The sequence below is a fragment of the Fusicatenibacter sp. genome, assembly GCF_977045365.1.
Window position 1 is genome coordinate 1 of the sequence record NZ_CDRRUH010000009.1, and the last position, 57,518, is coordinate 57,518.

Here is a 57,518-nt window from a genome sequence, read left to right on the forward strand (position 1 = left end):
ACCCCTTGAAGACGACGAGGTAGATAGGGCAGGGGTGGAAGTGCCGTAAGGCATGGAGCTGACTGTTACTAATCGGTCGAGGGCTTGACCTAATTGGTTGTGTTCACAGAGATGGAATGATAGATGTGTAGTGTATGCGGTTTTGAAGGTATATCAAATATCTTCAATTAAATAATCCTCGATAGCTCAATGGTAGAGCATTCGGCTGTTAACCGAAGGGTTGTTGGTTCGAGCCCAACTCGGGGAGTGAATGAGACCTGCAGGGATCCTGCAGGTCTTTTCGTATATTGAGTTGCCCTGTGTGATGTGATACAATAAGGCGTAGCTACTGGAAACGATGAAGGAGAAAAGAAAGATGAATGAAAGTTATACCAGTTTTGCCCAGGTATATGACATGTTCATGGACAACGTGGACTACCCTGCCTGGAGCAAATATCTGATTCAGCTTTTAAAAGAATATCAGGTGGAAGACGGACTGGTGCTCGATCTTGGCTGCGGAACGGGAAACATGACTGAGCTGCTCGCCAAAGAGGGCTACGATATGATCGGCGTGGACAACTCCGAGGATATGCTCGAGATTGCCAGTGAAAAACGCGCCGAGTCCGGCTTAAACATTTTATATCTGCTTCAGGATATGCGGGAATTTGAGCTTTACGGAACCGTGAAAGCGGTCGTGAGCATCTGCGATTCCATCAACTATATTCTGGAGGAAGACGATCTGCGGGAAGTCTTCTCGCTCGTCAACAATTATCTGGACCCGAAGGGCATGTTTATCTTTGATCTGAATACCAAGTATAAATATGAACAGATGGGTGAGACTACGATTGCGGAAAACCGCGAAGAGGCAAGCTTCATCTGGGATAATTACTATGACCCGGAGGAAGAGATCAACGAATATGAGCTTGCCATTTTCATCCCGGAGGGAGAAGATTCCGATCTGTACCGCAAATTTGAAGAGGTACATTATCAGAGAGCTTACGATCTTGCGACGATCCGCCGCTTATTGGAAGAGGCAGGCATGGAGTTTGTGACGGCCTACGATGCATTCACAAAGGATGCGCCGAGACCGGAGAGCGAACGTATTTATGTCGTAGCAAGAGAAAAAGGAAAAAGTGAGAAATAGGAGAGAAACATGGATTATATTGTAAGAGCAACAGCGGCAGACGGACAGATTCGTGCGTTTGCAGCGACAACAAGAGAAACCGTAGAGACAGCACGCCAGGATCACAACACGAGCCCGGTTGCAACCGCAGCGCTGGGCCGCCTTCTGACGGCAGGTGCGATGATGGGCGTTATGATGAAGGGAGATAAAGACCTTCTGACCCTGCGCATCCATGCCGGCGGACCGCTGAACGGCATTACCGTAACAGCAGATTCCAAAGGAAATGTAAAAGGTTACGTCGGAAACCCGGACGTCGTGATTCCGGCCAACAAAAAAGGAAAACTTGACGTGGCAGGTGCTGTCGGCGTCGGATTCATGGATGTCATCAAAGACCTGGGACTGAAAGAGCCGTACGTCGGACAGTGCGTTCTGCAGACGAGTGAAATCGCAGAGGACCTGACCTACTATTTTGCAACGAGTGAGCAGGTTCCGTCCAGCGTCGGACTCGGTGTGCTGATGAACAAAGACAATACTGTCCGTCAGGCCGGCGGCTTTATCATTCAGCTGATGCCGTTCTGCGATGAGAAAGTCATTGAAAAACTGGAACAGCGTCTGGCAGAAGTCAATTCTGTTACCGCATTTCTCGACGAGGGACTGACCCCGGAGCAGATTCTCGAAAAGCTGCTTGGAGACATGGATCTTGTGATCAATGATACTGTGCCGACCCAGTTTTACTGCAACTGCAGCCGTGAGCGTGTATCGAAAGCGCTGATTGCGGTTGGAAGAAAAGAACTGAACGAGATGATTCAGGAAGCAAAACCGGTGGAGCTGAAATGCCATTTCTGCAACAGCGCCTATGAATTTTCTACCGAGGATCTGAAAGAATTACTGCGCAAAAGCAAATAGCGGAGGGATAAAAAGATGAAACAGGGATTCGTAAAAGTCGCAGCCGCTTCCTGTGCGGTGGCAGTAGCGGATGTCAGAGAAAATACAAGAGTCATTCTGGAAACCATTCATAAAATGGCGGACGAGGGCGCAAAAGTGATGGTACTCCCGGAGCTGGCGCTGACCGGCTATACCTGCAGCGATTTATTCTGGCAGAGCCAGATGATCGACGCGGCGAAAGAGGGATTAAAAGAGATTGCCGACGGAACGAAAGGGACCGATGCACTGATTTTTGTCGGCCTTCCGTGGGAACAGGGCGGAAAGCTGTTTAATGTGGCCGCTGTACTCTGTCATGGAGAGCTGCTCGGCGTCGTACCGAAAAAGTATCTGCCGAACTACAATGAATTTTATGAGCTGCGTCACTTTACGCCGGGAAAAGAAGCGGTGACAATAACGGAATTTTTTGGAAAAGAGGTTCCGTTCGGCATGAATCTGCTCTTCCAGTGTGCGGAGATGCCGCGCCTCAAAGTTGCTGCAGAGCTCTGCGAGGATCTCTGGACCCCGAATCCACCGAGTGTGGCGCATGCCTTGGCCGGTGCGACGGTGATCGTCAATCTTTCCGCGAGTGATGAGATGGTTGGAAAAGACAGCTATCGGAGAAGCCTCGTGAGTGCACAGTCGGCACGTCTGATCTGCGGTTATATTTATGCGACAGCCGGAGAGGGCGAGTCCACGACGGATCTCGTCTTTGGCGGACAGCATCTGATTGCGGAGAACGGAACGATTCTTGCCGAGGCAAAACGGTTTGAGAATCAGATCGTCTGTGCGGATCTCGATGTCGATCGTCTGACGAGTGAGCGCAGAAGAATGACCACGTATCCGGAACAGAGAACCGACGGTTATCAGGTGGTTAAGTTCTCATTAACAATAGAAGAAACAAAGCTGACCCGTTACTTCGATCCGCGGCCGTTCGTACCGTCGGATAAGCACAACCGGGATCAGCGATGTGATGAAATTTTAAATATTCAGGCCATGGGACTGAAAAAACGTCTGGCGCATACGCACTGCAAGAGCGCGGTCATCGGTATTTCCGGCGGACTCGATTCGACGCTGGCACTGCTCGTCACTGCAAGAGCGTTCGATCTGCTCGGCCTTCCGAGAAACCAGATTCTTTCTGTGACCATGCCATGCTTTGGAACGACGGACCGCACGTATCAGAATGCCTGTGAACTGACGCGGTGCCTTGGTGCAACCTTAAAAGAGGTCGACATCAAAGAGGCCGTCAATCTCCATTTCCGCGACATCGGACAGGATCCGGAGAAGCACGATGTGACGTATGAAAACGGACAGGCGCGTGAGAGAACACAGATTCTGATGGATCTCGCCAACCAGTCCGGCGGCATGGTCATCGGAACGGGTGATCTTTCGGAGCTGGCACTTGGCTGGGCAACATACAACGGCGACCATATGTCAATGTATGCCGTCAATGCATCCGTACCGAAAACGCTGGTGCGCCATCTGGTACAGTATTATGCGGACACCTGCGGGGAAAAAGCACTTTCCGATATCCTTCTGGATGTGCTCGACACGCCGGTCAGCCCGGAACTGCTGCCGCCGAAGGACGGTGTCATTTCCCAGAAGACAGAAGATCTTGTCGGACCGTACGAGCTTCATGATTTCTTCTTATATTATATGCTGCGTGTGACGTACGAACCGCTCAAGATTTACCGTGTGGCAAAACTTGCATTTGCCGGTGTCTACGATGATGCGACGATCTTAAAATGGCTGAAAACGTTCTACTGGAGATTTTTTGCACAGCAGTTCAAACGCTCCTGCCTGCCGGATGGCCCGAAGGTCGGAAGCGTTGCGGTATCCCCGCGCGGCGACCTGCGTATGCCGAGTGATGCGTGCGTGAAGCTCTGGAGAGAGGAACTTGACCAGCTGTAAAAAACAAAACAGAAAATACGGAAAGAAACAAAGATAATCCAAATTGGTGCAGACAATCAAATTTTGAGATGCACGGCAGAAAAAAGGCTTCGGAGCAGAAGAATGCTTCGAGGCCTTTTTCATGGAAAGATCATGATTCTGCGGCGGAAGGATTTTGAGCCTGTTCGAGCGCCTGATTGATCGCGGAGACGAGCAGTTCAGAGGTGTAGCGGTCGTCCTCTCCGTAGATGAGGCCTTCCGTTGTCTGATTCACATAGATCTGGCTGGCGATGGAATCGAGCGCGGGCTCCATGAGCGGATACATGGCGGCGGTGGTTTCACTTAAGTTATTCAGTGAAATCGCGGTGATGCGGTCCTGCTCAACATTGACCTGCACATCGAAGGTCTGGTCGCCGAGGGAGATTGTGGAGGTGTAGATGCCGGGAATGTAGCGTGCATTTTCGGCGGAAGCAGCAGTGGTGACAGAAGGCTTTTTCGCAGAATCCTTCTTCCCGGAGAACATGATCAGAAACACCACGAGAAGAATCAGCGCGAGAGCAAGAAAAACAGCGGTGTAAACCACTTCTTTCATATGTAATACAACAATTTTCGTTTTGGAACTCATGGGCGGGCACACTCCTTTTTGGAAAGTCGTCTGCGGGGCGGAACAGACGGGCGTTTTTACTATAATGTATGTGGGAAGAATGGTTTTTATGAAAGTCGTTCTACAGCAGGTTGATTGCATCAAAAAAAAGAGTCTGCTATACTGTAGCTATGTTTATTTTGGGGCAGAAGTGGATCAGAACAGGAGGAGCAAAGTATGAGCCTGCAGTTTATTATGGGAAATTCGGGGGCCGGAAAATCGCGGTATGCGTATGAAAAAATTCTGGCGGAAGCGGCGCGCCACCCGGAGAAAAATTATCTGATTGTCGTGCCGGAGCAGTTTACGATGCAGACACAGAAAGAACTCGTGTCTCTGCATCCGGCGGGCGGTATTTTAAATATTGATATCTTAAGTTTCCAGCGTCTGGCATACCGTATTTTTGAGGAGACCGGCGGAAGCCTGTATCCGGTGCTCGAAGAGACGGGAAAAAGCCTTGTGGTGAAGCGCGTTGCGCAGGAAAAGAAAAAGGAGCTGACAATTCTTGGCAGCACGTTAAAAAGAACCGGTGCGGTTTCGCAGATGAAATCGCTGATCTCCGAGCTGAAGCAGTACCAGATTGCGCCGTCTGAGCTTGATGCGTGGGCGGAAGAGACGGGAGAGAAAAAGCTGCTGGCGGCAAAGCTGAAGGACACCGGTGTGATCTACCGTGCGTTTGAGGAATATCTGGAAAACCGTTATGTGACGGCGGAGGATGTGCTGGAAGTTCTGGCGGGGAAACTGGAAGAATCGGCGCTGATCAAAAACAGTGAGGTGCTGGTGGATGGGTTTACCGGATTTACGCCGGTACAGATCGGTGTGCTTGGAAAGCTGTTCCGGCTCTGTGCGAAGGTTTATGTGACGATTATTATGGATGAGCGGGAGGACCCGTATAAAAAGGCGATTCCGCATCAGCTTTTTGCGATGAGCCGCCAGCTTGTCCAGCAGCTTATGAAAGCGGCAGACGAAGCAGGGTGTCCGGTGGAGCCGGAAATCTGGGTCAGACGCTCGGGATATGGCCGTTTTCGGCCGGGAAGCACGATGGATCAGCTGGAACAGAGGCTGTTCCGGTATGGGAAGAGAGGCTTTTCCGGAAATGGAATAGAAAAAAGACCGGAATCAGGACCGGAAGCAAAGACGGGAAATCCGGCAGCAGGACACGAGGCGAACCAGCGGGGAATCTATATCAGCGTAGCGCCGAATCCGCGTGCCGAGCTGGAAGAGACGGTGCGTCTGATCCGCCGCATGGTGCGCGAGGAGGGCATGCGCTACCAGGATTTCGCCGTTCTGACCGGAGATCTCTCCGTTTACGGTACGTATGCGCGGGAAATCTTTGAAAAATGCGGTGTTCCGTACTTTGTGGATGAAAAACATTCTGTACTGATGAACCCGTTTGTGGAATTTCTGCGTGCAGCGATCGAGATGGTCGTGCAGAGCTTTTCCTACGAAAGTGTCTTCCGCTATCTGCGCTGCGGCCTTTCGAGTCTGGACCGCGAGGAGACGGATGCGATGGAAAACTATGTGCTCGCGCTTGGTATCCGTGGGCTGAAAGCGTATGGGGAAACCTGGACGAGGGGCTACCGCGGCATCAAGCCGGATGAAGTGCCGCAGCGCAATCTTCTGCGGGAAAAATTCTATGCTGAGGTTCAGCCGTTTGCGGAGCAGATGAAAAAGAAAGATGCCACTGTGCGGGAGCGGACCGAGGCGCTGTATGCACTGGCAGTGCAGAATCAGATGCAGGAAAAGCTCGAGGAGCGGCGGCAGCAGTTTGAACAGCAGGGACAGGAGGCGTTCGCAAAAGAATACAGCCAGATTTACGGCATTGTCATGGAGCTGCTGGACAAAATTGTCGAGGTGCTGGGCGATGAGAAGATGACGCTGGCAGAGTATCAGGAAATTCTGGAGGCGGGCTTTGCGGAGGCATCTGTCGGCATTATTCCGCCGACCGCGGATCAGGTGCTGATCGGTGATAATGAACGGTCGCGTCTGAAGGACATCCGCGTGCTGTTTTTCGTCGGCGTGAATGACGGGCTGATTCCGCGCCACGACGCGGGCGGCGGTATTCTCTCGGAGTATGACCGTGAGGAACTGGAACGGGCGGACGCCAAGCTGTCCCCGACGGCGCGGGAGACGATGTACCAGCAGAAATTTCATCTCTACCGAAATCTGACGAAGCCGTCGGAGCGGCTCTATCTTTCGTTTGCCAAGGCGGGCGCGTCCGGCGAGGCGCAGAATCCGTCATATCTGATCAATGAGATTCGAAAGCTGTTCCCGGAGATTCCGGTGCGGGATATTGAAAAAGAGGAAAAACCGGAGGAAAAACTGGAAATGCCGCGTTCCGGCGAGGCACTGTTTCTGGAGGAGCTTGGCAGAGCGGCGGAGGGAGAGATCGATCCGCTGTTTGAGGAGCTTTACCGCTGGTATGCAGCACATCCGGAGGCGGGAATTCCGGCGGAGACGTATCGGAAAGCGGCGTTTCTTCGCTGTGCGGACGGTGTGATTGGACGAAGTGCGGCATCGGCACTGTACGGAGAGACGTTAAAAAACAGTGCAACGCGGCTGGAAAAGTATGCGGCGTGTGCGTTTGCCCACTTTATGGAGTTCGGTCTCCAGATCCGCGAGCGGGATCAGTATGAGCTGAAAGCGGCGGATATGGGAACGGTCATGCATGAAGCGCTTGAGAAGTTTTCGAAAAAACTGCAGGAGAACGGTGAGACCTGGAAAACGGTGACTGATGACACGCGCGACCGTCTGATCGAGGAGTGTGTGGAGGAGACGATGGCAGACTATGGAAACACGATTTTCCAGAGCTCAAGCCGGAACCAGTACCGCATTATCCGCGTGAAGCGGATCCTGAAACGAACCGTCTGGGCACTGCAGCAGCAGATCCTGCAGGGAGAATTTGAGCCGGGAGAATTCGAGGTTTCGTTTTCGATGGAGGACTCGCTGTCAGCGATTAACATTGATCTGTCGGAGCATGAAAAAATGCGCCTGCGCGGGCGGATCGACCGCGTGGATCTCTGTGAGACGGACGATAAGGTCTATGTGAAAATTATTGACTATAAAACGGGAAATACGTTGCTTGACCTGGTGGCGCTTTATTATGGACTGCAGCTGCAGCTTGCGGTCTATCTTGATGCGGCAGTGGAGCTGGAACAGAAAAAGCATCCCGGCAAACAGGTAGAGCCGGCGGGCGTGTTCTATTATCATATCGATGATCCGATGCTCGATCAGGCGGAGGATGAGACCGACGAGGCGTGGGGCCGGCGGATGCTGAAAGCGCTGCGGATGGATGGTCTTGTGAATGCGGACCGGAAAGTTGTGGAGCTTCTCGACCGCGTGCTCGAGGACGGAACGACATCCGATGTGATTCCGGTTGGAAAGAAGAAGGACGGAAGCTACACGAGCTATTCGAAAGTAGCATCGCCGGAGCAGTTTGATGTGATCCGTACGTACACCAGAAAGAAGGTGCGCGAGATCGGAGAGGGCATTTTCTCGGGTAATGTAAAAATTTCCCCGTATCAGCGGGACGGTGCGACGGCGTGTGCGTACTGTGAATATCAGGGGATCTGTGGATTTGACCAGAAAATTCAGGGATACGAGTACCGCAAACTGAAGGGCATGGACACGGAACTGCTGATGAAGGCAATGCAGGAGATAACACAAAGTGATTAAAAAGAGTGACTGCCTTCCGGAAAGGAAAGAGAAATGCAGTTTTCCATGTATGAGAAAGTAATCAGCCAGAAAGAAGAGGGAGAGATAAATGGCAGTAAAATGGACAGCGGAACAGCAGAAAGTCATTGATACGAGAGACCGGAATCTTCTGGTCAGCGCAGCGGCCGGTTCCGGAAAGACGGCGGTTCTGGTAGAGCGGATCCTTGCAATGGTGAAAGATCCCGTGCACCCGATTGATATTGATCAGCTTCTTGTCGTGACTTTTACGCGTGCGGCGGCGGGAGAGATGAAAGAGAGAATCGGCCGTGCCCTGCAGCAGAGCCTGGAGGAAAATCCGGAGAATGAGCATTTACAGCGGCAGCAGACCCTGCTTCACCATGCGCAGATCAGCACGATCCATGGCTTCTGTTCGTATGTGATAAAAAATTATTTTCAGATGATCGATCTCGATCCGGTATACCGCATGGCGGATGAGGGAGAGATCCGTCTGATGAAAAGCGACGTGATCCAGAAAGTGATGGAGGAGCGGTTTGCGGAAAAAGATCCTGCGTTTACACGGTTTGTGGAGAGCTACGCGGCGGGAAAACAGGATGACGGACTCGACGCGCTCGTGCTGAAGCTGTATGAATTTTCTATGAGTTATCCGTGGCCGGAACAGTGGCTTGAGGAGTGCCGGGCGGCGTATCAGATCAATTCGCCGGAGGCGGTGCAGAAAAGTATCTGGGTACAGGAGCTGATGGCTGAGGCGGAAAAGCGGCTCTCGAGTATTCTGGAAGGAATTGAGGAAAACCGGAAAACGGCCGTAAGCCCTGGCGGACCGTATCTGTATGACGAGGCGCTGGCATCAGATCAGCAGATGGTGGAAGAGCTGATCGAGACGGAATCGTTCGACGGAATGGTGCGCGCGATGGCCGGAATGAAGTTCAAGGCGCTTTCGCGGAAAAAGGCAGACGATGTGAGCGAGGCGCTGAAAGATCAGGTGAAGGCGGAGCGCGATGCGTGCAAAAAAGAACTGCAGAAATTAAAAGAGCAGTTTTTCGAGAAGGACAGCGTCGAGATTGCGGAGGAGATTGCGGACTGCCGGGAGCCGATCGGTGTGCTGACCGATCTGACGGAGCAGTTTGCGAAAGCGTTTGCAGAGAAAAAACGGAGCAAAAATATTCTTGATTATGCCGACCTGGAACACTTTGCGCTCGAAATTCTTGTGCAGCAGGAGGACGGCCGTCTGGTGCGGACCGATGCGGCGCGGGAGCTTTCGGAACAGTTCCGCGAAATCATGATCGATGAGTATCAGGACAGCAACTTTATCCAGGAGGCACTGCTCTCTGCAGTGTCCGGCGAGGAGGAAGGCAGATGGAACCGGTTTATGGTCGGCGATATCAAGCAGAGCATCTACGGATTCCGCCTGGCGCGTCCGGAGCTGTTTCTGGAAAAATATCATACGTATGCGAAGGACGGGGAAAGCCAGCAGAGAATTGATCTCGACAAAAACTTCCGAAGCCGGCCTGAAGTGCTTGCAACCGCGAACTATGTATTCCGCAAGCTGATGAGCAAGGAGCTTGGCGGCATTGCGTACGATGAGGCGGCGAGCCTCCATGTGGGAGCAGCGTTTCCTGTATCGCCGGAAATGGAAGAGGGAAAGGCGGAAACGTGGCAGAAAGCATATGAAACGGAACTTCTTTTACTGGATGACAAGGCGCCCGAGCTGGAAGATGATAAGTCGCGTGAGACAAAGATGGAAACGGAGGCGGCTGCCGTTGCGGCGCGCATCCGCGAGATGGTCGGAAATGAGGAGGTCGTGGACAAAGAGACTGGGGAATACCGGAAAATCCAGTACCGCGATATCGTAATTCTGCTTCGTGCGGTCAGCGGATGGGCGGAGACGTTTTCGCGCGTACTGCAGGCGGCGGGAATTCCGGCGTACAGTACATCAAAAACGGGATACTTTTCCACGCAGGAAATCGTGACGGTGCTGAATTATCTGCATCTGTGCGACAATCCATGCCAGGAGATTCCGTTTACGGCAATTCTCCGCTCGCCGATCTGCGGATGCACTGATGCAGAGCTTGCTGCGGTGCGTTGTGTGGATAAAGACGTAAAAATTTATGAGGCATGTGGAAAATATGCGGCGGCGGGCGAAGATGAGACGCTTCGGGAGAAACTGCGGCGGTTCCTCACACAGCTCGAACAGCTGCGGAGCCGTGTGCCGTACACGCCGATTCATGAACTGATTACGCAGATTCTCGAGGAGACGGGTTACGGCGGCTATGCATCTGCGATGCCGGGCGGCGTGCAGCGGCGGGCGAATCTGGAGATGCTGGTGGAAAAGGCGGTAGAGTTCGAGGCCACGAGTTACCGCGGCCTGTTCAACTTTATCCGTTATATCGAACAGCTTCAGAAGTATGAAGTGGATTTCGGCGAGGTGAATATTTATGGTGAGAGCGCAGATACCGTGCGTATTATGAGTATCCACAAGAGTAAGGGACTTGAGTTTCCGGTCGTGTTCCTCTCCGGTATGGGAAAATCGTTCAACCAGATGGACAGCCGCGCGGCACTGGTGCTGCATTCGCGGATGGGCATCGGTGCAGATGCGATCGATCCCGAGCACCGCGTGCGTCAGGCGACGCTGCCGCGGCAGATTATCCGGCAGAGTATGAAACTGGAAAATCTGGCGGAGGAACTGCGTGTGCTCTACGTTGCGATGACGCGTCCGAAGGAGAAGCTGATCATGACTGGCATGGCGTCGAAGCTGGAAAGCCGTGTGAAACAGTGCGCGGCACATGCGGGACGGCAGGAAGAACAGCTGTCGTATCAGACTTTGAGCAGTGCATCCGGTTATTTTGACTGGATTCTGCCGGCGTTTTCCCGGAACCGGTGTTTTGATGGGCTGTATGAGCAGTTTGGTCTTGCGGGTAATGCGGAAAATCCATTGTACGCGGAGAAAATTCCGGTTACGATCCGCCTGGTATCACCGGCGGGACTCGTCGAGGGCGAGGTTCTGCACCAGATGGAGCGCGCGGTGAATGAGCAGAAAATCATGGAAATTCCGAAACAGCCGCCGCGGGAAGAGGCGCTGAAGGAACTCGTGGAAGAGCGGTTTTCGTATCAGTATCCGTATGAAGACGAGAAGCAGATTCCGGTAAAGGTTACGGTTTCCCAGCTGAAAAAGGCAGGAATGGAGGAATCCGAAATCGGAAAAGAGCTGTTCGTTCAGGAAGAATTTGTTCCAATTGTGCCTGGATTTATGAAAAAGGATAACGCCGAGGCCCTGACCGGAGCTGACCGAGGAACCGCATACCACCGTCTGCTGGAATGCCTCGATTACCGCAGGGCATACAGCATCAAAGAGCTGATGGCACAGACGGAGGAACTTGTCGCGGAAGGAAAAATGACGAAAGAGGCGGCGGACTGCATTTACTTCAAATCCGTTCTGGCATTTGCCAAGAGTCCGGTCGGAATGCGGATGCGGAATGCATTTCTGAATGGAACGCTGAGGAGGGAGCAGCCGTTTGTGATGTCCGTTCCGGCAAGTGAGGCAGATCCGTCGTATCCCGCGGATGAAACCATTCTCGTGCAGGGAATCATTGATGCGTGGTTCACCGAGGGTGAGAAACTAGTTCTCGTGGACTATAAAACAGATCGCGTGAAAGAAGCCGGAGAGTTGAAAAAACGGTATGAAAAACAGCTCATGTATTACCAGCAGGCACTCGAGCGGACGACGGGGAAGAAAGTAAAAGAAAAAATTATTTACTCGCTGGCGCTGGATGAGGAGCTGGTGCTGTAAAAAAACAAAAATTATTTTAGGGTTCAGCAAGCTGGATGCGTAATTCAGAGGCGGGAAAGCTGTGAAGAGAAAGGGCACGGCGTTCCTGCCTTTTTTGTACAGGACAAAAAAACAGGTTCTGCCGGCTGGGACGGAAGGAAAAAACTACTAGAAAAAAGAACTGTTAAAGAAGGGATAAAGTATGGTATCATGATTGAGAAACAAAAAGAAAAAGGAGATTCCATCATGATTCGAAAAATTGTTCAGATAGACGAAGAAAAATGTACGGGATGCGGACTCTGTGCGCATGCCTGTCATGAGAGTGCGATTGCGATGGTCGACGGAAAGGCGAAGCTGATCCGCGATGACTATTGCGACGGGTTCGGCGACTGCCTGCCGGTCTGTCCGGCGGACGCGATTTCGTTTGTGGAGCGGGAGGCACTGCCGTATAATGAAGAGGCGGTGAAGGAGAACCAGCGGAAGGCGAAGGAAGCGGCTGACTTGCAGAAAACGGAAAGCGGCGCAGCAGCTCCATCACAGCTCCGCCAGTGGCCGGTGCAGATTAAGCTGGTGCAGGAGCGTGCTTCCATGTTTGCAGGAGCGGACCTTCTCGTTGCGGCGGACTGTACGGCGTATGCGTACGGAAACTTCCATCAGGATTTCATCCGCAATCATGTTGTGCTGGTGGGTTGTACAAAACTCGACGACATCGACTATTCCGAGAAGCTTGCGCGGATTTTTCTGCGGAATGAGATTAAGAGCATCACGGTTGCACGTATGGAAGTTCCGTGCTGTGCGGGAATGGAGCGTGCGGTGAAAATGGCGCTGAAAGAGAGCGGGAAGAAGATTCCGGTGAAAACGGTTGTGATTTCTACGGAAGGTGAGATTCTGCAGTGAACCTGCAAAAAAGATCGAAAGGGCAGGGGCTGAAAGGATCCTGCGTTCTCCATGGAAACAGCGTGAAAAACAAAAGAGAAAAACATCTGTTCCAAAGAAAATACGGAGCAGGCAGGATGGGAGAATTGAAATGACAAAAATACAGGAGGAACTCATCGGTGCTTTGATCGGGCTTGCGCGGTCAGTGGATGGAAGAGGAGAGGCCGTCGATGGCGAATCGCAGGAATTTTCGAGCGGTGACAGCAATGGTTACAGACCGGATGGCGCGACACATCAGATTCTGCTTGCAGGGCTCTGCGCGGCAGATCCGGAAAAAGAACTGACAGAAGAAAATGGAAAAGAATGGATTGCACGCGTTGAGGCGGAGAAAAACCGTCTGAATCCTGACTGCGCCGTCTGCAAAGGAAAATGCGGCAGAACCGACAATTATGATCTGGAAGAACTGGAGACGGACGATCCGGCGGACCGTGCGCTGAAAGAAGAACTGCTGGCCGGGCTGTTCCCGATGGCGGAGAAACTGCAGAAGAGGCAGGGATCTCGGACGGAAGAGGACGAAAAACAGAAATCAGACGACAGGACAGCGGTAAACTCTATTTATAAGGCGCTGTTTGCGATTGGAAATTATGTCGGTGAGAAACGGCTGAAGAGCGTTGTGCAGGAAATGAAGGCACTGCGGGAAAGGTATTAAAGAACACAGGAAAAGAGAAGAAAAAGCAGGAAAAATCCCCTGGTTTCGGAAGAAAAGGTTCCGGAAACAGGGGGTTTTTCTGCGTTCTGCGAGAAGTGCATAAAAGGTATTATCGTGATTTCACAAAGTTACAGAATGGTTAAGAAAAGGGCATCGGAGTGGTCTCGGAAATGTACTGGGGCTGAAGCCGGAGGCAAATAATTCCTATATGCAGAAAATGTATACCGGAAAAGAGTCCGGTCTGGAAGAGCCGGTCGAAAAGCTGCACACAAACCTTGTCAATTATCTGAATGAGTGTGAGGAGCAGGGATACCACTATAATTTCATTATCACATCCGTATCGGGTGTATTCAGTGACAACGCGCCGCCGGCTGGTGATATTCTGGAAAATATTCAGGCCTATAATAAAAAATATGGAACGGAAACAGAGATTCGCATGGTTTCCCTGCAGGAGCTGTATGCAGCTATAAAAGACGAGCTTACCGATGCGCCGGTTTACCATGGAGATTTGACCGACTGGTGGGCAGACGGTGTGGGAAGTACCCCGTATGCCGTAAAACATTATAAAGAAGCACAGCACAAGTATCACCTGTGTGAACGCCTCGACAGAAAAGCCGGCGAAAAGTACCCGGAACTCTGGAGGACAGCACAGGATAACCTGATGCTGTATGCCGAGCACACCTGGGGCCATTCCTCCACAATCACTAATCCGTACGATACGATGGTGCTCAATCTCGACATCCGTAAGAACAGCTATGCATCAAAGGCCCATGAAGCGTCTGCAAAGATCATGAACCGTATCATGAAAGAAAAAGGTGATTTGCTCCGTTATTACAATACGAGCGGAAAAATCCGCGTTTACCCGACCGCAAAAACGGAGGGGCCTCAGGCAGTGGAATTCTATATTGAAACCTTAAATATGCCGGCAGCCGAAGTTCGGGACAGCGAAGGAAATGTGCTGACCTGTCAGGTCTCGGAGCATCCGCGCGGACGCAGAATCTCGTTTGTAGACACCTTTAAACCGGGAGAGCCGAAGGAATACACGTATGCCAGAAAAGAAGCCGTTCCGGAAAAAATGAACACACGTCAGTGCTATATGGGAGCTGAGCGTGTACGCGATATCGTAAACAGCTACGATGCAGAGACGTATCATCTGCCATATTATTACGAAAATAAATATTTCATGCTGTCCTACCGCGCACAGGAGGGCATCCAGTCGCTGATCGACAAGAGAACCGGAAAAGAACTCCTTGGCAAAGGCGAGGCGCCGTTCTTCACCCCGATGTATCAGGTAACAGAACTGAAAAATCACGGCTATCTTTGCCAGGAGTATGCAGAGCGCAGTTTAATGGGACGAAACATCCGCGGAGCACATGCGAAGCTGTACTGTGCAAAGCTGGAGGACATTGTGGTAGAAGAACGCGGACCGGTATTTACCATTCTGCGACTGCAGTACATCATGCCGGGCAGCATCCACACAGAGGTTATTCTGAAGTTCTATGAGGAAATACCGAGAATTGACTTTACGATGCATCTTGGAAAGACGATCTCGATGAACGAAGAGAATGTCTTCCTGCCGCTCAATCTGAACTTTGAGGACTGCAGTCTCTATCTGCGAAAAGGAAAAGAAGCGTTCCGCCCGGGCGTCGATCAGCTTCCGGGAACGTGTATGGAATATTACATGTCGGATGACGGAATCGCTTATACATCCCCGGAAGGAGGCGCGCTGATCGCCACACGGGATACACCGCTTGTTTACATGGGTGAGATGAAGCATCATCCGATTGCCTTGTGTGACAGGAAAGAGGAAAATAATCAGCGTCCGGTTTATTCCTGGGTGATGAACAATAAATGGGAGACAAACTTCAAGATGGATCTGTCCGGTTTCGGAGAGTATCTGTACAGCCTCTGGTTAAGTAACGAAACAGATCCGGAGAAGGCGATGGACGAATTGAAAGAAAAGACATTTGATCCGTATGTTATGATTGTAGAATAACAGCAGAGAAGAAGTTGTCGCCGTAAGTCTGACCAACAGTTAAAAGTCAGACTTGCGGCTTTTATTCAAAGCGGATATTTGCAATCCACTTCGACAAATGTTAGGTGACTTAATAAGAAAATGGCAGCTTGCTGTCGGATAAGATAAAAGGAACGAAGACCAAACGCTCGATCTATACAAATGAAACACAGAAAATCAGAATTTTCATATGCAAAATAACGAAAAAGATATTGACATTTGAAATGAAGAATGGTAACATTTAGTTACAAGTTAAGAAACAAATAGAGAGGCTGTTGGTAACATGGCAGAGAGAAAATCAGTATCCATGCAGGATCTGGCAGATAAGCTGGGCATCAGTAAAGTAACAGTTTCCAAGGCGCTGAACGGAAAAGACGGCGTGGGAGAAGAACTGAAAGAAAAGATTTTTGCACTTGCGAGAGAATCCGGTTATGTCCTCCCGGACTACGGAAAACGGAAGAGCAAAAAAGTCGGTATCATCATGAGTCCGCGGTTCAGCTCCGGAGACGAAGGAAAATTTTATATGGCAATGTACGAGCGGATCATCTACGAGCTGCAGAGAGCATCCTGCTCGAGTATCATGATTTCTCCGACAACAGCAACACTTCCGTCGGACATGAACACGATACAGACCAGAGGGCTGTTCGACGGCCTGATCTTTCTTGGTATTCTCGATAAGGGTGTCCGGGAGCAGATTGCACAGATCGATCTCCCGAAGGTGTATGTGGACATCTACGATCGGACCCACAAATCCGATTCCGTCATCACCGAGAATATTTACAGCTCCTATGAGCTGACCAATTACCTGATCCAGCAGGGTCACACAGACATCGGATTTGTCGGAACCGTAGGAAGTACAACTAGTATTTCCGACCGGTATCTCGGGTATCTGAGGAGAATGCTGGAGGAGGGAATTTCCCCGAAAAATGAGTGGAGAATCCCGGACCGGAGCGAGGAAGGCATTGCCATTCCGCTTTTGCTGCCGGAGAAGCTTCCCACCGCATTTGTCTGTAACTGCGATGCTACCGCATTTAAATTAGTACAGACATTAAAAGAGCGTGGAATCCGCGTACCGGAGGATGTTTCCGTGACCGGTTTTGATGATTCCATTTATGCACAGCTGTGCAGTCCGCCGCTCACCACGGTTGCGGTTGACACCGACGCGATTGCACGTCTTGCGGCAAAGCGTATGATCAAACATATGAATGAACCGCAGAAAAAGGGCGGTGAGGTATACCGCATCCCCGGAAAGATTATTTACCGGGATTCCGTTTGTAAGATAAACGGGTAAAGTGATAAGCCCGAGCAATCGGGAGAAGGAGGAAAAAATCTTGAGTAAACCAAGCAAAAAGAAAAAAGGACGCTGGACCAAGAATGACACGGAGCTGACCGTCATGGCGCTGCCGACCACCGTCTGGTACGTTCTGTTCTGCTTCCTGCCGATGTTCGGTCTGGTTATTGCATTCAAGAACTACAAAATTACCGGTGGAAAGAGTTTCATTTACAACCTGTTCCACAGTGACTGGGCCGGATTTAAAAACTTTTCGTTCCTGATCAGATCCAACGATCTGTTCGTCATCCTGCGAAATACGATTCTGTATAACCTGGCGTTTATTGTCCTGGGTATGATCTTCTCCGTAGGACTGGCTATCATGATCAGTCTGCTGCATAACAAAAGAGCATCGAAGGTATATCAGACCATGATGTTCTTCCCATACTTCATGTCATGGGTTGTAGCTTCCTACTTCCTGGATGCATTCCTGAACCAGGACAACGGTCTGATTAACAGCATTCTGAGAAACGCAGGAAAGGAGCCGATTCAGTGGTACATGAGTGCCGGTGTATGGCCATTTATCCTGATCTTCATGTATCTGTGGAAATCCACCGGATACAACATGGTCATCTACCTGTCCAGTATTTCCGGTATCGATACAACACTGTATGAGGCAGCCGTTATGGACGGTGCCAACAAGAGACAGCAGGTATGGCACATCACCCTGCCGTGCTTAAAGAGCGTCATTATCATGATGTTCATCCTGAATGTCGGAAAGGTCTTTTACTCCGACTTCGGACTGTTCTTCCAGCTTTCCCAGGGAGCGAGCGGTTCCATCTTCAAAACGACAGCAACTATTGACACATATGTATACAACGCACTGCAGTCTTCTACTCCGATCGGAATGACTTCTGCGGCAACATTCTTCCAGTCTGTTGCATGCTGCATCACCATCCTTCTTGCCAATGCCATTGTGAAGAAGATTGATGAAGACAGCGCGATTATTTAAGGAGGTACAAAAATGGCAAAAAAGAAAAAAGATCTTGATCTGGCTTCCTCTTCACATTTAAATCAGATCCAGGGATCTACAAATGCAATTTTCAATGTTATTTTTGTAATCCTTGCCCTGGCCTGCATTATCCCGGTGGTATTCATCTTCATGATCTCGATTTCTTCCGAGCATTCGATCAAGATGAACGGCTACCAGTTTATCCCGAGCGCATACTCGCTGGATTCCTACAAATTCCTGTTCCGCGAAGGACAGATGATTCTGACAGCACTCGGCGTTTCCGTTGTTGTAACCGTAGTTGGTACCGTCATCGGTGTTGCCCTCACCATGTTGATGGGATACGTCCTTTCCAGAAGCAACTACAAACTGAACGGATTCTTCACCATGATCGTCTTCATTCCGATGATCTTCAACGGTGGTATGATTTCTTCTTACGTAGTCAACACACAGTTCCTGAACCTGAAAAACAGTATCTGGGCGCTGATCCTTCCGCTTTGTGTTTCGTCCTTCAACGTTGTCATCTGTAAAACATTCTTCAAGACCAACATTCCGGAATCCATCATCGAGTCGGCACAGATCGACGGTGCAACCCAGTTCCAGATTTTCGGAAAGATCGCACTGCCGCTGTCCAAACCGCTGATGGCAACGATCGCCCTGTTCCTGACCTTCGGTTACTGGAACGACTGGTTCCAGTCTTCCCTGTACATCAGCGACACGAACCTGTATTCTCTGCAGGCCCTGCTGGATCACGTACAGAGAAACATCGAGGTAATGGCAAACAACCCGTCGCTCGGCGTTTCCACGGCACAGTACGTAAACTCTATGCCGAAAGAGGGCGCACGTATGGCGATGGCAATCATCATCATCATCCCGATCGCATGCTGCTATCCGTTCTTCCAGAAATACTTTATTTCCGGTCTGACCGTCGGCGCAGTAAAAGGCTGATCGACACTTACTTTATTGATCTCATACTGAAGCAAAAAGGTTTCAGTTAAGGATAAACACAACATTCCACATTTTATTTAGGAGGATGCTACAATGAAAAAGAAACAGTTTTTAGCACTTGCACTTTCCGCTGTTATGGCCGGCGGTATGCTGGCAGGCTGCGGAAGCAGCAACAGCTCTTCCAAGAGTGATGCAAAAGACGAAGTTGTTACACTGAAATGGATCACCGTCGGCGGAGGAATGCCGAAGGATTACGATGAGTGGCTCGAGCAGATCAACCCGTATCTGGAAGAGAAAATCGGCGTAAACATCGACATGGAAGTTGTTCCGTGGGGCGACTGGGATAACAGAAGAAGTGTTATCACAAACTCCGGAGAGTACTTCGATATCCTGTTTACAGACCAGAACCGTTACTCTTCTGAGGTAAGCACAGGTGCTCTTCTTGATATCACAGATCTCGTTCAGAGTGATGCAAAAGAACTGTATGACATGATTCCGGAAGACTACTGGAAAGCAGTAGAAGTAGGCGGAAAGATTTACGGCGTGCCAACTTACAAAGACAGCTCCCTTTCCGAGTACTTTGTATGGGATCAGGACATCGCAGACAAATACAACATTGACGTAAATTCCGTAACAGATTTCAATTCTTTGTATGACGCACTGAAAACCATCAAAGAGGGCGAGGGCGGATCTCCGTACTTCATGTCCAAAAACGGTGCAAACTATCTGCTGAACCTGAACTACGATGATTTAAGTTCCGGACTTCCGGCAATCGGTGTTAAATACGGCGATGACACCAAGACCGTTGTCAATCCGCTGGATGACGAAGAAATCCTTTCCAACCTGGACATCGTTCGTAAAATGTATCAGGAAGGCATCATCAACGGAGATGCTCCGACAGCGGATGACTCCAATAAATACGCTATGTTCTTCGCTGCACAGGGATGGAGCGGCGCTGCAAAAACAACATGGGGACCGAACTCTGGTATCACCAATTGTACAGCAGTACAGTACGGCAAAACTGTAGTTTCCAACACAACCGTACGTGGTTCTATCAACGGTATCTACTCTGGATGCAAGAACCCGGAGAAAGCACTTGCACTGCTGAACCTTATCAACACAGATTCCAAGGTACGTGACTGGTTCTACTATGGCGTAGAAGGAACTGACTTCGAGTACACCGATGACAATAAAGTACATCGTCTTGGAACTGACTGGAATATGGCTGGATATACCCAGGGTACTTTCTTCAATGTAACTCAGACAGACGATGTTGACTTCAACCAGTGGGATGAAGTAAAAGAGCTGAACGAGAACGCAACTCCATCTGAGATGATCGGATTCAACCTGGATACTTCCAACATCGAGACTGAGCTTGCGAACTGCCGTGCCGTATACGAGAAATACTATTCTGAGTTATTCACCGGCGCACAGGATCCGAGAGAACTTGTAAAAACAATCGATGCAGAGCTTGAGACCGCAGGCTGGGAGACCATCCGCGAAGAAGCTCAGAAACAGATTGACGCACAGAAATAAGTCTGATACATTAACTTTATAAGAACTACAACAGGGCATTTTCGATTGCGGAGATGCCCTGTTGCAGGATAACGGGAAATGAGAAAAATTGAGCGAAAGGATGAAAAAAGAATGAAAGAGACATTACCAAAGTCCATTCAGGAGCTGATTTTAAGCCTGAGAGAAAAACTGAAAGACGAGCCGGAAATCGTTGATATGTTTGAGAGATGCTACTCCAACACCCTCGATACGACCGTGAAGAAAATGGAGGACGGCAGCACCTACGTCATCACCGGAGATATCCCGGCAATGTGGCTGCGTGACTCCGTAGCACAGCTGCGCCCGTACCTTGTTCCGGCACAGAACGACCCGGAGCTGGCTGACCTGATCGCAGGCCTCATTCGCCGCCAGTTTATGTGCATCAACATCGATCCATACGCAAACGCATTCAACGAAGGACCGAACGGCAACTGCTGGGAGAAGGACGAGACCGATATGGGACCGTGGATCTGGGAGAGAAAGTATGAAATCGATTCTCTCTGCTATCCGCTGCAGTTCTCCTATCTGTTCTGGAAGAACACCGGAAGAACGGATCAGTTTGACGAGGTTTTCTGGGAAGGTGTTGACAAAATCCTGACTGTATTTGAGACCGAAATGAATCACGAGGAGAAATCCCCGTACAGCTTCATCCGGAAAAACTGCTCCTACACCGATACGCTTTCCCGAGACGGAAAAGGTGCGCAGGTAAAATCCGGCATCGGCCTGATCTGGTCCGGCTTCCGTCCAAGCGATGACTCCTGCCGTTACGGTTACCTGATCCCGTCCAACATGTTTGCGGTTGTTGTTCTGAATTATCTGAAAGAGATCGCAGATTTCGTCGGCGGAAAAGAGGAGATTGCGAAGAAAGCAGAAGAGATGGCAAAGACCGTAAAACAGGCCATTGAGACTTACGGCACCACCCATATCTGGGGACTTGGCGATGTTTATGCTTACGAGGTAGACGGCTTTGGCCAGTATAATCTGATGGATGATGCCAATGTACCGAGCCTTCTGGCCATGAGCTATCTCGGCTACGAGCCGGAAAGCCAGGAAGTGGCTGATAACACAAGAAAGCTGATCTTAAGCGAGGCAAACCCGTTCTACTATGCCGGAACAAAGCTTTCCGGAATCGGAAGCCCGCATACACCGGTCCGCTACGTATGGCACATCTCCAAAGCCATCGAGGGACTGACCGCACCGACAAAAGAGGAGAAGCATCAGATGATCCACGAACTGATGGCAACCGACGGCGGTACAGGACTGATGCACGAGGGTGTCTTCGTAGATGATCCGACCGTTTACACCAGAGAGTGGTTCTCATGGGCGAATGCGATGTTCTGTGAGCTGGTTATGCAGTATTGCGGGTATGAGATTAAGAAATAAACAAAAACGAAAAAGATAGAAAAGAGGAGGCTGTGTTCGTTGCACAGCCTCCTCTTTTCGCCTACACCACAGAAAACTGCCAGTAACAGTTTCCCTGAAAGGAGAGACAGCAGTGGGGAGAATACTGCTGCCCCGGGGAACATGGGATTTTCATTTTGATTCATTTCTCTGCTCATAAGTAGTATACACATTTTTCGGATATATGTAAAAGATATCATTTATATGAATCATATAGTAAATTGATATGAAAGAGAAGCAGCAGATTCTATTGAACTATGAATTTAACGATGTTATAATTCGAGCCGAACAGAACAAGAAACAGCTTTTCCAATAAAGAGAGGTGTTGATTGATATGAAGACAGTATTACCAAGAGAACAGGCTGTAGAGGCAATTTTTTCAAAAATTCTGGCCTCTCCGGAGGCATCAGAGCGATTGAGTGAGGTGTTTTACCGCCATCTGGACGACGATCATCTCCGGATTGATGAAGACCGGGATCATTTCCTGAAGGTATTGTTCCATGCATATGAAAACGGCGATGTAAGTGCGCTGCTGTTGGAGTTGATGGGAAAAAGCATGTTTGACCTTCTGCGGGAAGCCTATCTGATTCCGCAGAAGTTTCATGGAAAAGCAGGGGAGAATCCGGTTTTTTTGACGGATGTGAAAGGAGAACTTCTTCCGGGAGCAGAAAATATTTCATCCCATGTCTATGCCAAATTCCAGGAAACATGGAAAAACCACGTCTGCGTACCGCGATCTGCGTTGTATCTTGCAGACGGATATGATCTGATCCGCACCTATACAGAGGGATTGAATATCAAAGAAGAAAAAGAAGAGAAAAAACGAGGCATTCTGGTGTTGTATGCACTTCCGGATACACGAAAATACGGTTTGACCGAAGCGCAGGCTTACAGCGTTGTGTGGGACACGTTCCGGAAAATTCAGCAGGCGGCGCCGCGTGCCGTGGTATTTTACGGACAGGAAACCGGTGTAAAACAGGAGAGCCCGGACAAGCCATACGATGAAATCGGCGTTCTTCTTCCCATGCATGAGTTTGAAAAGAAGATGTTGCAGCATTTGGAAGAGGTCGATGGAATTGTTCTTTCCTGCCGGGAGAAAATGATGGAAAAGGCAGGAAACGACAGCCTGGATCTGTAAAATGATTCGGATGGCAGTGGCAGAGAACACAATGGCTGCGATGGCCTGGCAGGCCGGAATATGGAAAGAAGTGAAAGTATGCAGTCAGAAATAAAGGTGATCCGGAAAAACCACATGGATGTGGAGTGGCATGAGTATACGGATGTAAATGGAGAAAACGTACCTGTAATCAACGCGAGCATCACGGAGAAGGCGTCGATCATCGGACGTGTGGGAATTATGTTTCTGTCCTGCGGAACGGGAGCCTGGCGGGTTCGAAGTTCGATGAATACGCTGGCGGAGGCGATGGGTATTACCTGCACGGCGGACATCGGGCTGATGTCGATTGAATATACGTGTTTTGACGGAGAAAATGGATTTACGCAGTCACTTTGCCTGACCAATACGGGAGTTAATACGTCAAAGCTGAATCGGCTGGAGCATTTTATCCGCGATTTCGAAACAGAAGGAAAGCACATGTCGGGCGAGGAGCTCCATTCGTATCTGGACGATATTGAACGGATTCACGGTCTTTATTCACCCAAAGCGCTCGGCCTTGCTGCAGCGATTGCGTGCAGCGCCTTTACGTTCCTGCTCGGCGGTGGACCGATTGAGATGCTGTGTGCGTTTGTTGGTGCGGGAATCGGAAATTTTCTGCGGTGTAAACTGACAAAACATCATTTTACGCTGTTTCTCGGAATTGTCTCCTCTGTTTCACTGGCATGCTTTGTCTATGCGGGAATGCTGAAACTGGGAGAAATTCTGTTTGGGATTTCGGTTCAGCATGAGGCTGGTTACATCTGTGCTATGCTGTTTATAATTCCGGGATTTCCGTTTATTACCAGTGGCATTGACCTTGCCAAGCTGGATATGCGTTCAGGAACGGAGCGGATGATGTACGCGATTATCATTGTTCTGGTCGCTGCGATGTCGGCGTGGATTATGGCAATGCTGTTGCATCTGCAGCCGGTGGATTTTGTCAAACTACATATGTCGGCCTTCGTGCTGGTTTCGCTGCGGCTTCTGGCAAGCTTTTTTGGGGTGTTTGGATTCTCCATTATGTTTAACAGCCCTGTCGGACTGGCCTGTTCTGCGGCCGTACTCGGCGCAGTTGCAAATACGTTTCGCCTGGAATTAGTTGACATGGCAGGCTGGCCGCCGGCAGTGGCAGCGTTTGCCGGTGCACTTGTATCCGGTCTTCTGGCATCCCTGCTGAAAAATAAAGTAGGATACCCGAGAATCTCCGTGACGGTTCCGTCCATTGTCATTATGGTTCCGGGACTGTACCTTTACCGCGGTTTTTATAATCTGGGCGTCATGTCACTATCCGCCTCCGCGTCGTGGTTTGCGTCGGCACTGCTGATTATTGTATCGTTGCCACTCGGTCTGATCTTTGCGAGAATTCTGACAGATAAGGCATTTCGGTACTGTACGTGATATGAGAACAGAAAAACAGTCTGCATTGTGCGGGCTGTTTTTTTGATGCGCAAAAAGAAATTCAGAAAATCTTAGAAAATTTATTGGGATTTCTTTGGAAAAGGAGAAACGGAATCCTAAGAATGTTCTGATAGAATGCTCTTATCAATTCAGGATGAGAGGGAAAAAAGATGACATGGAAAAATGAGAAAAAATCAAAAGCATTACTGGTGGTATTCGGCATTTACCTGGCGCTGCTGGTCTGGTGCATTCTGTTCAAGTTTGCTCTGCGCCCGGAAGAAATTCCGCATTTGCGGGGGATCAATCTGATTCCGTATGCGGAGTCGGTGATCGTGAACGGGAAAGTGCAGATGAGTGAGATCGTGGAAAATATGTTTCTGTTTCTGCCGTTTGGACTCTGCATTTCTGCTTTTTATCCGGACAGCGAGATCCAGAACCGCATTCTGCTCGCCTCCGGGCTGAGCCTCGTTTTTGAAGTGACGCAGTACATTTTCTCCATCGGCGCAAGCGACATCACCGATGTGATTGACAACACACTCGGAGCAGTGCTGGGAATTCTGGTGTATCTGGTAATGAAAAAAATCTGGAAAGAAAAGACGGGGAAGATCGTTACTGTGCTTGGAGGCGTGCTGGAAGTGCTGTTTCTGGCAGGGCTGCTGTTTCTGTTTGCGGCGAATGGGATGTTTTAATTATGTAATCCTACAATGGCGAATTTTATTTTTCTATATTCCTATTGACTCACTAGGCTATGAATAGTATGATAAATTTAATTTTTAAAACCTATTTTTACGTGAGGATATTTTACTTATGAAACGATTTTCTTCCCCTGCATTAAAGACGGCTTTCGTAAAATCCATTCCGATTTTCTGCAGTTACGTTTTCGTCAGCATGGCATACGGTATGATGATGGCCGCCGCCGGATTCCCCTGGTATGATTCGCTGCTGGTAAGTCTGACGGTCTACACGGGCGCATTTCAGTTTGTTCTGATTACGTTCCTTTCGAGCGGCGCATCGCTGATCACCATCGCACTCACAGCGCTTCTGATGAACAGCCGCCAGAGCTTTTACAGTCTCACATTTCTAAACGAATTTAAACAGATGGGGCGCCGAAAGCTGTACATGATCCACACGATGACGGACGAGACATACGCCGTCAACTGTACGCTGGATCTCCCGAAAAAAGAGAAAGAGGACACCATGTTCCTCGTCGCTCTGTTCAGCCGCTGCTATTGGATGTTCGGAGCCGTGCTCGGCGGCATTTTAGGGCAGATTATTCCCTTTGATCTGACCGGCATCGACTTTTGCATGACGGCGCTTTTCCTCATTATCTTCATCGATCAATGGGAAAAAGCAAAGAAACACACTCCGGCACTGACCGGTCTTGGCATCGGTGTGATTTGTCTGCTGATTTTCGGCGAAAACCGCTTCATGCTCCCGGCACTGCTGATTGTCTCTGCCATTTTGCTTCTGCTTCAGAGAAAGGAGAACCCTGCATGACAACTTCGTATTTTCTGGCTGCCGTCGCCATTTCCGCCCTGATCACATTCGGGCTCCGCGCGCTCCCGTTTCTCGCATTTTCCGGCAGCCGCAAAATGCCAGCCTCCCTCGGGCGTCTCGGCCAGGCACTGCCGTCGGCGATTATGGCAGTACTGATCGTTTACTGTATGAAAGATATTCCCTCCGGCGACATCTCCGCGGCGGTGCCAAAGCTGCTCGCTGCGGCCGTCGTCTTTCTCACGTATAAATGGAAACATCAGACTCTCATCTCGATTCTGCTCGGAACAATTTCCTATATGGTGCTTCTGCATCTCTTTTGAAAAAGGAAGAAAAAACAGCGCAGCCCCGAACTCATGGCGAAATTCGGTACTGCGCTGTTTTTCTCTATCTGTATTTAGAAGGAATGGCGTTACTTGATGACTTCGTACTCCCCGTCTCCCGTTTTTCGGAACAGCGGAAGTTTCTGCAGAAATACAATGTCTTTTCGATCAGCGGCATCTCCTTCAGCGAGGATTGCCGCTTTTTTTACAACCTCTGCTCCGGCATTTTCCATCAGGCACTCCAGTGCATGCAGGGATTCTCCGGTGGAAATGACATCGTCCAGCAGGCAGACACGTTTGCCGCGGATTTTATCAGCGTCTTTTCCGTCGAGATACAGATGCTGTTCTCCAACGGTTGTAATGGAATGAACGGATGCGGAAACCACATCTCTCATGTAGGATTTCGTGCTTTTTCGTGCAACAATAAATTCTTTGTGTCCAAGCTCCTTGCTTACTTCATACGCCAGGGCAATTCCTTTTGCTTCTGCGGTAACAATCGCGTCCACATCTCCGATTCTTGCAGCCAGCTCCGGCGCGCAGGCGGTTACGAGTTCGGTGTCGCCGAGGATCACAAAACTGGCAAATGCCATCTCCTCATTGATCGGGATAAACGGAAGAGTTCTTTTGACTCCGCAAAGTTCCATGCTGTATTCTTTCATCGTATTTTCCTCTTAATTTATAATCCAAGCAGTTTCGCAGCAACACCGGCCAGCATTCCAAGGAACGGGTTGGTTACTGCAGTGACAACCATTGTGGTTCCGCCGACTGCCGCATTGACATCGAAAGCAGACGGGGCATCCAGTACAACGGTTTTAAAGATACCAAGTACAAACAGGAAGCCTGCAATCGAAGAGGACGGAACAAATTTTCCGATCTTCGGAAGCAGCTTCAGCAGCAGAATCACACCGATCACAACCATCATAATGACACCGGCCCAGACGGCGTGCGGTGCATTTGCGGTTGCGGAAATAATTGCCTCGACCGGAGCTCCTCCGAAGAAGGAAGAAAACATATCGGCCAGAGAAGAAATCACGGTCAGATTGTCAACGTTGTAATGTCCGCCGGTTGCCATTCCTGCGGTGATGCCGCCGAAGGAAATATTGGAACCAATGTTCAGGCAGACCATGCCGAGTGCGCCGAGAATAACATTGGCGTTGATAGTAAATTTCTGACGGATAAATTTATCATCCTCTACGACAATGCTGGATTTTTCTTTGTTGAAAAATGCATTGGCGATGCAGGATGCGACAACGGAAATGACGATGGTATAAACCAGGGTATTGGCACTGTCTTTGGTAAAGAAATAGGTAACAAGTGCAGCCGCTAGGGAAACGCCGCCGGAAATGGCATCACTTTTGACCATATCGATCGCAGCTTTTACCAGAATGATGCCGACACCGGCCATCATTCCGTAGGCGACATCCTCACCTACAAAATCTACAATTTTTGTCAGCAGTCCAAACGCTCCGATCAGCGCCATAATCACACCGCCGATGAAAATCATCGTACAGCGTTCCGAACGGTTTTTTCCAGCCGTGCCGGCGTAGGTGATCGTCTCCGCCTGGAAGGAAATCGGTGCAACACTCTGGGTGATCGTATTTCCCACGGCACCGACAAAGAATGCCAGCGCTGTCGGAACCGACGCGAATCCAAATGTCAGGGCAAGCAGACCCTGCGGCAGACCATTCAGCACAACGCCGATAATCGCCAAAAGATCCGTTAAAATGTCTTTCATGATAACTTCTCCTCCTCATGATGGAATGCACTCCGAGAGTACATTGTAAAATATTATTTTGCAGCAAAAAGAAGTTTAGCACCAAAAACGGTCAAAGTAAACCAGGTCAGTCATGAAAGGTTTTTGTTATTACTGATAAGCAAAACTTATATAAAAGAACGACTATTATTATATGATAATAAATAGATTTTATCTTTGCTAAGATGATGGATCAGTAATCAATAGTAACAAAACGGGGCGGTATTCTTTGGAATTGTGCATATGGAAGCCGGGATAAAAATTTGCTATACTAAAACTGTATGAGGGTTTTTATTACAGTTTATTCGAAAAGGAAAGGGGATTTTTACTTATGGCAATTACAGAGACAAAAACAAGATATGGACAGATTCATGGTGTGCAAAAAGATGGCTACACCGTATTCCGCGGCATTCCATACGCAAAGCCGCCGGTAGGCGAAAAACGGTTCTGCCCGCCGGAAGAGCCGGAGTGCTGGGATGGTGTTTATGAGGCGGATCATTTCGGATGCGTCTGCCCGCAGACCGAGCATGAGCCGGACTCGTTCTATGGAAAAGAATTTTATCTCGACCCGGAATTCGGCATGAATCAGAGTGAAGACTGTCTGTATTTAAATATCTGGACACCGGCAAATGCAGCAGACGAAAAACTGCCGGTCGCTTTCTGGATTCACGGCGGTGCATTCATGCATGGCTTCAGCCATGAATCTGAGTTTGACGGAGCAGCTTACTGCGAGCGCGGTGTGATTCTGGTAACGATCAACTATCGTCTCGGTGCCTTCGGATTCCTGGCGCATCCGTGGCTTTCCGAGGAGAGCGGCGTCGGAAGAAGCGGAAACTATGCGATTCTCGATCAGATTGCGGCGCTGAAATGGGTAAAAGAAAATATCGCAGAATTCGGCGGCGACCCGGAAAACATTACCGTATTCGGTCAGTCCGCAGGATGCATGAGCGTACAGACACTTGTGAGCTCTCCGCTGACGGAAAACTGGATCAGCAAGGCCATTTTTCAGAGTGCCGGCGGCTATGACACCGGGCTGAACCGCGATATGCCGCTTTCCGATGCAGAAACCATTGGGCAGGAATTTGTAGAGCTTACCGGTGCAAAAACACTCGAAGAACTGCGTGCGATTCCGGCAGAGAAAATCGTGGAGCTGCAGGAAGAATTTGGCCGCGTAAATCCGTCGAGAATGCTGAGCTTCGTACCGAACATCGACGACTACCTGCTGACCTGCGGCTATAACGAGGCTGTGACAGAAGGAAAAATCAAGGATATCCCATACATGCTCGGTTCCACTGCAGACGACATCGGCGTGTTCCCGGAGATGAAAGAAAAAGGCGAGCACGGCGGCATTTATAAGGGATGCATTAACTGGAGCCTTGCGCTGGAAAAACTTGGAAGAAAACCGGCATACGTTTACTATTTCACCCGCGCCCTGTTAGGCGACGACGCCGGAGCGTTCCATTCCTCCGAACTCTGGTACATGTTCGGAACCCTCGGCCGAAGCTGGCGCCCGAAAACCGAAGGCGACTATGCCCTCAGCAAAGAAATGATGGACGACTGGACCAATTTCATGAAAACCGGAAACCCGAATGCAGAGGGAAAAGACGACTGGAAACCATGCACAAAGGATGATCCGTATGTGCAGGTGCTGGATGTGAGAGAATAAGCAGAAGGGAATAAAAATGGCAATCAAATATAAAAGACTTACCCAGAAGGAACTTGATATTTTCATTCAGATGAGAATCCATCAGCTTCGCGAAGAAGGGGCAAAAGAAGAAATTGACTTAGTACCTGCGTTAAAAGATTACTATGAACGCCATATGGCGGATGGCACTTTTGTATCCTGGATTGCTGTTGACGGAGAGAACATCATTGGAACGAGTGGAATGTCATTTGTAGAAAAACCTCCATACTTCGGCTGCCCGAGCGGCAGAATTGGTTTATTGTCCAGTATGTTTACCGATCCGGCATATCGAAGAAGAGGTATTGCAAGGGAACTGCTGTCCCGTGTAATAAAGGATGCAAAAGAATATGGATGCGGCACAATACAGATCACGGGGTCAGATATGGGAGTAAAACTGTATACAAATTTTGGATTTGTGCACAATGGGAATTTTATGCAGTATAAGCTGTAGATAGCAACTGGAAAGTCAGGAACACAAACAGAGCAGCATTTTACCGCCGTGTGTGGTAAAAATGCTGCTCTGTTTGCATATCAGGATCAGTCGTCCAGATCGTTGCGTTCGCGGAAAATCTGGTAAATGGTGTCGATCAGTTCGTCGTCATCGAGGCCTTCGAACTCGGCTTCGTTGACATCGAGATTCTCGGAAATGATACGCAGAATGTGGACCGGCTCGTCATCGCCGCCGTCGGCCGGGTAGAGAACGGCGTATTCATCCTCCTTGTATTCTACGATATCCAGAAGCTCAAAACGGACAGAATTTCCGTCCTGATCGGTAAGGACAATAAGATTGGAATCCATAATTGCAATATCCTCCTTGGTGTGTTATTTGCCGCTCAAAAACATGCAAATTTAAAATTATTATACTATGAGGAAGTGAATTTGAAAAGAAAAAAGTGACTGGCGTGATACGCTTGATATTTTGCGCTGATACGGTATAATGACAACAGAGTAAAAACTGGCGGCTGCGGCCGTGCCCGGAAAAATTGGGGGAAAGGAAGAACTTATGAATTATCAGGTATTAGATGTCAAAGTAAAAGATACAGGAGAAACTGCAAAATTATATACGTATTTTCTGGACAACTCGCGTGAGATTGCTCCGGATCGCGTGCGTCCGGTTATCGTGATCTGCCCGGGCGGCGGTTATGAATGGGTGTCTGAGCGTGAGGCAGAGCCGATTGCACTGAAGTTTGTCGGAGCCGGTTACCACGCTGTTGTTCTGCATTACAGTGTTGCACCGGCAGCTCACTATCCGACGGCACTCCGCCAGCTTGCCTGGACCGTTGCACATCTGCGGGAGCATGCGGCAGAATATCATATTGATCCGAACAAAGTAGTAGTAGCAGGATTTTCCGCCGGCGGCCATCTGGCAGCATCTTATGGTGTCTTCTGGAAAAAGAAAACGTTCCTTGCAGAAGAGCTTGGCGTAGACGCAGAGCAGCTTCGTCCGAACGGTCTTCTGTTATCCTATCCGGTTATCACATCCGGTCCGAAAGCACACCGCGGATCCTTCACCAATCTGCTGGGAAACCGGTATGACGAGCTGGTGGACGAGATGTCTCTCGAGAATCAGGTCAGCCTCGATACACCGAAGACTTTCCTGTGGCACACTGCTCCGGATGACTGCGTGCCGGTAGAAAACTCGATCATGTTCTTTACAGCACTGCATGCGTTGGAGATTCCGGTAGAAATGCATATTTATCCGGTCGGCGGCCACGGCCTTGGCCTTGCAAGCGAGGAGACGCAGAGCTATGAATACCAGAACGCAGTACGCGAAGAGTGCCAGAGCTGGATTTCACTGGCACTAAACTGGATGCAGCATTTATAAAAAAAGTCCCAGAAGGGAGAACAAAGATGAAAGTATTAATTGTAGTAGATATGCAGAACGATTTTATTGACGGAAGTCTCGGCACGAAAGAGGCGGTCGGAATTGTTGACCGCGCTGCGGAGGTGATGGATTCGTTTGACGGAGCCGTTATCTGCACCAGAGATACCCATTTTGCCGGTTATCTGGAAACATCCGAGGGCAGAAAACTTCCGGTGGAACACTGTATCGAAGGAACGAATGGGCATGCTCTGCAGGAAAAAATCCAGAAAATGGCGGAGAAAAAACAGGCCGTGGTGATGAATAAAATCACCTTCGGTGCAAAAAATCTGCCGGAGGAGATCGAAAAACTGGCAGGCTGTGTGCCGGAATCCATCGAACTCGTGGGACTCTGCACCGACATCTGCGTGATTTCCAATGCCATGCTGCTGAAAGCATTTTATCCGGAAGTGCCGATTTCGGTCGATGCATCCGCGTGTGCGGGCGTAACGCCGCAGAGTCATAAAAATGCACTGGAAGCTATGAAAATGTGCCAGATTGACATTGTAAACGAATAGACGGAAAAGAGGAAAAATTATGAGCACAACAAGATTATTTGATCAGGATGCGTACCTGGGAGAATTTGAGGCAACCGTAGAACGAAGCGTCTGCGAGGGCGGCATGTACCGCGTGCTGCTCGATCAGACCGCATTTTTCCCAGAGGGCGGCGGTCAGCCGGCTGATGAGGGAACGCTGGACGGAATTTTTGTAACGGATGTACAGGAAATCGACGGCGAGATCTGGCATACCGTGGAAGCACCGCTTGCGCCGGGCAAAACGGTAGTTGGAAAACTTGACTTTGAAAAACGTTTTTCCAATATGCAGAATCACTGCGGAGAGCATATCGTGTCGGGCATTGTCCATCGGATTTACGGCTTCAACAACGTTGGATTTCACATGGGAAGCGATGTCGTTACCGTGGATTTTGACGGCGTTCTGACCGAGGAGCAGCTCTACGATGTGGAGCAGGAGGCAAACGAGGCCGTTCTTCGAAATGTGCCGGTTACGATCAGCTATCCGTCGAAGGAAGAGCTGGAAACCATGGATTACCGCAGCAAAAAAGAGATCGAGGGCCAGGTGCGGATTGTGACGATCGAAGGCTGCGACAGCTGTGCGTGCTGCGGAACCCACGTTGCAAAAACAGGAGAAATCCGTCTGATTAAAATCTTAAGTGCGCAGAAATACAAAGGCGGCGTTCGCGTGACGATGCTTTCCGGTGAAAAAGCGTATGCCGATTACTGCTTAAAGCACATCAATACCCTTGGCATTGCCCGTTTACTTTCTGTAAAACCGGAAGAAGCCGGGGATGCTGTCGTACGGCTGAAACAGAAAAATATAGAGATGAAAAAAGAAATCAAACAGCTTAAAAAAGAACTGTATGCACTGCAGGGAGCACCGGAGAGAAAATAATGGCAAAAGAAAAAGAAATTAAAACAAATGCAATGCGGATTCTGGACCGACAGAAAATTAAATACGAAGTTCTTCAATATGAATGTGACGAATTTATCGACGGCCTCCACACTGCGGAAAAAACCGGCGCGCCGGTGGAGCAGTCCTTCAAAACGCTCGTAGCACAGGGAAAAAGTAAGCAGTATTATGTGCTGGTTCTTCCAATTGCAGAGGAAGTGGATCTGAAAAAAGCAGCAAAAGCGGTGGGTGAGAAATCCATCGAGATGATTCATGTCAAAGATATTACCGCAGTCAGCGGATACGTCCGCGGCGGCTGCAGTCCGATCGGAATGAAGAAACAGTATCCGACCGTGATTCAGGAATGTGCGGCGAATTTTGACAAGGTTTATGTGAGCGGGGGAAGAATTGGAACCACGCTGTGCATGGCGCCGGAGGATCTGAAGAAGGTCAGCAGAGCGGAGTATGCGGATTTTATTCAGTAAAAATATATTATTTTATGCAGACTGGAACTGGTGCAGACGGTTCCGGTCTGTTTTTATATACAGAGAAGCAGACCACGCAGGGGCAGATTTCTTTCAAAAATTCTTATAAAAAAGAACAGAAAATAATAGCCAAAAAGAAGTGCGGAAATTGCGATACGATTCTACGAATCCGCGAAAAACGGAAAACCTTTCATACGACTTTTCTTTTTGGTGTGAGAAATTTTCATCCCGTTTTTGGAGGCAATTCACAAACCGGAAAAAGTTATTGAAAATCGCTGGACAAATCGAAAAGAGGCAACTATAATGACCTCACAATCAAGTTGACCCAAACGAAACGGGAGGTGAGAGACAACATGTCTTTGCAGCACTGTCTGGTACTGACAGTTGCGACAGGGGCGGTATGGATGGATTTAAGAACACGCAGAATTGCAAATGAATGGATTATCACCGCATGGATCGCCGGGCTGGTTACACAGCTCATCCGCTATGGCGCCGCGGGAGCGGGTATTTTTCTTTTTGGGATGCTTTTCCCGATACTCGCACTTTACATTCTGTTCTATTTTCATATGCTGGGCGCGGGAGATATCAAACTCCTTTCCGCTGTTGGAGGCTTTCTCGGTGTACCGGCGATCCTGAAATGTATGATTGTGTCGTTCCTGTCTGGAGCGGTCTTATCTATCGGAATTATTCTCGTCTGCGGAAATTTGCCGCAGCGTCTTACCAAATTTTTCAATTATTTCCAAACTTATTTTACCAAAAGAAAATACCAGAAAAAAACAGAGCCGGTTCCCTATTACGATGGGAAGTGGGGCATGGAGTGCATCCATTTTTCCGTTCCCGTGCTGATGGGAGTACTGCTCTGGATTGGGGGATTTTATTGAATACTGCAAAGAAAAAGAGTGTTTTTGCAGTCTGTGACACGGAAATGGAATATGCACGCAATTTTATGGAATATCTGAACCAGAAGAGAAATATTCCGTTCGAAGTGCATGCATTTTCCAGTGCGGAGATGTTTCTGGAGTTCGCAAAGAATAACGAAACAGAGATTCTTCTGATTTCGGATAAAGCGATGAAAGAAGAGATCCGCCGGTATCCGATCCGTCAGATTATCATTCTGTCTGAGGGCGTACACAGTCCGGTGCTGGATCAGTATCCGGCGGTCTACAAATACCAGTCGTCGGAAAAGGTGATCCGCGAGGTCATGGCGTGCTACGGCGTAGAAAACGGTGTCGATACATCGCCTGCACTGCTGCCGAAAAAAGAAATGCGCATCATCGGCATTTATTCGCCGGTCGGACGGACGCAGAAGACCTCGTTTGCCCTGACGATGGGGCAGATTCTGGCGAAGGAGCGGGCAGTGCTGTATCTCAATATGGAGAGCTATTCCGGATTTGAACGGCTGCTGGAATGCAGTTACGACAGGGGGATGAGCGATATTCTGTATTATGCGAGACAGGAAAATCAGGGCATCATCTACAAACTGGGCGGAATGGTCCAGTCGATGCAGAACCTGGATTATCTGCCGCCCGCCGCATCGCCGATGGATATTCAGACTGCAAAATACGAAGAATGGAAATGGCTGTTTCAGGAGATTGAGAAGAACAGCAGCTATGAAGTGCTGATTCTCGACCTGGGGGATGGTGTGGCGGATCTGTATCAGATCCTGGATTTCTGCAATGAAATTTACGTTCCGACAAGGAATGATGTGATTTCTGCGGCAAAAATGGAGCAGTTTGAAAATTTGCTGCGCCGGTGGGACTGCCAGTCGGTGCTGGACAAGATGCGGAAAATCCACGTTCCGTTCCACACGGCAAACCGGACGGGAAAAGCCTACTTTGAGGAGCTTGTCTGGAGCGAGCTGGGCGATTATGTGCGCCAGATTCTGCGGGACGGCAGAAGAGGAGAAGAAACATGACAATGCCGGAAATTCTGCGGAGAAAACTGATGGAACGGATCGATATTGCATCCGAACCGGATGACGGAGAGGTTCTCGAAGAGATTGACCGTCTGATTTTAGGGGAAGAAGAAACACGGTATCTTCCGGTGGCACAGAAGGCGGAGCTGCGCAGACAGCTGTTCTACAGTGTGCGGAGGCTCGATGTCCTGCAGGAGCTGCTGGAAGATGCGGGAATTACCGAAATTATGGTAAACGGCTATCAGCATATCTTCGTGGAACGGAACGGCAGAATCGAGAGATACGGCAAAAGCTTTACCTCCGCGGAAAAGCTGGAGGATGTGATTCAGCAGATTGTAGGCCGGTGCAACCGCGTGGTGAATGAACAGAACCCGATTGTGGATGCACGGCTGGAAAATGGAGACCGCGTCAACGTTGTCATGAAACCGGTCGCGTTAAACGGACCGATTCTGACCATCCGCCGCTTTCCGGAGCAGGCGGTGACGATGGAATTTCTGGTCTCCATCGGGAGTATTACAAAAGAGGCGGCAGAGTTTCTGCAGGCCCTCGTCCGGACCCGTTACAGCATGATGATCGGCGGGGCGACCGGATCTGGCAAAACGACATTTCTGAATGCGCTTTCCGCCTACATTCCAAAGGGCGAGCGCATCATAACCATCGAAGACAATGCAGAGCTGCAGATCCAGGGTGTGGAAAATCTGGTGCGGCTGGAAGCAAAAGAGGCAAATCTGGAATCAGGAACAGAAATTACGATCCGCGATCTGATCCGCGCGGCACTGCGTATGCGGCCGAATCGTGTCATTATTGGGGAAGTGCGCGGAGCGGAAACGTTTGAATTATTATCCGCACTCAATACCGGGCATGCGGGATCTTTGAGCACGGCGCATGCAAACAGCGTGAAAGATATGATCTCCCGTCTGGAAACGATGGTGCTGATGGGAGTGCAGCTTCCGCTGGAAGCAATCCGCCGCCAGATTGCATCGGGAATTGAAATTCTCGTGCATTTGGGGCGCGGGGAGGATGGAAGCCGTCGGGTGGAGGAGATCGCAGAGATCACAGGGATGGAGGAGGACGAAATCAAAACGGTTTCTTTGTTTCGAAGAGAGTATGGGAAAGGCCTGCAAAGAACAGGCGAACTGGTACACAGAGAAAAACTGGAGGGGAAAACAGGATGAGAATACGTGCGGGAAGCCCGGCAAAGACGGGCATGGCAGAGGAGAAGGAAATAAAGGGGATCGACTATCAGACCTGGGAATTTACCGGGCGGGAATATCTCGAAATAGCGGGAATCAGTCTTGGGATTGCCGCCGCTGTGAACCTGCTCTGTTACCGGGCGTGGTGGGCATGCATTGCTGTGGTTCCGGTTGGAATCGTATGTTTTCACACGTATCGGAAAAGCCGTATTCAGAGACGGAAAGAGGAGCTGTACGACAGCTTCCGGGATCTGATTGCGTGGATGCACACGGCACTGCGTTCCGGCTATTCGATGGAAAATGCAGTGCTGGAGGCAGCAGGACAGCTGGAACAGTCGCTGGGAAAAGAAAACATTCTGGTACAGGAACTGCGTCGGATGCGGCATAAAATGATGATCTCCGTGCCGGTGGAACAGCTGTTTCTGGATCTTGCGATGCGGAGCCGCATTGACGATATCGAGACGTTTGCGAGCGTACTGGTAATTGCCAAGCGGACGGGGGGAAATGTCTGCGAGATCTTTCAGAATACGTGGGATATTTTCTGTACGAGAATTGACACGATGCGGGAAATCCGCGCAGGCGTTTCTTCCCGGCGGTTCGAGCAGAATATTATGAGTGTTGTGCCGTTTGGAATTCTGGGATATGTACAGCTTTCCTTTCCTGAATTCTTAAGTGTGATGTATGGGAATGTAATCGGGGTTTTCTTCATGAGCGGATGCCTTGCCGTGTATCTGGCGGCATGGGTGCTGGGGAAGAAGATTCTGGATATTGAGTTTTAAGAAGCAATTAGAGTTTAACATCAGTAGACAAGAAGTCCCCCGCTTCTAAAGCGGTGGGATGAATTGTTAAAAGAAACATAACGGCAGTGGCGGGCGGAGAGAAATCGGTATCCTCCACTGGCATAAGGCAAGTCACAGTCGAACTATTTTCGACATGTCAGACTCCGTGAAAATACCGACTGTGAGTTGAAACAAAAAGTAAGACTGCGAATCATAACGATTCGTCCGCAAAAAGGGGAGGAATCAAATGTTGTGGATTTGTCTGGCCGCATGGGCGGGGCTGTTCATCTGGTATTTCCGGATGAGAAAAAAGGCGGAAGATCACAAATTGGTGAGACGGATTTTCTGCCTTGCAGCGACAGGGTTTATAGCGGGCACTGCACTCTGCCTTCCGATCGGAGTGCGAAAAGTTTCAGGAGATGAAAAAGCGGAACTTCAACTGGAACGGGGTGCCTTAGGCAGCCAACCGACAGAGGAAAAACTTGAGGTTTCTGTTGGAAATCAGAAACCGGAGAGAATTACACTGTCTGTACCTGCAAGAACTTACAGCGCAGAAGAGATAGAAGAGGCGTTCAGTGCGGCGATAGAGGCACTGGATGAAATCATCTTAGGTGAGAATCTGTCTTTTCATACGGTAAACAGAAACATGGATCTGGTTACGGAAATACCGGGAAGCCCGGTGGCGCTTAGCTGGGAAACAGACAGGCCGTTGTTGATTGACAGCCGGGGTTTGCTGTCAGACGAGATTCCCGAAGAAGGAGTGGAGGTTACGCTGAAAGCGGAACTGGAACTTCAGGGGGAAACAACAGAATATATACGGAAAGTTCAGGTCTATCCGCCGGAGATAAAAGGGAGGGATGCGGTTCTTAAGGCACTGAAAAAAGCAGTGGAAAAAGAAAACGAAGCACATCCCGAAGAAACAGCCTATTATCTGCCGGAGACACTGAACGGAGAAACTGTAACATGGTCAAAAGTGCCGGATCTGACAGGTCTGGAACTGATGGCACTTGCCGCGGCGGCAGGAGCAGCCTGCTGGGCGGCAAAAGGAAGGGAAGAAGAAAAAGCAAGGCAGAAAAGAGAAGAACAGATGCTGCGGGATTATCCCGAAATTGTCAGCAAAATGGTTCTTCTTCTGGGTGCCGGGCTTGGGATGCGGAAAGTACTCGAGCGGATTGCAGTGGATTACCGGAAAAATCTGGCGCTTGGCGGGCAGAAACGTTTTGCCTATGAAGAGATTGTATTTACCTGCCAGGAGATGGAAAACGGTGTTTCCGAGCAGGAAGCGTACCAGCGCATGGGAATGCGTATGGGAACCGGAGCGTATCGTTCCCTTGCTGTTCTGCTGACGCAGAATCTGAAAAAAGGCAGTAAAGGACTGCTGGAATTATTGAAACAGGAATCGCAGGAGGCCTTTGAGGAGAGAAGAAGGCAGGCGAAAACAACAGGAGAAAAGGCATCGACAAAGCTTCTTCTTCCGATGGGCATGATGCTTGCGGTTGTATTGGTCATACTCACGGTTCCGGCATTTTTGTCCTTTTATGCATAGGGGATGTTTTTATCCCCACAACAGCTGGTAAAGAGAGGGAGGTGGGAATTATGAAGCTGATATCGGAGTTCTGGAAAGAGGAAGATGCGGTTGGTGTTGTGGAAGTGATTCTGATTCTCGTTGTGCTGATCGGACTCGTACTAATCTTTAAAAAGCAGCTTGTGAGTCTGGTCAACAGCCTGATGGAGAAGGTCACAAACCAGAGCAACACCGTATAAACGGGAAAATGTCCAATACGGAACTCCAAAGAAAAATTTAGAAGCCGGTACGGACCTATATGTCATTTGCATATCTGTGTCTCGGTATATCCTTTATCCGATCCACGGCATCTAAAGTTCGAAAAAGTAAAAGTAAAGTGGAAGGAGCTGTATCCCATGAGGGAAACGGAAAGACAGAAAAGATGGGCAGCCGGAAGCATAACAGCATATCTGTGTCTCGTTCTGATACTGATGCTTTCCCTGATTTCCGGGACAATTGCGTCGGTGCGAAATGCCCATGCACGGGTGATGACGGCCTGCGCAATGGAACAGGGACTGTATTCTCTGTTTGCCGGGTATGACAGAACACTGCTGGGACAGTACGAGCTGTTTTTTTATAACGGCGGGGATAAGAGCGGTGTCTGGAAACCTGAAACCATGAGCAGAAAAGTCGCAGAAACTGCGGGAGAAGTTCTGTCCCCCACTGCATCGGGGATGGGAATTCTATCAGGCAGTTTATCTGGCGGACAGGTTACAGAAGTTTATCTTGGCGGCTATCGTCTTGCGACAGACGAGGAGGGAAGTGCTTTCTCCCGTCAGATTTGTGAGGCAATGAAAGCCAGCCTTGGAACTTATGGAATACAGCAGCTTTCCCAGAAATTAAGAGGAGAACAGGAAACCGTGAAACGTCAGGAGGACGGACAGAGCGGTTACGAGGAAGAGGAGGTTTTAAAACAGTATGAAGAATCCAAACAGCCAGAAGAGGGAACAGAAAAAACAGAAGGTGAAGGAGAATCTGGAAACGGCACGCCTTCGGAACCGGATCAGAAGCAGCCGGTACCGGAAGATTTTGTGAATCCGATTGAGGTCATTCAGAAAGTGATGAAAATGGGAATTTTAGGACTGGTTCTCCCGGAAGGGCAGGCACTGCCGCAGGGGGAAACGGATGTATCGGTTCTTGCATCAAAACGGGAGCTGCAGAGCGGGTTTGGCATGGCAGAGCGTGGAAAAGAACTGAGCTTTGTGGATAAGATGCTTTCGTCCGAATATATTCTGTGGAAATTCCCCTGCTATACCAGCAAGGAGAAGAAGGAGGGGCTGCAGTGCCAGGTGGAATATGTGCTCTGTGAAAAAAACAGTGACCAGGATAATCTGGCGGGAACCGTGAACCGTCTGCTGGTGCTGCGGGAGGCGGCAAATCTGGTGTATCTGGCGAAAGATGCGCAGAAGCAGAGCGAGATGGAAGCGATGGCGGGGGTGATTGCCGCGTCGTTTGGAGTTCCGGCGGCGATGACGGTTGTGAAAATGGCGCTTGCCGTGTGCTGGGCATTTGCAGAAAGCATTCTGGATCTGCGGGAACTGCTGGACGGTGGAAAAGTAGCACTGTTCAAAACGGCGGAATCGTGGCAGCTTTCTCTGGAACAGCTTCCGAAACTGCTGGAAACAGGGGATCAGAGCAGAAAAAATGCACCGGGCGGCATGGAGTATTCCGACTATCTGCGGCTGCTTTTGATGCAGAAATCGGGAAAAGCAGTAACGTTTGGAGCGATGGATCTGGTGGAATACAATATGCGGACAGAACAGCAGCAGCCGGGTTTCCGACTGGATTGCTGTGTTGATGAACTGGAAGCCGGTTTTACGGCGGTAATTGGGAAACGAGAGTATGAGATTACGAGAAATTATGGATATGAGATGCAGGGAGCAGCCTGAAAGATGGGATGACTCCGGCAGGGATACAAAAGGGTGTTCTTCTGAACGGCACATTTATTTCTGGAACCTTATTAAAAAACTTATCCACTCTTCCGGGAATTTTTATAAATCCGGATCAGGAGAGCAGCCTTTTGTAAAACAAAAATGGAACAGGGCAAGCCTGACGGTGGAAGCTTCACTGGCACTTCCTGTTTTTCTGATCGCGGTTCTTGTGTTATTAAAAATCGTAGATCTTTACCGGCTGCATGGAATGCTGACGGTATCTCTGCAGGAGTCCGCGCGGTATCTTTCCGTCTGTGCCTACGCGGTGGACGAGACGGGAAAAGAAACGTATGAAATACCGGAAACGGCCGCATGCATTGCTTATGCAGAAGCAAAGATTCCAAAAGAAATCCGCGAAAATGGAACGGTGACGCTGGCGGGAAGCCGTGTGAAAAATGGATGGCTGGAACTGAAAGCCATTTACTGGCCGAAAATGGGAAACCGCCTCGTTCCGGTGCGGAACCGGGGAATTGCGGCGTGTGCGAAAGTGCATCTGTTCTGCGGAAAGACAGAAGAGGAGGCGGACGAGGAAGAGGGCGAAGCAAAACAGATGGTGTGGGTGACTGAGAACGGCAGTGTGTATCATACCGATTCGTCGTGCAGTCATATCAATCTTTCGATCCATGTTTCCTCACCGGGTGCGCTTGCGTGGAAACGGAATCAGGATGGGGAAAAGTATAAGGAATGTGAACAGTGCGTGGGAAATGGCGCTGTGGGGGCAGAAGTTTACTATACGAAATACGGAAACCGGTATCATAACAGTCTTTCCTGCAAAGGATTGAAACGTAAAGTAAAACTTGTAGCACTGGAACAGACGGATGGACTGCCGCGGTGCTCGAAATGCGCGAAAAAGGCGGCGTAAGAAAGCAGGATATGGGCGGATGTGAGCAGGTGTATTCCTGCCGTGGCGACCGGAAAGAAAGATGGTGAACAGAAACTTGGGTTTGTAAAAAGGAGGCGGAGACTGTGTATCAGGAAGAAGTAAAGAGCGCCGTTATACTGCTGTATCTGGGGATTCTTGCCGGAATGGATGTAAGAAAAAGACAGATCAGCCTTGTTCTGACAGGTGCCTTGTTTCTGGCAGGCATTGGATGGCAGATTCTGGTGGAACAGACATCGTGGCTGGAATGGCTGCTGTCCCTGCTGCCGGGAGCGGGATTTCTGACGCTCAGTTATATATCACGGGAACAGGTGGGATACGGGGACGGCCTTCTGCTTCTGACGGTTGGAATCTGGCTGGGATTTGGGCAGACGTTCGGCGTTCTGACGCTGGGACTCATTCTCTGTTCGGTACTCTGCGGAGTCCTTCTGATGCGGAAGAAAATACGGAAACAGGATTCCATACCGCTGGTGCCGTTTCTGCTGCTTGGATTTGTGGGGAGGTGCGGACTGCTTTGAAAGTGAAAATGAGAAAAGCAAGTATTACGGTAGAGGCAGTTCTGGTCGTGCCGCTTGTTCTGATGGTGATTTTTCTTCTGCTGTCGCTGACCTTTTTTGTGCACGCACGGAGCTGGTATACATTTGCGGCATATGAAAGTACAATGCTTGCTGAAAGTGAAGGACGGCTGTCTGTGGAAAAAGGAGAGGCAGCCTCCCAAAGCCGGATGGAGTGGTGGATTTCCCAGATACCGCTTCCGGCTGAACCGGTGACTGTACAGACGGAATGCAGAGAAAAAGAGATTCAGATAAAAGCAGAAGGAAACATTCTGCCAATCTGGAGCCGGAACGCATGGGAATATTCGGTTTTGAGTGAAAGCAGGAGAAACAATCCGGTGAAAACGATCCGGAAGATACGGGCAGTAAAACAGATCTGGAACCAGAAGTAAGGACGGAAGCGGAGAAATGCAGATTGATTATAAAAGAGATTTGAACCATACGTATGTTATTTTACAGGAGGAAAAAGAGCCGGACACGGCGTCGTATCAGATCCGTATGCTGCTGACAAACGCAATCCCAGGGCTTTTGGACTGCAAAATCGGGAAAATGGATGATAAAACACTGTTTTACTATGAGGTGACATCAAGGCAGTCGCTTCAGAGTGTGTTTGAACAGCGTTCGATGGGGGCGGAGGTACTGCGGAAACTGTTTGAACAGCTGCTGGATCTTCTCGAAGAACTGGGGCAGTACCTGCTTGTGCCGGACGGTCTCGTTCTGCAGCCGGAGCTGGTTTTTGCAGATGCAAATCTGGAGAACTTTTCCTTCTGTTATCTGCCGGGAAAGCAGGGACACACCGGCTGTTTTCAGAAGCAGATCCGGGAGCTGATGGAATATCTGCTGCCGAAGCTGGATCACCAGGAGCAGGATGCGGTGGTACTCGGGTATGGGCTGTATCGGGAGATTTCGGCGGAGATCTTTTCGGTTGAGACGATTCAGGCACTCTTATATCAGACAGGGAAAGAGAAAAAAGAAACGACGGAGCAGGAGGGAAAAGAGCGTTCCAGGGAAGAAAATCCGCCTGTACAGATGGAGGAAATGCGTTGGGAAGAACGAGAAGCGGAAGCGGCGGCGGAAAATTTTTTTGTGGAAGCGGAGGAAGAAAAGGATGAGGGAAACTGGAAAAATATTGTGGAAGCAGTGATCTGCATCGGATTTCTGGGAGGTGTGCTGGCACTGCGGTGGACACAGGCCGAAACCGTTTGGTATCTGGTGCTGGGAGGAGCGGCGGCTGTTGTGGGAATTGTAAGTCTGGCATTGGAACTATTTTCGGAATATCAGAATCGGAAGAGCTTAAAACAGAAAGATGGAACATGGAATCCGCAAAGCGATACAGAACAGCAGGGATGGAGAAGGGATTCCTCAGTCGAAAAAGAGAAGACATGGGAAAAGAATGAAGAACAGGAAAACAGAAAAATGCACAGCCTGATGGAATTGGAGGGGCAGGAAGAGGATCTGTTTGGAAAAACGGAACTGCTGACCAGCCCGGAGGATGAGGGAAGGGCATATCTGATTCCGATAGATCCGATTGATCTTCCTCTGATTCCGATTGAACGCGGAAGCACATTGATTGGAAAACTGTCAGCGGCGGCAGATGTAATTCTGCCATACCGTACGGTAAGCCGCCTTCACGCAAAGCTGGTCAGTACAGAAGAGGGAGATTATCTGCTGGATCTGAATTCGCGGAACGGAACAACGGTGAATGGCGTTCCTTTGATGGGCGAGACAAAAAGGAAGCTGGAAGATGGAGACGATATCTCATTTGCCGGGAAGAAATACCGGTATAAGGCGGGAGAGAAAAACAGAAATTAGAGAAAAATGACGCATTACACTTTTTCGATTTGGAGAAAGTGTAATGCGTCATTTTTAACACCAGTAGACAAGAAGTCCCCCGTTTCTGAAGCGGTGGGATGAATTGCTAAAAGAAACATAACGGCAGTGGCGGGCGGAGAGAAATCGGTATCTTCCACTGACATGAGGCAAGTCACAGTCAAACTATTTTCGACATGTCAGACTCCGTGAAATACCGACTGTGAGTTGAAACAATATGGCAGAATGATCGAAGAAAAAAGTTATGCGAATGAAACAAAAATATTATTGCAAAGAAAATTATGCATAAAACTAAAAAGAGAAATAATGTAAAAAATAACGTCATAAAACGTCGAAAGCCGTCGTGAAGCGTCAATAATTGTCGAAAAACGTTTATCGAAAAAGAAAAAAATTTGACGATTTCTTGCATTTACAAATGAATTAAATTATAATAAAAAAATAGCACAGATAAGGAAATGATGTAATGGAAGAACCAAGGAAAAACAGTTACGATCCGAACGAAGATATCGTGGACCGTATGTGGAAGAGATCAAAAAACAGCATCAATCTGGTCATCGTCGTATGCAATATTCTGGTATTCCTTGCAGTCACACTGACCGGAGGGACAGAGAGCTCCAGACATATGATGGACTGCGGTGCGGCGTATGCGCCGCTGATTGAGAGCGGAGAATACTATCGCCTGTTTACGAGTATGTTTCTTCACTTTGGCATCCGGCATCTGATCAACAACATGCTGCTTCTTTTGTTCCTTGGGGATTACCTGGAACGCGCAGTTGGAAAGATCCGTTATCTGGTCATCTATCTGGGCGGCGGACTCGTCGGAAATCTGTGCTCGTATCTGCATGAACTGTCCCTGATGAAAACAGGGGAAGCACCGGCAGTTTCCGCCGGCGCTTCGGGAGCGATTTTTTCAGCAGTCGGAGCGATGCTCGTTCTTCTGGCATTTCGGAAAGGAAGGCTGGAGGATCTCACCTTCCGGCGGATGGCCGTCATGGCTGTCCTTTCGCTGCTGGTCGGATTCCAGTCTTCAAATGTGGACAACTTCGCACACATCGGCGGTTTTCTGGCAGGTGCAGTCCTGATGGCGGTTCTCTATCCGGGAATGGCAAGGATCAGGAAAAGGGGAAAACGACCGTAAAGGTGCTTCCTTCCCCGGGAACGGAAGAAACAGAAATCGTGCCGTCGTGTGCGGTTACAATTTCCTTGCAGATGGCAAGTCCAAGGCCGGTTCCGTTTTTCTTATGTGTGACAAAAAGGTCAAAGAGAGTCGGCAGATCCTCGGCGGGGATTCCGCAGCCAGTGTCCTGCACACGGATGGTCAGAAAGTCACCGTCGAAACAGAGAGAGATTTTGATCGTTCCGCCGGAAGGCATTGCTTCCGCCGCATTTCGGATCAGGTTCAGAAAAAGCTGACGAAATTGCGTGGTATCAAGGGCAAAGCGCGGAATGGCAGATTCCTTGACAAGTTCAATGGAAACCTGTTGTTTTTCGAGGAGAACGCCGGTATCGGCACAGAGATTCTGGAGCAGAAGATAAGGATTCACGTAAGCGCGTACCGCCCGATAGGAATGATTATAGCAGGAGAGCTCATCGAGCAGGGAGTTCAGAAAAGCCATATTTTCCTGGATTTTCTGAAAATAGAGATCGTTGGAAAGCTCCGGATGCGCTAAAAGAAGAAGCTGATGAAAGCTGTGGATAATCGCAACAGGATTTCGAACCTCATGTGAAATCCGGGAAATCATAGCGTGACATTCTTCCGATAAGCCCTGTGAATTGGTTGTTGGTTCTTTTGACATAGCCGTATCCTCCTTATGATGCGTAGGTAATGATTTTTGATTAGGCAAAAGTTTAGCATTGAAAAGGGGGAGCGCGCAACAAAAAGCGTTCTGCATTTTTTGACATTTTTCGACAAATAGTGAGAAAATAGAGTTGTCCGGAACCGTGCGAAACGGGATTCGGAACAACAGAAAAATTAAAAAAAGTAAAGGAGAAAAAGATCATGGATTGTATTTTTTGTAAATTAGCAAACGGAGAAATTCCAACCGCAACACTGTATGAGGACGATGAGTTTCGTGTCATTCTGGATCAGGGACCGGCAACGAAAGGACATGCGCTGATTCTTCCGAAACAGCATTTTGCAAACATTTATGAGATTCCGGATGAAACCGCAGCGAAAGCAATGATTCTGGGCAAAAAAATGGCAACAGCCATGACAAAAGCGCTGCATTCCGATGGCTTCAACCTGGTACAGAACAACGGCGAGGCAGCAGGACAGACGGTATTCCACTTCCATATGCATCTGATTCCAAGATATGAAGGTGACAATGCCGGTATTGCTGCATGGAAGCAGGGAACTCTCGAGGATGCGGTAAAAGAGCAGATCATTGAGAGCGTGACGGCAGAGCTGAAGGACTGAGAAAGGGCTGGCAGCAGCCAGAGCAGAATCAATGACAGACGAACAGGGGCGGAGAACAATGGACAAAAATAACTTTTCAGAAATATATAAAAAGTATGTAATGACAGCCTATTCAGCCGCAATGCAGGTGGTGCACAATGAAGCCGATGCGGATGATATCGCACAGGAAACGATGGTGAAACTGTACCTGAATATTGATGCGCTGGATGAAGACAGAGTAGAAGGCTGGGTCCGTGTCGCTGCAAAGAATCTGGGAATTGATTATCAAAGAAAAGCACAACGTTTTGACTGGAACGAACTGGATGAGGATCTTCGGGCGGAAGAGATGGAACTTCCGACGCTTGCAGAGGAAGAAAAGCAGGAGAGAAATCATTTTTTCCGGGAAATGATGGACGCACTGAAAGATCATGATGAATCGGGTTATTATATTACGCGTGAAATCAAGGTGCATGAGCGTCCGGAAAAGGAAGTAGCATCCGAAATGGGTATCACCATCGGAAATCTGCGGGTGAAAATGACCCGGACGAAAAAATGGCTTTGCCAGCATTTTGCCGACAAAGCCAGAGAAATGGGATTTCTGTAGTTACTATTTGCGTTCGCATTCCTGGATCAGGGAAAGGATGCGGCCGATGGAATCGGTGTGGCTGCTCTTCTTCATCGCATTGATATAGGTCTGACGGTTTTCGTAAACCTCATGGATTGCGGACTGAAGAGTCTGCGCATTCACGGATTCTTCTTCAAGAACTTTACTGTAACCCTGACGCTCAAAGGAACGCGCATTTAAGATCTGGTCTCCGCGGCTGGCATTGGCAGAAAGCGGAATCAGAATGTTTGGTTTTGCCAGAGCACTGATTTCGCAGATCGCATTTGCGCCGGCGCGGGAGATGATCAGATCTGCCGCAGCGAAGAGATTCGGGAGCTCATCTTTGATGTACTCGAACTGAACGTAACCTTCGGTGCCATTTAAGGATGCATCCAGTTTATCTTTACCGCAGAGATGAATCACCTGGAAATCTTTCAGAAGTTCTGGTAAAATAGAACGGACCGCATGATTGACAGCGACGGAACCGAGGCTTCCTCCGATGACGAGAATAACCGGTTTTGCGGCATTGAATCCGCAGAACTTCAGGCCTTCCCGTGCATCGCCGGACAGCAGTTCCTGGCGGATTGGCGTTCCGGTCAGAACGGCTTTGTTTTCCGGGAGACATTTGACGGTTTCCGGGAAATTACAGCAGACCTTTGCAGCGGACGGAATACACAGCTTATTTGCCAGGCCAGGCGTCATATCCGATTCATGGATGAGCGCCGGGACTTTACATGCTTTGGCGGCAAGGACAACCGGTACCGAAACGAAGCCGCCTTTGGAGAAGACAACGTTTGGTTTCAGCTTTTTGAGCAGTTTTTTTGCTTCAAAGTAGCCTTTTACGACGCGGAACGGATCGGAAAAGTTTTTCGGATCGAAGTAGCGGCGAAGCTTTCCAGATGAAATTCCGTAATACGGAATACCGAGATCTTCGATCAGCTTGCGCTCCATACCGTCGTAGGAACCGATATAAGAGATTTTATAACCTGCTTCTTTTAATTTTGGAATCAGGGCAATATTCGGGGTAACATGGCCGGCGGTACCTCCGCCTGTCAGAACAATATGCTTCATGAGAATTCCTCCCTGGAATTTGATAATATCATTTGGCTTTTATTATCCCCTCAAGTACAGGAAAAGTCAAGTACGGTTACAACATGGAAAATGCCGAGGAACGGAAGAAGATGAAAAAGATAGAAAAAGAAGAACAGCTGAAACAGAAACTGGAGCAGACGACGGAAGAGAAAATAGCTGCGGATTCGAAAACGGTGGAAGGGGAATCGGCAGTTGGAAAGGCGGAGGAAGGAAACACAGCAACAGAACAGGAGCCGGAGGCTGCGCCTGCGCTTTCAGGGGAAGAACTGAACGCAATGTACAAGCGCTTCCAGCAGCGCCTCCAGAAGGAAGGACTCGCGGACGCGGAAGGCAACCCGACAGAAAAAACACTGGCGATCCGCCGCCAGATCGTGGAGAAAAAGGTGGAACGCGAGAAGCAGGCGGAGAGACAGAAGAAGATTGCAAAGAGAGCGAAAACAACAAAACACTGGGTACGGACGGCAAAGGCGGCTGGTGTTGTGTTGGTTGTGGGAGCGTGTGTCTTTGGGGCTAGTATGACGAGCGAGGCGAATAGGATTCGGCTGGTGGAATCGGTGCATGGAGTTTGGAATACGGGCGATGGAACGGGGATGAATAATGGAGAGAATAGGGAATATTCTGCTGGAAGTTTGGATGAAGCAATTCAAGAAATAAAAGACAAATTACATATTGCTGTGCCAGAATTTTATTATATTCCAACAGGAATGAAATATAGCAAAACAGTAATAATGTCTGAGATACAAATGGCTTCGATAGAATATCAATATAATAAACAACTTGTGTATTTTCGCTTAGCTGCAAATGAGAAGGATTTATCACAAGGAAGTTGGAAGGATAAAGAGAAAGTTCAAGTAGAAACATTTGATGATATAATAGAAGTCGAAATGGGAACAATCGCGGAGAATAACGAAGAAAATTATTATGCAACTTGGAAATATAAAGATGCATATTATCAATTGAGTGGGCAAATAGAAAAAGAGGAGCTAATAAAAATTTTAAACGAAATGCAGTATAATTTGTAATTATTTAAGGAAATATCCGTATATAGTGTGTAGATGAAAACGAGGGAAAAGAGGAAGTATGAAAAAGGTTATGAATTTAAAAAGCTTACTCTTTTGTGCAGTGCTTGTATTAACGATGACATTAAATACGGTGAATGCACAGGCAGATGCATTAGATTATTTAGGCAATACAATTGATGGATCTAAACTGACAAATGATACAGAAGCAGAAGGAAATTATCAAAGTGTGGCGAGAAGTACATATTTACACGAGGGATATGTAAGAATTACTAACAATGGGAATGGCTATGTTGGAGTGGGTGGCGCGACATTATGTAATGTCACTTGTAAAACGGTGAAATTTAACCTTTATCTGGAACGTTCAAGTGGTGATGGTAATTTCTACAGTTATAAAAAATGGGAAAATATAGACTATAATACTAATTCTTTATATTTTAGTACGCAGGTGAAAGTAGAAAAAGGTTATTACTACCGTTTAAGAGGATATCATTCTTGTACTAAAAGTGGCGTTACTGAGAATGGTGGAAGTAGAACTGACGGCATATACATTGGATGATTATTATCTTTCAAAATAGTAAAACAAGTAAATGAAGTATCATGTATACAAGCACAAGAGAGTAATGCAATCGAATGAAAATGATTTTTAACCCAAAGTAGTTCATTGCCCCTCGCCCTGAACCTTCGGGGCCAGTCCCCTATAGAAACCTTATAACAATGAATATATTAAGACGAAAACGCAGATCTTTCAGGATTTTCAACGCGTCGAAATTCCTTTTTCCAACCACAACACAGATCTGAGTCATCATGTGTTACTATGTTCAGCGTGTGAGTGATCATACGGAACATCGGCTGGCCCCGATAAGTGAGGCATCGGTATTACTGCAGGAATACCGGTGCCTCTTTTCTATGCACTTCCGGCGTCCGATGCCCATAATTGAACAAAAATATCAAGATTGTTGTGCAATCTGCCTTGAAATTCCGTTGGAATCCGCCAGATATTATGCTATAATAATCAAAAAAAGAGAGAATAAGCATAAAATACAAAGAAAATTTCAGATTATTTTCGCGGACAACGCGTCAAAGACCATGCTGGCATGAGAACTTGACGACTGCTGGCCGCGATAACGGGCCAAACGTATAACGCGTGTTTTGACCCGCAGTGACAACATTTTGTCCCCGAACAAAACGGGAGAACAGGAGGCATCTTATGCGTCTTACATTTCTTGGAGCAACACATGAAGTGACGGGCAGTTGTTATTATCTGGAGGCTGCCGGGAAGAAGTTTTTAGTGGACTGCGGTATGGAGCAGGGACCGAATATTTATGAAAACAAGCTGATTCCGGTTCCGGCATCCCAGCTGGATTTTGTATTGATCACGCACGCGCACATCGACCACACCGGAAATCTGCCGCTGCTGTATGCGCACGGCTTCCGCGGCCCAATCTATATGACTCCGGCGACGGTAGCGCTTTCGGACATCATGCTCCGCGACAGTGCACACATTCAGCTCGCCGAGGCCGAATGGCGGAACCGCAAGAACCGCCGGGCGGGAAAAGAAGATTACGTCACGCCATACACAATGGAGGACGCCCTCGGCGTGATCCGCTTACTGGAGGGCATTCCGTATCATCAGCGTGTGACACTATCGGACGGCATTCAGATCCGTTTTCTCGATGCCGGTCATCTGCTCGGCTCCGCATCCATTGAGCTGTGGCTGACAGAGGACGGTGTGACGAAAAAACTGCTCTTCTCCGGCGATATCGGAAATATCCATCAGCCGCTGATCAACGACCCGGAGTACCCGGAGAGCGCCGATTACGTGATTATGGAATCCACCTACGGCGACCGGAGCCACGGCCCGAAACCGGATTACGTGCCGGAACTGGCAAAAATCATTCAGGAAACGCTCGACTGCGGCGGAAACCTCGTGATCCCGTCATTTGCCGTCGGCAGAACGCAGGAGATGCTGTACTTTATCCGTGAAATAAAGGCAGAACATCTGGTTCACGGCCACGGCGAATTCCCGGTTTACGTGGACAGTCCGCTTGCCGTTGAGGCAACCAATATTTTCCGCGATCATCAGAAAGAGTGCTACGATTCCGATGCAGCAGCGCTCCTTGCGCAGGGCATTAATCCGATTCTGTTTCCGGGCTTAAAGCTCTCGATTACATCCGATGAATCGAAAGCCATCAACTTCAACGAAACCCCGAAGGTCATCATCTCCGCGAGCGGCATGTGCGATGCAGGACGAATCAAGCATCATCTGAAACACAACCTCTGGCGGCAGGAGAGCACGGTTCTCTTCGTCGGCTATCAGGCTGTCGGTACACTGGGACGGGCGCTGATCGGAGGCGCGAAGGAAGTGAAGCTGTTCCAGGAAGAGGTTCATGTGAACGCGCACATTATCCAGTTCCCGGGTATGAGCGGCCATGCGGATCAGGAAGGACTGCTCAAATGGGCCGGCAGCTTCAAGGCAAAACCGGACCGCGTTTTCGTGACGCACGGAGAGGATAAAGTGACGGAACTTTTTGCAGAAAAACTGTGGGATGAATTCCGTTATCCGGCGATGGCACCGTTTTCCGGGACCGTATTTGATCTGAAAGAAAATGAATTTATCGAGAAAACTGTCGGCATTCCGATCCAGAAAGAAAGTGCTGCAAATGCAGGAACCCTGCGCACGAGAAGCAGCGGAAATGCCGTCTTCGATCGTCTCGTTGCGGCTGGTCAGCGGCTGCTCACCGTCATTACAAGAAACAAAGGCGGTGCTAACAAAGACCTTTCGAAATTTGCCGATCAGATCAACAGTCTCTGCGACAAATGGGACAGATAAAGCAGTCCGGTGGCTGGAAGAAAGACTGTGCTATTAATATAGAAGAAAAACCGGAAGAAAGCAGGCGGCAGGGAAGCTGTGCTGCATCAGAAAAGAAAAACAGAAGTGGATAAATTGCAAACTCCCCGGGGTGAGCATTCCCCAGGGAGTTATTATAATAAAAAAGAGCAAGCGTAAAAAAAGTTATTTCTGGATAGCCTGTTCCAGTGCTTTTGCAAGCTGGTCTGGACATGATGTTCCGCGTCCGTTGCAGTCGATGCCTTTCATGCGGGAGATGGCTTCGTTTACGTCCATGCCCTCAACGAGTCTTGCAACACCCTGTGTGTTTCCGTTGCATCCGCCTACGAACTGTACGTTGTGTACTTTACCGTCTTCTACCTCAAACAGAATTTTTCTGGAACAGGTACCTTTTGTTGTATATTCCATCAATAAGATCCTCCTTTGTGAATAAAAAATTAGAACATTATCGTGAACTTCAGCCACGATAATTCTTCGGTTCCTGCTATTATACCATAGATTACGAAAACAGCAAAGAAAAAAGATACCACAGATCCAAAATTTATGGTATGCTGTAACAGGAATTACAAAGAAACCAGAAGGAAAAGGAAATGGACTCCCGGAGTTTTCTGTTCTTACTTTAGCGGCTGACCGCTGACAAAAATGATTTCATAAAAGCAAGAACAGAAGGAATCGGAGAGTACATGTAAAGTTATTGGAGGATATCATAAACATGAAGTTAATCGGAATTATCGGTGCAATGGAAGTTGAAGTTGCAAGCTTAAAGGAAATGATGACGGATGTTACGATCCGCACGAAGGCATCCATGGAGTTCAACCACGGTTACCTGAACGGAAAAGAAGTGGTTGTTGTGCGCAGCGGAATCGGTAAAGTAAACGCCGGTATCTGCACGCAGATTCTTGTGGATGATTACGGCGTAGACTGTGTCATCAACACCGGAATTGCAGGCTCCCTGCGGAATGAAATCAACATCGGCGATATCGTCATCTCGACCGATGCTGTTCAGCACGATATGGATGTGCGCATCTTCGGATACCCGCTCGGAGAGATTCCGCAGATGGGCGTTTTAAGTTTCCCGGCAGATGAGCACCTTGCAGAGGTGGCAGAGGAAGTCTGCAAGGAAGTCAATCCGGAAATCCAGGTATTCCGCGGACGCGTGGTCAGCGGTGACCAGTTTATTTCCAGCAAAGAAGTGAAAAACCATCTGATCGAGGAATTCAACGGTTCCTGCGCCGAGATGGAGGGCGCTGCGATTGCGCAGGGCGCTTATCTGAACAAGATTCCATACGTCGTACTCCGCGCCATCTCCGACAAAGCAGACGACAGCGCAACAATGGACTACCCGACCTTTGAGAGCGAGGCAGCCCGCCACTGTGTCAACCTGCTGCAGGAAATGGTAAAACGCCTGTAATCTAAAAAAAGAAAGAAGAAAAAATCGACAAACGGGCAGGCGAAAACCAGCGAAACCACGCGAACCGGCACGAAAGCAGTCACCTGAAAGAACGAAAAATAAAAATTCACGCGAAAAAGCACAGAATCACAAAGAATTTGACGAACGTTTTTTGTTTCCAAATTTTTCCGGCGGTGCTATACTGTGGCACATCGGAGGAGGAGACGTCCTTCTGTCCGATATGCCTGCGGAAGAATCCTGTGCGCGCAAATTCTGCCGCGGCATCCGCCGATGCACCGCAACGGAAGCACCGGCATATGAGTATGACAGGCAAATTCAAAAATCATCAGGGGGAATAAGAATGCTGGAGTTTTGTGTGAAACAAAATGTGTTCTTATACGCAATGATAGCAGCAGGAATCGCCGGTGTGTGGTGCCTGTTCTGGAATAACCGTTTCTACACCCGGGGCATCCGCGATCTCGGAAGGCTGAAGGAACCAAAATCGAAATGGACCAGGTCGGTGCTGGAAACGTGTCAGAGAAAAGCGCATCCCTTTTCGAATGCCGGGGCGTTTATGCGCAGCCAGATTGCACAGGGCAGGTCAGCGGGAATGGCAGTCCCGACGCTTCTGCGCGGAAGCCAGAATATGATCCTCACGGTTCTGGCACTGTCGATTCTTTCGCTGTGGGCGATTTACCGATACCGTTATGGAGAGGCGGAGCTGATGCGCTACCTCGGAACGGGCATCGCGCTTGCCGGAGGCCTTGTCTTTTTCCGGCTCTGTCTGGATTTCGGCGGAAAAGAGGAAATTCTGCTGAACGGCTGGACAGACTATCTGGAAAATGAGTTTGCAGCGACGAAACAGAGTGCGGTGCTGGAAACCGTACAGCAGACCGAACGGCAGCCGGTGCAGTCCGTGCAGGCGGAAGCTATGGCACAGGCGGGAACCGGAGCGGCGAAAACAAAACCGCAGACTGCGGGAAGCGAGTCCGCAAAGGATCGGACCGAACTGTTCGCAGACCCGGAAAAAGAAGCGAGGATTTCGAAAGTCAGGGAGGGCATCCGCCAGACCGCCGCGGCCGAGAGCAGGTTTGCCGGAATGCTGACGCCCGAGGAAGAGAAGCTGATGAGGGAAATTATCAGCGAATACGTGTAAATATCAGGGGACCAGGCCGGGGAGCATGGCATATCGACATGACCATATTTCCGAATCGGCAGTCCGCAGGTATCTAAGATAAAAATATTTCAGGCAGTGCCGTCTTTCAAAACAGACAGGCGGTACTGCTTTCCCGGATAAAGCAGAATCACCATCTGCAAAAGGAGGAACCAACATGAGACTTGTAATTCTTGAGGCAGAGTCACTGGGAAAGGACATGGATCTGTCCGGCTTTTCCCGTTTTGGAGAAGTGACAGTATATGAAAAAACAACGGAGGAGGAATGCCCGGAGCGTGTGCGGGAGGCGGACATCGTCATCTGCAACAAGGTGCGCATGTGCAGCCGCACCCTGTCCGGCGCGGAGAACCTGAAACTGATCTGCGTTACCGCAACCGGCATCAACAACATCGATCTCGATTATGTGAAGCGCCACAACATCGCCGTGACGAACGTCGCCGGCTATTCCACCGTCAGCGTGGCACAGCACACGTTTGCGATGTACTTTTATCTGGCCGAGAAGCTCCGCTATTACGATGATTACGTAAAAAACGGCAGTTACGCAGCCAGCAGCCTCTTCACCTGCATGGACAGACCGTTCACCGAGCTGGAGGGCAAGACGTGGGGCATCATCGGCCTTGGCGCGATCGGCAGAAAAGTGGCTTCGATTGCACAGGCATTCGGCTGCCGTGTGATCTATTACTCCACCTCCGGTGCACACGACGATCCGGACTACGAGCGGGTCGATCTCTACCGTCTGCTGAAGGATTCTGATGTGGTTTCCATCCACGCCCCGTTAAATGAGGCGACCGAGAACCTGATGAATATCGAAACGTTTGCCAACATGAAGCGGAACGCAATCCTGATCAACGTCGGCCGCGGTTCGATCGTGAATGAGCGTGACCTCTGCTGTGCCCTGCGCGAGGGCCTGATCGCCGGAGCAGCGCTCGATGTACTTTCCAGCGAGCCGATCCGCAGTGACAGTCCGCTGCTGAAAATGGCGGACGACGACCGCCTGTACATCACGCCGCACATCGCCTGGGCATCGAAGGAAGCCCGCACGCGCCTGATCGGACTGGTGCAGAAAAATATTGCTTCGTACCTGGAAGGCGGCATGGAAAACCGCGTGGTATAAAAAAGAGAACAATACATAAAAAGAGCCGGACATCCGACGGAACCGCAGAGGGGACTGTAAGAACAGCCGCTCCCAGGTTCCGCCGGATGCCCGGCTTTTGCATTTGCTTTATTCGTTGCAAAAACGAGAGAACATTATTCCTCTGTAATCTGAATTTCCAGATAATCAAACTCCAGCGATTCAATAAAATTATCCTGTGTGAACCGCGTTTTCGATCTCCGTTTAAACTCCGAAATATTCGTATCGAGCCAGATCGGCTTCGCCAGATTCCAGGCGTCACAGATTTCATCGAGCGCACGGAAGACCTTGTGCGTTCTGGTATCCTCATCGTCGATGCAGACGGTAAGATCCTGAAGAATATGATTGTTTTCCACTAATTTTCCCCACATCTGAAACATATTAAAAACCTCCTGAAAAGTACAAAGTAAACAGTGCATTTGGAACGATCGTATTGTGACCGGTACATCGCCGAGCAGCGCTTCACGGCACCTTGCCAGCCGCTTTTTGGAAATGTACTGGTGGATCGACATGCTGATTTCATCCTTGAAAACGTGTGCAATGTGATATTTGCTCACAAAAAGTTCCGCCGCCAGCCGTTCGAGCGACAGATCTTCGGACAGGTGTTCATCAATATAGAAGCAGAGCTGTTCATACAGCGAGAGCTGTGCCTTCCGGGTGAGCGGGTGATGCTGCTCATACACCGTGCGGTTGATCTGCATCAGCAGGTCGCTGACGTAGAGAAAAATCTGCGTCTCTTTTCCGAAATGATCGGACCGCATTTCCTCAATCAGGCGGATGGTGCGGTACTGGATTGTGTTGAACTCGACGGAATCGAGCGGGAACAGATATTTCTGATTTTCGGCAGCGTATTCCATCAGGTAAACGTAGTCGGCGGAACGGGCGCGGAGCTGCTCTGCAAAAGAGGCGCTGACCCAGAACACAAAGCGGCGGTACGGCACAGACAGGTCGTGCATCACCAGGTGATGCGGCACGCCGGGCGGAATCAGAAGAAGAACACCGGGCATTGGCGTGTAGAGTACCCCGTCGATTTCCAGTGAGATCGCCCCTTCGAGAAAGAGATAAAACTCATAATGCGTATGTGTATGCTCTTTTACGCCGGGCACATCGACGGTGCTGTAATAGTATAACTCAAACGTATCCGAAATCATGTACTGCCGGGTGGCAAATTTCGTCTGCAGTTTTTCTTTCATAATAAAAGCATACTTGCAAAAGAAATGATATTTTTGAACCATAACAACAATTCCCAGCATATCACAAAACAGCAAGTTTTACAATGTATTCGGCAATCCGCACAATAGAAAAAAACAACTTGTCCGGTTATGATACAGGGGAATAAAATAAAAACAGAATGCAAAACAAATTTCAGATAAAGATCAAAACGGAGGAACAGCTATCATGAATCAGATTCTCGAACAGCTTGGAACATACGGCATTTCTACCGCGCATGATAATCCAGATCCGCCAGCTCCCCGTCTTCAAACATCATCACAAAATACGACGGCGCCGGAATCGGCCCCTCGTGAATCTTTTTTCCGTGAAAAACTACTTTCCGCGATTTCGTATCCGCATCCATCACCGTCACCTCGCAGGATGCAAACTCCATCAGATAAGCACAGATCGCAGCCGCATGCGAAACCACAACTGCAGACTGCCCGTTCCGCAGCCCGGAAAGAATGTCGGTCATCGGCGGGTTCCGAGTGACGGAACAGATAAATGGTTTTACTCATGAAAGAACAGCAGCCTTCTTTTCCAGGGATTGTATCCGGTACTGTGCCGGCGTCATCTGGTACTCCTTTTTGAAAATACGAATGAAGCTCTCCGGATTTTCATATCCGAGCTCATCGCTGATCTGTCCGACCGTCATGCTCGAGCCGGTCAG

Annotated in this window: 54 protein-coding genes, 1 tRNA gene, 1 rRNA gene and 1 pseudogene (1 of these 57 running past the window's edge); 46 read left to right on the plus strand and 11 right to left on the minus strand. The window is 49.2% G+C overall.

The annotated features are described in order from the left end of the window. The 5 genes from ACY2VW_RS03515 to ACY2VW_RS03535 all read left to right on the plus strand — a co-directional run. Window positions 1-92 (plus strand): 23S ribosomal RNA (locus tag ACY2VW_RS03515); the annotation flags it as partial. 83 nt (window positions 93-175) lie between these two features. Beyond that, a tRNA-Asn gene (locus ACY2VW_RS03520) sits at window positions 176-247 on the plus strand. Between the two features lie 90 nt (window positions 248-337). Next, on the plus strand, window positions 338-1,123 hold the full coding sequence (locus tag ACY2VW_RS03525) for a class I SAM-dependent DNA methyltransferase (protein ID WP_461874042.1): 786 nt from the start codon (window positions 338-340) through the stop codon (window positions 1,121-1,123). Window positions 1,124-1,132: 9 nt separating this feature from the next. Continuing rightward, on the plus strand, window positions 1,133-2,008 hold the full coding sequence (gene hslO, locus ACY2VW_RS03530; RefSeq protein WP_022462421.1) for an Hsp33 family molecular chaperone HslO: 876 nt from the start codon (window positions 1,133-1,135) through the stop codon (window positions 2,006-2,008). Between the two features lie 15 nt (window positions 2,009-2,023). Further along, window positions 2,024-3,934 (plus strand): NAD(+) synthase, encoded by a 1,911-nt coding sequence (locus ACY2VW_RS03535; protein WP_461877048.1) that lies wholly within the window; start codon window positions 2,024-2,026, stop codon window positions 3,932-3,934. 130 nt (window positions 3,935-4,064) lie between these two features. On the opposite strand, the gene ACY2VW_RS03540 is transcribed toward ACY2VW_RS03535, so the two are convergent. Next, window positions 4,065-4,538: a hypothetical protein gene (locus ACY2VW_RS03540; RefSeq protein WP_461877049.1), complete on the minus strand. Its 474-nt coding sequence runs from the start codon at window positions 4,536-4,538 to the stop codon at window positions 4,065-4,067. Between the two features lie 195 nt (window positions 4,539-4,733). On the opposite strand from ACY2VW_RS03540, the gene ACY2VW_RS03545 reads away from it, so the two are divergent. From ACY2VW_RS03545 to ACY2VW_RS03615, 15 genes are all read left to right on the plus strand, one after another. Further along, window positions 4,734-8,228 carry a PD-(D/E)XK nuclease family protein gene (locus ACY2VW_RS03545; RefSeq protein ID WP_461877050.1) on the plus strand — a complete coding sequence of 1,165 codons (3,495 nt, stop codon included), beginning with the start codon at window positions 4,734-4,736 and terminating at the stop codon, window positions 8,226-8,228. Window positions 8,229-8,316: 88 nt separating this feature from the next. Further along, window positions 8,317-12,012, plus strand: a complete 3,696-nt coding sequence (addA, locus tag ACY2VW_RS03550; RefSeq protein WP_461877051.1) for a helicase-exonuclease AddAB subunit AddA — start codon at window positions 8,317-8,319, stop codon at window positions 12,010-12,012. A 225-nt stretch (window positions 12,013-12,237) separates the two neighbouring features. Continuing rightward, complete coding sequence (locus tag ACY2VW_RS03555) at window positions 12,238-12,888, plus strand: ATP-binding protein (protein WP_461877052.1); 651 nt, start codon at window positions 12,238-12,240, stop codon at window positions 12,886-12,888. A 130-nt stretch (window positions 12,889-13,018) separates the two neighbouring features. Then, the gene (locus ACY2VW_RS03560) at window positions 13,019-13,576 is read left to right on the plus strand and encodes a hypothetical protein (RefSeq protein WP_461877053.1); all 558 of its coding nucleotides are present in this window, start codon (window positions 13,019-13,021) and stop codon (window positions 13,574-13,576) included. 208 nt (window positions 13,577-13,784) lie between these two features. After that, window positions 13,785-15,572, plus strand: a complete 1,788-nt coding sequence (locus tag ACY2VW_RS03565) for a hypothetical protein (RefSeq protein ID WP_461877055.1) — start codon at window positions 13,785-13,787, stop codon at window positions 15,570-15,572. A 301-nt stretch (window positions 15,573-15,873) separates the two neighbouring features. Further along, on the plus strand, window positions 15,874-16,881 hold the full coding sequence (locus ACY2VW_RS03570) for a LacI family DNA-binding transcriptional regulator (RefSeq protein WP_461874054.1): 1,008 nt from the start codon (window positions 15,874-15,876) through the stop codon (window positions 16,879-16,881). A 103-nt stretch (window positions 16,882-16,984) separates the two neighbouring features. Continuing rightward, complete coding sequence (locus ACY2VW_RS03575) at window positions 16,985-17,872, plus strand: ABC transporter permease (RefSeq protein ID WP_461877100.1); 888 nt, start codon at window positions 16,985-16,987, stop codon at window positions 17,870-17,872. Between the two features lie 12 nt (window positions 17,873-17,884). Next, the gene (locus ACY2VW_RS03580) at window positions 17,885-18,817 is read left to right on the plus strand and encodes a carbohydrate ABC transporter permease (RefSeq protein WP_461877057.1); all 933 of its coding nucleotides are present in this window, start codon (window positions 17,885-17,887) and stop codon (window positions 18,815-18,817) included. Between the two features lie 93 nt (window positions 18,818-18,910). Then, entirely contained in the window at window positions 18,911-20,353 is a 1,443-nt protein-coding gene (locus ACY2VW_RS03585) for an ABC transporter substrate-binding protein (protein ID WP_461877058.1), read from the plus strand. A 111-nt stretch (window positions 20,354-20,464) separates the two neighbouring features. Beyond that, on the plus strand, window positions 20,465-21,754 hold the full coding sequence (locus tag ACY2VW_RS03590; RefSeq protein ID WP_055219311.1) for a glycoside hydrolase family 125 protein: 1,290 nt from the start codon (window positions 20,465-20,467) through the stop codon (window positions 21,752-21,754). Between the two features lie 352 nt (window positions 21,755-22,106). Beyond that, entirely contained in the window at window positions 22,107-22,910 is an 804-nt protein-coding gene (locus ACY2VW_RS03595) for a DUF4866 domain-containing protein (RefSeq protein WP_461874058.1), read from the plus strand. Window positions 22,911-22,988: 78 nt separating this feature from the next. After that, window positions 22,989-24,326: a threonine/serine exporter family protein gene (locus ACY2VW_RS03600; RefSeq protein ID WP_461877060.1), complete on the plus strand. Its 1,338-nt coding sequence runs from the start codon at window positions 22,989-22,991 to the stop codon at window positions 24,324-24,326. A 170-nt stretch (window positions 24,327-24,496) separates the two neighbouring features. Next, complete coding sequence (locus ACY2VW_RS03605; protein ID WP_461874060.1) at window positions 24,497-25,015, plus strand: VanZ family protein; 519 nt, start codon at window positions 24,497-24,499, stop codon at window positions 25,013-25,015. A gap of 118 nt (window positions 25,016-25,133) precedes the next feature. After that, window positions 25,134-25,823: an AzlC family ABC transporter permease gene (locus ACY2VW_RS03610; RefSeq protein WP_461874061.1), complete on the plus strand. Its 690-nt coding sequence runs from the start codon at window positions 25,134-25,136 to the stop codon at window positions 25,821-25,823. Then, a complete protein-coding gene (locus ACY2VW_RS03615; RefSeq protein ID WP_461874062.1) occupies window positions 25,820-26,143 on the plus strand; it encodes a branched-chain amino acid transporter permease in 324 nt (107 codons plus the stop codon). The genes ACY2VW_RS03610 and ACY2VW_RS03615 overlap by 4 nt, the downstream gene beginning before the upstream one ends. 89 nt (window positions 26,144-26,232) lie before the next feature. Here ACY2VW_RS03615 and ACY2VW_RS03620 read toward each other — a convergent pair whose 3' ends face one another. Together ACY2VW_RS03620 and ACY2VW_RS03625 are read right to left on the minus strand one after the other, a co-directional pair. Further along, complete coding sequence (locus ACY2VW_RS03620; protein ID WP_461874063.1) at window positions 26,233-26,802, minus strand: phosphoribosyltransferase family protein; 570 nt, start codon at window positions 26,800-26,802, stop codon at window positions 26,233-26,235. Window positions 26,803-26,819: 17 nt separating this feature from the next. Beyond that, window positions 26,820-27,878 (minus strand): NCS2 family permease, encoded by a 1,059-nt coding sequence (locus tag ACY2VW_RS03625; protein ID WP_461874064.1) that lies wholly within the window; start codon window positions 27,876-27,878, stop codon window positions 26,820-26,822. A 349-nt stretch (window positions 27,879-28,227) separates the two neighbouring features. On the opposite strand from ACY2VW_RS03625, the gene ACY2VW_RS03630 reads away from it, so the two are divergent. Next, a complete protein-coding gene (locus ACY2VW_RS03630) occupies window positions 28,228-29,562 on the plus strand; it encodes a carboxylesterase/lipase family protein (protein ID WP_461877062.1) in 1,335 nt (444 codons plus the stop codon). Between the two features lie 16 nt (window positions 29,563-29,578). Beyond that, window positions 29,579-30,031: a GNAT family N-acetyltransferase gene (locus ACY2VW_RS03635; RefSeq protein WP_461877064.1), complete on the plus strand. Its 453-nt coding sequence runs from the start codon at window positions 29,579-29,581 to the stop codon at window positions 30,029-30,031. Between the two features lie 86 nt (window positions 30,032-30,117). Here ACY2VW_RS03635 and ACY2VW_RS03640 read toward each other — a convergent pair whose 3' ends face one another. Then, on the minus strand, window positions 30,118-30,378 hold the full coding sequence (locus ACY2VW_RS03640) for a DUF1292 domain-containing protein (RefSeq protein WP_022461956.1): 261 nt from the start codon (window positions 30,376-30,378) through the stop codon (window positions 30,118-30,120). Window positions 30,379-30,583: 205 nt separating this feature from the next. Here ACY2VW_RS03640 and ACY2VW_RS03645 point away from each other — a divergent pair, with 205 nt between their 5' ends. From ACY2VW_RS03645 to ACY2VW_RS03720, 16 genes are all read left to right on the plus strand, one after another. Continuing rightward, window positions 30,584-31,405 (plus strand): alpha/beta hydrolase, encoded by an 822-nt coding sequence (locus ACY2VW_RS03645; RefSeq protein WP_461877065.1) that lies wholly within the window; start codon window positions 30,584-30,586, stop codon window positions 31,403-31,405. Window positions 31,406-31,431: 26 nt separating this feature from the next. Then, complete coding sequence (locus ACY2VW_RS03650) at window positions 31,432-31,959, plus strand: cysteine hydrolase family protein (RefSeq protein ID WP_461877067.1); 528 nt, start codon at window positions 31,432-31,434, stop codon at window positions 31,957-31,959. A gap of 19 nt (window positions 31,960-31,978) precedes the next feature. Next, entirely contained in the window at window positions 31,979-32,851 is an 873-nt protein-coding gene (locus ACY2VW_RS03655; protein WP_461877068.1) for an alanyl-tRNA editing protein, read from the plus strand. Beyond that, window positions 32,851-33,333 (plus strand): Cys-tRNA(Pro) deacylase, encoded by a 483-nt coding sequence (ybaK, locus tag ACY2VW_RS03660; protein ID WP_022461952.1) that lies wholly within the window; start codon window positions 32,851-32,853, stop codon window positions 33,331-33,333. The genes ACY2VW_RS03655 and ybaK overlap by 1 nt, the downstream gene beginning before the upstream one ends. A gap of 353 nt (window positions 33,334-33,686) precedes the next feature. Continuing rightward, window positions 33,687-34,214: an A24 family peptidase gene (locus tag ACY2VW_RS03665; protein ID WP_022461951.1), complete on the plus strand. Its 528-nt coding sequence runs from the start codon at window positions 33,687-33,689 to the stop codon at window positions 34,212-34,214. Then, window positions 34,211-35,248 carry a P-loop NTPase family protein gene (locus tag ACY2VW_RS03670; protein ID WP_243036516.1) on the plus strand — a complete coding sequence of 346 codons (1,038 nt, stop codon included), beginning with the start codon at window positions 34,211-34,213 and terminating at the stop codon, window positions 35,246-35,248. Before ACY2VW_RS03665 ends, ACY2VW_RS03670 begins: the two co-directional genes overlap by 4 nt. Next, window positions 35,245-36,423, plus strand: coding sequence for a CpaF family protein (locus ACY2VW_RS03675; protein WP_461877070.1), 1,179 nt, complete (start codon window positions 35,245-35,247; stop codon window positions 36,421-36,423). Before ACY2VW_RS03670 ends, ACY2VW_RS03675 begins: the two co-directional genes overlap by 4 nt. Next, a complete protein-coding gene (locus tag ACY2VW_RS03680; protein WP_461877072.1) occupies window positions 36,420-37,220 on the plus strand; it encodes a type II secretion system F family protein in 801 nt (266 codons plus the stop codon). The genes ACY2VW_RS03675 and ACY2VW_RS03680 overlap by 4 nt, the downstream gene beginning before the upstream one ends. 247 nt (window positions 37,221-37,467) lie before the next feature. Next, window positions 37,468-38,766, plus strand: coding sequence for a type II secretion system F family protein (locus ACY2VW_RS03685; RefSeq protein ID WP_461877073.1), 1,299 nt, complete (start codon window positions 37,468-37,470; stop codon window positions 38,764-38,766). Window positions 38,767-38,816: 50 nt separating this feature from the next. Beyond that, entirely contained in the window at window positions 38,817-38,984 is a 168-nt protein-coding gene (locus tag ACY2VW_RS03690; protein ID WP_022461946.1) for a Flp1 family type IVb pilin, read from the plus strand. Between the two features lie 156 nt (window positions 38,985-39,140). Beyond that, on the plus strand, window positions 39,141-40,673 hold the full coding sequence (locus ACY2VW_RS03695; RefSeq protein ID WP_461877074.1) for a DUF5702 domain-containing protein: 1,533 nt from the start codon (window positions 39,141-39,143) through the stop codon (window positions 40,671-40,673). Window positions 40,674-40,839: 166 nt separating this feature from the next. Beyond that, complete coding sequence (locus ACY2VW_RS03700; protein ID WP_461877076.1) at window positions 40,840-41,577, plus strand: hypothetical protein; 738 nt, start codon at window positions 40,840-40,842, stop codon at window positions 41,575-41,577. A 104-nt stretch (window positions 41,578-41,681) separates the two neighbouring features. Next, entirely contained in the window at window positions 41,682-42,113 is a 432-nt protein-coding gene (locus tag ACY2VW_RS03705; RefSeq protein WP_461877078.1) for a prepilin peptidase, read from the plus strand. Window positions 42,114-42,115: 2 nt separating this feature from the next. Continuing rightward, window positions 42,116-42,541 carry a TadE/TadG family type IV pilus assembly protein gene (locus ACY2VW_RS03710; protein WP_461877101.1) on the plus strand — a complete coding sequence of 142 codons (426 nt, stop codon included), beginning with the start codon at window positions 42,116-42,118 and terminating at the stop codon, window positions 42,539-42,541. A gap of 16 nt (window positions 42,542-42,557) precedes the next feature. Then, window positions 42,558-43,961, plus strand: a complete 1,404-nt coding sequence (locus ACY2VW_RS03715; protein ID WP_461877079.1) for a DUF6382 domain-containing protein — start codon at window positions 42,558-42,560, stop codon at window positions 43,959-43,961. A gap of 481 nt (window positions 43,962-44,442) precedes the next feature. Next, complete coding sequence (locus ACY2VW_RS03720; protein WP_461877081.1) at window positions 44,443-45,117, plus strand: rhomboid family intramembrane serine protease; 675 nt, start codon at window positions 44,443-44,445, stop codon at window positions 45,115-45,117. Here the strand turns inward: ACY2VW_RS03720 and ACY2VW_RS03725 are convergent. Beyond that, entirely contained in the window at window positions 45,092-45,775 is a 684-nt protein-coding gene (locus ACY2VW_RS03725) for a two-component system sensor histidine kinase NtrB (RefSeq protein WP_195530790.1), read from the minus strand. The two genes, ACY2VW_RS03720 and ACY2VW_RS03725, sit on opposite strands and share 26 nt — an antisense overlap. Before the next feature lie 203 nt (window positions 45,776-45,978). Here ACY2VW_RS03725 and ACY2VW_RS03730 point away from each other — a divergent pair, with 203 nt between their 5' ends. Together ACY2VW_RS03730 and ACY2VW_RS03735 are read left to right on the plus strand one after the other, a co-directional pair. After that, on the plus strand, window positions 45,979-46,395 hold the full coding sequence (locus tag ACY2VW_RS03730; protein ID WP_461877082.1) for an HIT family protein: 417 nt from the start codon (window positions 45,979-45,981) through the stop codon (window positions 46,393-46,395). Window positions 46,396-46,453: 58 nt separating this feature from the next. After that, window positions 46,454-46,978 carry an RNA polymerase sigma factor gene (locus ACY2VW_RS03735; RefSeq protein WP_461877084.1) on the plus strand — a complete coding sequence of 175 codons (525 nt, stop codon included), beginning with the start codon at window positions 46,454-46,456 and terminating at the stop codon, window positions 46,976-46,978. 3 nt (window positions 46,979-46,981) lie between these two features. On the opposite strand, the gene ACY2VW_RS03740 is transcribed toward ACY2VW_RS03735, so the two are convergent. Then, window positions 46,982-48,049: an undecaprenyldiphospho-muramoylpentapeptide beta-N-acetylglucosaminyltransferase gene (locus ACY2VW_RS03740; RefSeq protein ID WP_461877085.1), complete on the minus strand. Its 1,068-nt coding sequence runs from the start codon at window positions 48,047-48,049 to the stop codon at window positions 46,982-46,984. Window positions 48,050-48,159: 110 nt separating this feature from the next. On the opposite strand from ACY2VW_RS03740, the gene ACY2VW_RS03745 reads away from it, so the two are divergent. The 3 genes from ACY2VW_RS03745 (at window position 48,160) to ACY2VW_RS03755 (ending at window position 51,922) form a co-directional block, all read left to right on the plus strand. Continuing rightward, window positions 48,160-49,092: a DUF4367 domain-containing protein gene (locus tag ACY2VW_RS03745; RefSeq protein WP_461877087.1), complete on the plus strand. Its 933-nt coding sequence runs from the start codon at window positions 48,160-48,162 to the stop codon at window positions 49,090-49,092. A 58-nt stretch (window positions 49,093-49,150) separates the two neighbouring features. Beyond that, window positions 49,151-49,648: a DUF6147 family protein gene (locus ACY2VW_RS03750; RefSeq protein WP_461877088.1), complete on the plus strand. Its 498-nt coding sequence runs from the start codon at window positions 49,151-49,153 to the stop codon at window positions 49,646-49,648. Window positions 49,649-50,299: 651 nt separating this feature from the next. Continuing rightward, window positions 50,300-51,922 carry an MBL fold metallo-hydrolase RNA specificity domain-containing protein gene (locus ACY2VW_RS03755; RefSeq protein ID WP_461877089.1) on the plus strand — a complete coding sequence of 541 codons (1,623 nt, stop codon included), beginning with the start codon at window positions 50,300-50,302 and terminating at the stop codon, window positions 51,920-51,922. Between the two features lie 183 nt (window positions 51,923-52,105). On the opposite strand, the gene ACY2VW_RS03760 is transcribed toward ACY2VW_RS03755, so the two are convergent. Further along, window positions 52,106-52,348: a TIGR03905 family TSCPD domain-containing protein gene (locus tag ACY2VW_RS03760; protein ID WP_022461364.1), complete on the minus strand. Its 243-nt coding sequence runs from the start codon at window positions 52,346-52,348 to the stop codon at window positions 52,106-52,108. Between the two features lie 304 nt (window positions 52,349-52,652). Between ACY2VW_RS03760 and ACY2VW_RS03765 the strand changes: the two genes are divergently transcribed. From ACY2VW_RS03765 to ACY2VW_RS03775, 3 genes are all read left to right on the plus strand, one after another. Continuing rightward, entirely contained in the window at window positions 52,653-53,351 is a 699-nt protein-coding gene (locus ACY2VW_RS03765) for a 5'-methylthioadenosine/adenosylhomocysteine nucleosidase (protein WP_022461363.1), read from the plus strand. Between the two features lie 340 nt (window positions 53,352-53,691). Beyond that, window positions 53,692-54,486, plus strand: coding sequence for a hypothetical protein (locus tag ACY2VW_RS03770; protein ID WP_461877090.1), 795 nt, complete (start codon window positions 53,692-53,694; stop codon window positions 54,484-54,486). Window positions 54,487-54,661: 175 nt separating this feature from the next. Then, window positions 54,662-55,618: a D-2-hydroxyacid dehydrogenase gene (locus ACY2VW_RS03775; protein ID WP_022461361.1), complete on the plus strand. Its 957-nt coding sequence runs from the start codon at window positions 54,662-54,664 to the stop codon at window positions 55,616-55,618. Between the two features lie 134 nt (window positions 55,619-55,752). Here ACY2VW_RS03775 and ACY2VW_RS03780 read toward each other — a convergent pair whose 3' ends face one another. From ACY2VW_RS03780 to ACY2VW_RS03795, 4 genes and pseudogenes are all read right to left on the minus strand, one after another. Then, window positions 55,753-56,016, minus strand: a complete 264-nt coding sequence (locus tag ACY2VW_RS03780) for a hypothetical protein (RefSeq protein ID WP_055219147.1) — start codon at window positions 56,014-56,016, stop codon at window positions 55,753-55,755. Window positions 56,017-56,523: 507 nt separating this feature from the next. Beyond that, window positions 56,524-56,889: pseudogene (locus ACY2VW_RS03785) on the minus strand (cupin domain-containing protein); the annotation flags it as partial. Window positions 56,890-57,074: 185 nt separating this feature from the next. Continuing rightward, a complete protein-coding gene (locus tag ACY2VW_RS03790; protein ID WP_461877091.1) occupies window positions 57,075-57,323 on the minus strand; it encodes a hypothetical protein in 249 nt (82 codons plus the stop codon). A gap of 39 nt (window positions 57,324-57,362) precedes the next feature. Next, window positions 57,363-57,518 carry the 3' portion of a helix-turn-helix domain-containing protein gene (locus ACY2VW_RS03795; protein ID WP_461877092.1) on the minus strand. The gene runs 852 nt beyond the window's last position, so 156 of the gene's 1,008 nt are visible here — the last part of the coding sequence; its start codon lies beyond the right edge, outside the window; its stop codon occupies window positions 57,363-57,365.

What these genes read in the sequence shown, in the direction of transcription:
- ACY2VW_RS03525 (WP_461874042.1), top strand. Translation starts at nt 338, where the DNA reads ATGAAGGAGAAAAGAAAGATGAATGAAAGTTATACCAGTTTTGCCCAG.
- hslO (WP_022462421.1), top strand. Translation starts at nt 1,133, where the DNA reads ATGGATTATATTGTAAGAGCAACAGCGGCAGACGGACAGATTCGTGCG.
- ACY2VW_RS03535 (WP_461877048.1), top strand. Translation starts at nt 2,024, where the DNA reads ATGAAACAGGGATTCGTAAAAGTCGCAGCCGCTTCCTGTGCGGTGGCA.
- ACY2VW_RS03540 (WP_461877049.1), bottom strand. Translation starts at nt 4,538, where the DNA reads ATGAGTTCCAAAACGAAAATTGTTGTATTACATATGAAAGAAGTGGTT.
- ACY2VW_RS03545 (WP_461877050.1), top strand. Translation starts at nt 4,734, where the DNA reads ATGAGCCTGCAGTTTATTATGGGAAATTCGGGGGCCGGAAAATCGCGG.
- addA (WP_461877051.1), top strand. Translation starts at nt 8,317, where the DNA reads ATGGCAGTAAAATGGACAGCGGAACAGCAGAAAGTCATTGATACGAGA.
- ACY2VW_RS03555 (WP_461877052.1), top strand. Translation starts at nt 12,238, where the DNA reads ATGATTCGAAAAATTGTTCAGATAGACGAAGAAAAATGTACGGGATGC.
- ACY2VW_RS03560 (WP_461877053.1), top strand. Translation starts at nt 13,019, where the DNA reads ATGACAAAAATACAGGAGGAACTCATCGGTGCTTTGATCGGGCTTGCG.
- ACY2VW_RS03565 (WP_461877055.1), top strand. Translation starts at nt 13,785, where the DNA reads ATGCAGAAAATGTATACCGGAAAAGAGTCCGGTCTGGAAGAGCCGGTC.
- ACY2VW_RS03570 (WP_461874054.1), top strand. Translation starts at nt 15,874, where the DNA reads ATGGCAGAGAGAAAATCAGTATCCATGCAGGATCTGGCAGATAAGCTG.
- ACY2VW_RS03575 (WP_461877100.1), top strand. Translation starts at nt 16,985, where the DNA reads ATGGCGCTGCCGACCACCGTCTGGTACGTTCTGTTCTGCTTCCTGCCG.
- ACY2VW_RS03580 (WP_461877057.1), top strand. Translation starts at nt 17,885, where the DNA reads ATGGCAAAAAAGAAAAAAGATCTTGATCTGGCTTCCTCTTCACATTTA.
- ACY2VW_RS03585 (WP_461877058.1), top strand. Translation starts at nt 18,911, where the DNA reads ATGAAAAAGAAACAGTTTTTAGCACTTGCACTTTCCGCTGTTATGGCC.
- ACY2VW_RS03590 (WP_055219311.1), top strand. Translation starts at nt 20,465, where the DNA reads ATGAAAGAGACATTACCAAAGTCCATTCAGGAGCTGATTTTAAGCCTG.
- ACY2VW_RS03595 (WP_461874058.1), top strand. Translation starts at nt 22,107, where the DNA reads ATGAAGACAGTATTACCAAGAGAACAGGCTGTAGAGGCAATTTTTTCA.
- ACY2VW_RS03600 (WP_461877060.1), top strand. Translation starts at nt 22,989, where the DNA reads ATGCAGTCAGAAATAAAGGTGATCCGGAAAAACCACATGGATGTGGAG.
- ACY2VW_RS03605 (WP_461874060.1), top strand. Translation starts at nt 24,497, where the DNA reads ATGACATGGAAAAATGAGAAAAAATCAAAAGCATTACTGGTGGTATTC.
- ACY2VW_RS03610 (WP_461874061.1), top strand. Translation starts at nt 25,134, where the DNA reads ATGAAACGATTTTCTTCCCCTGCATTAAAGACGGCTTTCGTAAAATCC.
- ACY2VW_RS03615 (WP_461874062.1), top strand. Translation starts at nt 25,820, where the DNA reads ATGACAACTTCGTATTTTCTGGCTGCCGTCGCCATTTCCGCCCTGATC.
- ACY2VW_RS03620 (WP_461874063.1), bottom strand. Translation starts at nt 26,802, where the DNA reads ATGAAAGAATACAGCATGGAACTTTGCGGAGTCAAAAGAACTCTTCCG.
- ACY2VW_RS03625 (WP_461874064.1), bottom strand. Translation starts at nt 27,878, where the DNA reads ATGAAAGACATTTTAACGGATCTTTTGGCGATTATCGGCGTTGTGCTG.
- ACY2VW_RS03630 (WP_461877062.1), top strand. Translation starts at nt 28,228, where the DNA reads ATGGCAATTACAGAGACAAAAACAAGATATGGACAGATTCATGGTGTG.
- ACY2VW_RS03635 (WP_461877064.1), top strand. Translation starts at nt 29,579, where the DNA reads ATGGCAATCAAATATAAAAGACTTACCCAGAAGGAACTTGATATTTTC.
- ACY2VW_RS03640 (WP_022461956.1), bottom strand. Translation starts at nt 30,378, where the DNA reads ATGGATTCCAATCTTATTGTCCTTACCGATCAGGACGGAAATTCTGTC.
- ACY2VW_RS03645 (WP_461877065.1), top strand. Translation starts at nt 30,584, where the DNA reads ATGAATTATCAGGTATTAGATGTCAAAGTAAAAGATACAGGAGAAACT.
- ACY2VW_RS03650 (WP_461877067.1), top strand. Translation starts at nt 31,432, where the DNA reads ATGAAAGTATTAATTGTAGTAGATATGCAGAACGATTTTATTGACGGA.
- ACY2VW_RS03655 (WP_461877068.1), top strand. Translation starts at nt 31,979, where the DNA reads ATGAGCACAACAAGATTATTTGATCAGGATGCGTACCTGGGAGAATTT.
- ybaK (WP_022461952.1), top strand. Translation starts at nt 32,851, where the DNA reads ATGGCAAAAGAAAAAGAAATTAAAACAAATGCAATGCGGATTCTGGAC.
- ACY2VW_RS03665 (WP_022461951.1), top strand. Translation starts at nt 33,687, where the DNA reads ATGTCTTTGCAGCACTGTCTGGTACTGACAGTTGCGACAGGGGCGGTA.
- ACY2VW_RS03675 (WP_461877070.1), top strand. Translation starts at nt 35,245, where the DNA reads ATGACAATGCCGGAAATTCTGCGGAGAAAACTGATGGAACGGATCGAT.
- ACY2VW_RS03680 (WP_461877072.1), top strand. Translation starts at nt 36,420, where the DNA reads ATGAGAATACGTGCGGGAAGCCCGGCAAAGACGGGCATGGCAGAGGAG.
- ACY2VW_RS03685 (WP_461877073.1), top strand. Translation starts at nt 37,468, where the DNA reads ATGTTGTGGATTTGTCTGGCCGCATGGGCGGGGCTGTTCATCTGGTAT.
- ACY2VW_RS03690 (WP_022461946.1), top strand. Translation starts at nt 38,817, where the DNA reads ATGAAGCTGATATCGGAGTTCTGGAAAGAGGAAGATGCGGTTGGTGTT.
- ACY2VW_RS03695 (WP_461877074.1), top strand. Translation starts at nt 39,141, where the DNA reads ATGAGGGAAACGGAAAGACAGAAAAGATGGGCAGCCGGAAGCATAACA.
- ACY2VW_RS03715 (WP_461877079.1), top strand. Translation starts at nt 42,558, where the DNA reads ATGCAGATTGATTATAAAAGAGATTTGAACCATACGTATGTTATTTTA.
- ACY2VW_RS03720 (WP_461877081.1), top strand. Translation starts at nt 44,443, where the DNA reads ATGGAAGAACCAAGGAAAAACAGTTACGATCCGAACGAAGATATCGTG.
- ACY2VW_RS03725 (WP_195530790.1), bottom strand. Translation starts at nt 45,775, where the DNA reads ATGTCAAAAGAACCAACAACCAATTCACAGGGCTTATCGGAAGAATGT.
- ACY2VW_RS03730 (WP_461877082.1), top strand. Translation starts at nt 45,979, where the DNA reads ATGGATTGTATTTTTTGTAAATTAGCAAACGGAGAAATTCCAACCGCA.
- ACY2VW_RS03735 (WP_461877084.1), top strand. Translation starts at nt 46,454, where the DNA reads ATGGACAAAAATAACTTTTCAGAAATATATAAAAAGTATGTAATGACA.
- ACY2VW_RS03740 (WP_461877085.1), bottom strand. Translation starts at nt 48,049, where the DNA reads ATGAAGCATATTGTTCTGACAGGCGGAGGTACCGCCGGCCATGTTACC.
- ACY2VW_RS03745 (WP_461877087.1), top strand. Translation starts at nt 48,160, where the DNA reads ATGAAAAAGATAGAAAAAGAAGAACAGCTGAAACAGAAACTGGAGCAG.
- ACY2VW_RS03750 (WP_461877088.1), top strand. Translation starts at nt 49,151, where the DNA reads ATGAAAAAGGTTATGAATTTAAAAAGCTTACTCTTTTGTGCAGTGCTT.
- ACY2VW_RS03755 (WP_461877089.1), top strand. Translation starts at nt 50,300, where the DNA reads ATGCGTCTTACATTTCTTGGAGCAACACATGAAGTGACGGGCAGTTGT.
- ACY2VW_RS03760 (WP_022461364.1), bottom strand. Translation starts at nt 52,348, where the DNA reads ATGGAATATACAACAAAAGGTACCTGTTCCAGAAAAATTCTGTTTGAG.
- ACY2VW_RS03765 (WP_022461363.1), top strand. Translation starts at nt 52,653, where the DNA reads ATGAAGTTAATCGGAATTATCGGTGCAATGGAAGTTGAAGTTGCAAGC.
- ACY2VW_RS03770 (WP_461877090.1), top strand. Translation starts at nt 53,692, where the DNA reads ATGCTGGAGTTTTGTGTGAAACAAAATGTGTTCTTATACGCAATGATA.
- ACY2VW_RS03775 (WP_022461361.1), top strand. Translation starts at nt 54,662, where the DNA reads ATGAGACTTGTAATTCTTGAGGCAGAGTCACTGGGAAAGGACATGGAT.
- ACY2VW_RS03780 (WP_055219147.1), bottom strand. Translation starts at nt 56,016, where the DNA reads ATGTTTCAGATGTGGGGAAAATTAGTGGAAAACAATCATATTCTTCAG.
- ACY2VW_RS03790 (WP_461877091.1), bottom strand. Translation starts at nt 57,323, where the DNA reads ATGACCGACATTCTTTCCGGGCTGCGGAACGGGCAGTCTGCAGTTGTG.